Genomic DNA, 45331 nt, shown 5'->3' on the forward strand with positions numbered 1-45331 from the left:
CCGTGTTGCTGTCGCTTCGCTTTCGCACAGATAAATTGCCACAGGACGTGGCGTTCTTAGACTGAGTTCCTCTATTTGAGTAGGTGTTTGGACACCCACTGAAAAGGAACCAAAACACTGCATTTATCTCACCACCTATAGGGGTAGAAGTCTTCTGCTGAATGAAGATAAATCCTACAAGTACTTTTCTATAAGTAAGCAGCTACTAGTAATCCATTATACCCCTGCGAGTAGACGGAAAAGTAAAAAAAATGTGACGATTTGAGAAATACTCCTATTTAACAGTACGTATATAGGTAAGATGAACAAAGTCTATTATTGGTCGTGTATTTTCTTTGTCTTTGTCGAACGCTAGCATAGCCATCTGCATATCATAACTATAATCAGGTATGTCATCAATGATAAACAAGTATTGAAAGGAGATCATTATGGTATTTCGACCACCCTATCAGTTCCCAATGTATCCCGGCGGCATGAGAATGCCCATGCAAATGCCGATGCCAATGCCAACACAGCAGATGTCACCGCAGTCCTTTTTACCTCCTGGAGGCTTCCCAGTTCAACCACGAATTCCGGGTGGCTTTCCAATGTCTAGCGGAATAGGGACTTTCGGAGGGCAAATGCCGATGCCGCCAGTTCAAGGAGCCTCTAAAATCGGCTCATTTTTACAGCAAGCCAATAGCTTGTTCAATTCAGCCAAAACTTATACACCCTATATACAACAAGCCATGCCTATGGTAAAAAATATTCCCTCCCTATTAAAATTGTATAAAGGGTTTCAAGGTCTTCCATCTACTGGAGAGAAGACTGGGGCAGCTAAAGCTACAGCGAGTGATGGAGCAGGTTCTACAAAAAGCGGAAGGTCTTCTCGACAAAATGCATCATTCACTCCGCCAGATCCAATTCCATCCAAACCACGTATTTTCCAGCCTCCTATGTAGATGAACGTTTCTTTGTATTCGTCGCCCCTGTCCGTTATAATGTAGGTAGGTAAGCTTGAAAGGAGTCACAACCATGCAAGTATTAAAAATTAATCCACGTGGCTATTGCTACGGTGTTGTTGATGCGATGGTAATCGCTCGTAACGCCGCACTCGATAAAACATTACCAAGACCTATCTACATTTTAGGGATGATTGTGCATAATAAACATGTCACAGATGCCTTTGCAGAGGATGGCATCATCACATTAGATGGTGATAATCGTTTAGAAATCATAAAACAGGTTGAAACTGGCACTGTTATTTTCACAGCTCATGGCGTTTCACCTGAAATTCGTGAAATTGCGAAGCAAAAAGGTTTAGTATCCATTGATGCTACATGTCCTGACGTAACAGTTACGCACGATTTAATTCGTGAAAAATCAGCACAAGGCTATGATATTATTTATATTGGTAAAAAAGGGCATCCTGAACCTGAAGGAGCAATCGGCGTTGCACCAGAGCATGTACATTTAGTGCAATCTTCCAATGATATTGATGCATTACATTTAACAAATGATAAATTACTGGTAACCAATCAAACAACTATGAGTCAATGGGATGTTGCTCATTTAATGGATAGTTTAAAAGAAAAATTCCCACATATTGAAGTCCATAAAGAAATTTGTTTAGCAACGCAGGTACGCCAAGAAGCAGTTGCTAAACAAGCAGGGGAGGCCGATTTACTTATTGTAGTTGGTGACCCAAAATCCAATAACTCAAATCGTTTAACACAGGTGTCTGTTGAAATCGCAGGGACACCATCCTATCGAATTGCAGATGTTTCTGAACTAAGAGTTGAATGGTTAACAGGCATTAATACCGTTGCTGTCACAGCAGGTGCTTCAACGCCTACACCGATTGTCAAAGAGGTCATTTCATTCCTTGAACAGTTCGACGAACATGATGAAACTACACATGTCATTAAACGTACAGTTACACTAGATAAAATTTTACCTAAAATTAAGACACCAAAGCCTGTAGAAAAAATTATGCCGTACTAAAATACTTAAAACCTGATTGCCTAAACACAATCAGGTTTTTTCTGTTATTTACTAAAATAATAATTGATAGGACGACCAATGCCACCATAATGCACATCCATCGTAATCTCTTCTTGCTTCTCTAAATAATCTAAATATCTTCGGGCTGTAACACGTGCAATACCTACACCACTTGCAACTTCTTCAGCCGATGCTCCCTCTACGGAATGCAAATAGTGCATAACTTTTTCGAGTGTGGCTCGATTAAAACCCTTTGGTAAGTTTTTTTCTAAGTGCATCATAGTTGGCTGCTCAATCTCATTTTGCCCACCCTGATAATGAAATAACTGATCAAGTTCTCCCTGTGTTAGCTCACGCTCTTTTTGCATTTGTCTTTTAAAACGCAAATAATTTTCAAGTGTTCCTTGCACGCGTTCAAATGAAAAGGGCTTCATAATATAATCGAAGACACCTAGATGCAAGATCTGTTTCACCGTTTTCATATCATTTGCAGCAGTTACAGTAATAACATCCACTGATAAATTCAGCTCACGTATTTTTCGCAAACTTGTAATTCCATCCTGCTCCGGCATAAAAATATCCATGAATACTAAATCAGGTGCAAGCTTACGTATTTGAGCTATTCCCTCAACACCATTTGATGCTTGACCTATCACTTCAAACCCCGCTACCTTTTCAATAAATTGACGATTCACCTCTCGCACCATCGGATCATCTTCTATTAAGAGCACCTTTATCTGTGTCACTGTCAACCCTCCGTTACCGTAATTCAAAATTTTAATCACTTGCTCTCCTATATTGAGAGGTCACCCATTGAAGCGAAGAGCTTTCAGTTTTAATCACTTATACCTCTGGGCTTTAGGAATAATAAAATGTTATTAAAAAGCTGGTTCCTTTATGAGGCTCACTAATAACCTCAATATCCCCCTGACCCTTCTGTACAATTTCTTGAATTAAATACAGGCCAATTCCTCGCCCTTTTTTCTCTTTTGTCGAAAAACCATTATCAAAAATATGAGTCCTTACCTCTTCTGTCATGCCTATACCATTATCTGTTACTAAGATTGCCAATACATCTTCATCCTCATCAACAGACACATGCACAATTTTTTCATCCAGCGGCGTATCCTTTAATGCATCAAAGGCATTTTCGATTAAATTGCCAAATAAAATGACGAAATCATGGTGATCTAAATTTTTTGGAAATACAGTCAGATGACTTTCTCGATCTATCTCTAACCGGATTCCCTGCTCCTTTGCATAGGAAATTTTACTAAGCAATAAGCCTGAAATATTTTCATTTTTAATTCGTTCATTTAAAAAATTTGTAATTTCATCATGTTCTTCCTTCACTTGTGTTAAATAAGAAAGTGCCTGTTCGTGATGTCCCAGCTGTAAAAGTCCTGCAATGGTGTGTAATTTATTTTTATGCTCATGTGTTTGTACACGTAATGCCTGTACAAATGCCTTTACACCAGTTAATTCTTCTGCAAGCTTTTTCACTTCTGTACGATCCTTAAACATGGCCACCGCTCCAACTGTTTTTCCATTGACTTGTATTGGAATACGATTGCTCATAATACTATGTCCATTAATATACAGCTCACGATTGAAAAGAGGCTGATCAAGCTCCAAAATTTCTGGTAAGCGCGTGTCAGGTAACACCTCATAAATTTTCTTTCCAATTAATGATGAAGGCTGTTCATAAACACCTAATATATCACATGCTTTTTCATTAAATATAGTTATCGTTAAATCGTTATCTATTGCAATAATTCCTTCATGCATGGCATTAAAGGTTTCTGTTCGCTCCACATACATTTTAGCAATCTCATGCGGCTCTAACCCAAACATTTGCTTTTTCATATGAAGTCCTAAATTATGGGCACCCCATGCACTAAATAGAAGAGACAAGAAAATTGTAATGATTAACTCCTTTTGGATAGATTGTAGTAATTCAGTAATCGTTAAAACACTATAACCAACTATTACAACACCTAATTGTTTACCCTCATTATTCATAATAGGTACAAATGCGCGCACCATATCGCCATGCTCTCCTTGTGCAATTGATGTATAATAATGTTCAGAAAAGGCGGCATTCAAATCTCCTGATTGCGAAATCCGACCTATCTCCTCTGAATTCGGATGTGAATACTTGCGTCTTTGCATATCTAGGACAACAATATATTGTGCACCATTTATATCGCGTATTTCTTCCACAACAGGATTAATATGCGCTGTTGCCTCATTAAAATCAAGACCAGGAATATATGTTTTCAATTCAGGAAGCTGTGATACGGTTTTTGCCACAAGCAACGCCTGATTTCCTAGCTTATCCTTCTGCTCATTCATTACGAATCCTAGCAAAAATGTACCACCAATACTAAAGGAAAGCATGAGAATAAAAAAAGTCAGAGACATGATCTTTCTTCTCATTGATAACTTTTGAAATTTCAAGATGTAAACGCCTCCCTCTAACTATATTTTAGCTTACTTCATATGTTAGAATAACAAAAACATCAGAAAATACGAATTAATTGGGTGTAATAGATGAAAAAATTTATTATTGGAACAATAGCAACCGTTTTACTATTAACAATCGTGATTGGCGTACAACAAGGCCTACTATTCGCTACCCCCCTTCCCTACGACGATGAACAAAAAGGCTTGGATACACAAATTACCATTCATTTAAGTCACGTAGTAGCAGAAAATACACCGAAGGGACAGGCTGCAAGTAAATTCGCAGAACTTGTTGAGGAAAAAACAAATGGTGAGGTAAAGGTACATGTCTACCCAAACTCCTCCTTATTTAATGATGAAAATGAATTTCAAGCATTACAAAACGGAGAAGTAGAAATGATTATCCCTACTTTCTCTAAAATGACAGCCTATGTACCAAACTGGCAGGTTCTAGATTTACCCTATCTTTTTAATACAGATGATGAAGTCCATGACGTTCTTACTGGCTCAATTGGCGAACAGCTATTAAATGAGCTTGAACCCTTTCAAATAAAGGGACTTAGCTTCTGGCACAATGGCTTTAAACATTTAACCTCTGTTGATTATCCTATTCATACATTCGAGGATCTAAAAGGCTTACGTGTCCGAACAATGCCAAGTAAAACACTTGAGAAGCAATTTGAGTCTGTTGGAGCAACGCCTATTCCGATTTCCTTTAGTGAGGTTTTTACGGACCTTGAATCACATGCCATTGATGCACAGGAAAATACAGCATCTAATATTTACTCTAAAGGCTTTTATAAGGTACAAAAACATATGACATTAACACAGCATGGGATTTTAGGGTATGCTGTTCTCATGAATGAAACCTTCTGGAAGTCTCTACCTGTAAAGACTCAAAAGCAGATTATGGAGGCTATGAAGGAAACAACAGATTGGCAATTTGAACAAGCCGTTATGATGAATGAAAAGGATTTACGAAAGCTAGAGCAGCAAGAAGGCTTTGAAATTTCCACGATGAGTAGTGAGGAACGACAACGATTTAAAGAAAAGCTTGCACCTGTCTATGACTTTTATAAAACCAATATACAAAATGATGATGTCTTATCGAGAATTGAAAAAATCGTTGCTCCTTAAATACTTTTGTTCATTAATGATAAATCCTCACTAATCGTGAGGAATTTTTCTTTTGTATTATAATAGATTCTTCAATTTCAAATCTACTATAAAACAGCTTTTAATCCTTGCAAATACTGATTTCTTACCCTTTTCAACTAAGAATGAACAAAATGAACAATAGAAACATTACGGTCATAAAAACTATTGTCGGAAAATTTCAGCTATGATAACCACATGAAAGCGTTCACACAATAGTCACTAATGTTGTAGGGGGAGAACTTTATGCGTATAAATTTAAAAAACTTAACCGTACAAGTACTGATAGCTATTGTACTTGGTATAATTGTCGGTGCCATGTTCCCAGAGTTTGGAGCGAAGTTAAAAATATTAGCCGATATTTTTATTAAATTAATTAAAATGTTAATAGCTCCTATCATTTTCTTAACAGTTGTTATTGGAATTGGAAGTATGGGCGATGTAAAAAAGGTTGGGAAAATCGGAGGGAAGGCCTTAATTTATTTTGAGATCGTCTCTACTTTTGCACTAGCAATTGGCTTACTCGTTGTCAATATTGTACAACCAGGTAAGGGCTTTAATACAGATGCTGCAAACGCTGCAGATGTGTCTCAATATACACAACAAGCTGCTGCCGCGGAGCATGGCTTCGGTGCATTTATCATGCAAATTATTCCTGATAACGTTGTTGGCGCACTTGCTAACGGTGAATTACTACCAGTGCTGTTCTCAGCAGTTTTATTTGGGCTAGCTGCTGCTGCGATTGGTGAGCCAGCAAAACCTGTTATTAAATTTTTCGAACAAGTAGCAGATATTTTCTTTAAAATTGTTAATATGGTTATGAAGATTTCCCCTATTGGTGCATTTGGTGCCATGAGCTATACAATTGGAAATTTCGGTATAAAATCACTTGGAAACTTAGGATTTTTAATGCTGTCTGTTTATATCACGATGTTTATCTTTATCGTAGTCATTATCGGTCTGATTACACACTATTTTGGCTTTAGTATTTTTAAGTTTATTAAATATATTAAGGATGAAATCTTTATTGTTATTGGGACATCCTCATCAGAATCAGCATTACCTTCGATGATGCGTAAGCTAGAAAACTATGGCTGCTCCAAACAAGTTGTTGGTCTTGTTGTGCCAACAGGGTATTCCTTTAATTTAGATGGTACATCTATTTACTTATCCATGGCAGCAATATTTATAGCTCAAGCTTATGGCGTGGAATTAGACATTTGGCATCAAATTACATTATTAGCCATTTTAATGCTGACATCTAAAGGAGCGGCTGGTGTAACGGGCTCAGGCTTCATTACGCTCGCAGCAACACTAGCAGCATTCCCTATGATTCCAGTGGAAGGGATTGCACTTTTAATCGGGGTCGATCGTTTTATGTCAGAGGCTCGTGCCGTAACAAACTTAATTGGTAATGGTGTTGCAACAGTTGTTGTTTCAAAAATGGAAAAAGAATTCGATCCAGAGCAAGAAAAGCGCGCTCTTGCAGGTGAAGTAACAATACAATAATATTAAAAGCTGACCATCGATGTAATTTTCACATCAATGGTCAGCTATTTTTAGTTCATTCTTTTTCATCTCTTATATCAAAATAATATTTATAAAAAGATGAAACCTAGGATTAGGTTTCATCGTATAGTCTAGTAGATTGGAGGCTTTTTATGGCTACATTTACACTTACCTTTCCGAAAGCATTCGAAAGCTTTTCACATATCCCTATTATTAATGAACGAAATGAAGCAGTATGTGTATTGCAAAAGATTGAACGTTCATCCTTTGGAAAAGTTATCAATGCAGTTATGCTAGTAGCTGCACAGCAATCCTTACCACATCATTATGAAACTCGCACTACCTTAGGAGCACCGCTTTTTCAAGTGCAATCCACTCTCTTAACGAAGGGGGTTAGCCATCAACTTGTGATGCCAGATGGAACTACCCTACCAATTCAACGCAAGACCGTGCAGCTACTTGAATCCTCCTATTCGTTTACAATGGACGGACTCATTTTTCGCTTTGAAAAGGATTTTACTTCAACCGCCTATTTATATTGCAATGATGAAAAAATAGCAAGTGCTTGTAATATAGAAACTGAACTAGTGCGTACAGGAATAGCATTTAAGCTTTTCGACTCCGATGATACACTTTTTGTCGCTTTACTAGCAACGCTTTATCAAACTTTATTCTTATTAAATAATTAAAGAAGGACCTCTCATTCAAAATAAGGTAGTTGAAATCTCCAAAAGCTTTTACATGCTAGAATTATTCCAGATATTCCGGAACACAAAATATATTCGCTTTGTTTTGCCCATTTTATACAGTCTCTTCAAAATAGGAGTACACTAAAAGAGTAGATTTACTATACTTTTGGAGGGGTTTATATGGATTCAAAGGCAGCAGAGATTAAAAATTTAATGACTTTAAATCTTCTTGTTCAAATCTTAGAGGAACGTGGCATTATGACTGATCGAGAGTTAAAAGAACGTCTTACAAATAATGTGAAGCTTTCCTCTATGGATGCCGATTTAAAAGAAAAAGTCATTGAAGAAATTAAACATTAATTAAAAAAATGTCAACGAGAGTAGCTTCTAAGTACTGAATACTTGAGCTACCCCTTTTTTTTTATGAGTTAGATGTTGTTTTAAAATAAAATTTAATCAAAAATAACTCGGATACCCACTTTTTATGTAAAATTAAGAGAGCCTGTTCTGAAAAAAGAATGATTAAAACAAATTCTTTCTATGGAGACTATTTTAAAAAATTTAATCATTTAGAAATGTGAAGCTCCACAATCATGCTCAATCTTAGAAGCAACCTTATTGCTAGACACTCTTTTATTTATTATAAACAAGTATGTAATTAGAATTAAATTAACAGCTAAGACGATAATACTGCCTTCAATTTTATAAATGCCACCTGATAGTAATGGATTTCCTTGAAATGTACTGTTGAAGATATTTGGATAATCACTTGCCAAAGAAACACCGCCAAATATAATTGCTCCAATTGTATTCCAAGTGAAATGAGCAATTATTGGTGCTATTATTGTGCCTGTGTATTCTAATAGTAATGTTACAAGTATACTCATTGTAACAACATTAAGCACCGGTATAATACCTGCTTCAAATGCTCCACCATGCATCGCAGAAAATAAAATAGTAGTTAAAACCGTTGCCACAACTACATTATATTTTTGCTTCCATAATTGATATAGATAACCTCTCATCAGCAATTCTTGCATTACAGAATTCAATAGTGATGCCAAAATCCAAATCCATATGTAATCAATATTGTTTTGGTCATGTATATTCATTGTCCTTGTAAGTAAAAGAACAGCTACCACACTACCCAACCATAAGAAACCTATTACAACACCTATCAGAGAATTTTTAAAGAATCTTGAAGCTAAGGGGATCTTAATTTTATCCTTTTCTATTACTAAAACAAAAATAAAAGAAAATAAAACTACTAAAGAAAGTGGTACGAATTCCCACCATAATCGTAATAATGCCTTATTATTTGTTTGTATATCGGGTGCAAAAGAAATTAAAATTGCCCATCCAACAAAAAAGATAACCGTTTTTAAAATGGTAGTTATTAACTTTTTCAATATTGATTTCTCTCCGATTACTGTGTATATTATTGAGTTTATCTATTTTACAAAATACTATTTTCAACTTAATTACTTTAGACAAAGTACATCCAACGGAGTTAAGCGGTACAACTTTATTTCAAGGAGATATCTAATTCCTTCACATAGACAGCAGTACCTGTAATCGAAATAGTTAATTTCCCGTTATCATTTTTTACATGCACATGCACACGTCCATCCTTCTCAAGTTCCTGACCCTGTTCGACGATAAGTGTCTTTTCACTTTGTGTTTGCTGTTCAATATAGGTTGCGTGATAGGCACCCATCACACCGGATGCAGTACCTGTTGTAATATCTTCAATTGTTCCTGAATAAGGAGAAGAAAAATGTCTTGCATGCATATCGGCATGTTTATCAAATGCCTCTAAGCAAAATGGATGTAAGGATGCTTTTGGCATTTCCTTTAATATAGTCGGAAATGTAGCTGTTTGTGGTGCCATCGCTTTAAAAAATTCTAAGTTTTTAATCGGTATAAGCAATGTCCAAAGACCTGTACTGCCATAAACAATTGGTAACTCTGGATGTATAGCTTCCTCTTGTAGTCCAATAGATTGTGCAAGCTCGGCTTTTGAACCGTTAAAGGCTACAAACTGAGGTGCTGCATGTTGCATGGTCATGTAAATGTCTCCTGATTTTTGCTCCGTTATTTCAATTGGAAGGATGCCAGCCTTTGTTTCAATGGTAAAAACTCGCTTATTCTCTAATAGACCTTTTGTTTATAGCGCATAAATCGTTGCCATTGTAGCATGCCCACACAGATTTACTTCATGACCTGGCGTAAAATAACGTATTCGTAAATCTGCTCGCTCAGATTTTAGGGCAAATGCTGTTTCATTAAAGCCTACTTGCTTTGCAATCGCCTGCATCTCATCATCGCTATATGAATCTCCCTCTACCACAACACCTGCTGGATTTCCCTTATTAGGGATTGTACTAAATGCATCATAATGATAGACTGTCACCATTTTTATCATTTCCTCTTTTCTACTAGCTAGTGTGTACTACCAATTCGATCAAATGGCCATAATACCAAACCTGCTGTCCCCAAAATTTCATCCTGTGCAACAAATCCGACTGTTTGATCTCGACTATCTATACTTCTTCGACGATTATCACCAAGAACAAAAAAATGACCCTCTGGTACAATCTTTTCACCTAATTGCTCCTCTAAAGTAAAATCATAGGTAAAATCGCCTTTATCCAGCAATGCTTCTTTATACTTTGTTAAATAAGGTTCTTCATTGGCCTTGCCATTTATGTACAAAACATCATCTTTATAGGCTATATGATCTCCTGGTAACCCGATAATTCTCTTAATATAATGTTCTTTTTCACTCGCCTTAAAGACAATCACATCAAAGCGTTGATAATCTGAAATTTTCGGACCTACTTTATTTACGATAACTTTATCACCATCTTCAAAAGTTGGCATCATGGAGGCTCCTTCTACAACTACAGGAGAAAAAAGAAAATAACGAATCCCCATCGTAAAAATAATGGCTAATACAATTGTTTTAATCCATGCCCAAAGTTCATTTTGATTTTGTGCCACGTCTCATACCCCAATTCTTCTTATTTCAATTAATTATCTTATATTAATGGATACGAATCTACCACAAGAAAAGTTCCATGTATTTCTAAATAAACTAAAATTCAGTACTAAATTCTGGTTTCTTTATATATGGCCAGAACATTCATACTAGTCATTCCTTCCATACAGCCCTATTTTTCGAAAAATGGTATATAACAAGCTAGGAACAATCATTTCCCAAGATATTCATTGCATATAAAAAGCAGTATGTACACTTACAGAACATACTGCTTCACGCTCTTATCGAATTGTTTTTAATGCAGTTGCCCAAGGGATAAGCTGATCTAACATTTGCTTTACAGAGTCTGCCTGTACCTCTTTTGGTTTGAATGTTGTGCCGTTTTCAAAGTCAGTAAATAAAGATAGTGCGGGATGTACACGGACATCTGCTACTAATAATTCGCCAAGAATGCCACGTAAATGTTCAGCGGCCCTTGCTCCGCCTACAGAGCCATAAGAAACAATACCAGCAGCCTTGTTATTCCATTCCTCACGTAAATAATCTAATGCATTTTTTAATGCCCCCGTAATGGAGTGGTTATATTCTGCAACAATAAATACAAAGCCATCACAAGCTGCAACTCTTTGGGACCATGCAGCAGCACCAGAAGCATCTCCTCCTGGCTCACCTAGAAGTGGCAGCTTAAAATCAGCAATATCAATGACTTCATAGTCTGCATCACTACGTTTTTCAGCCACTTTCTTTACCCATTCTCCTACCTGTGGACTTAAACGACCCTCACGCGTACTTCCTAAAATAATTCCTATTTTCAACACCATGCTCCTCCTCTTTCATCCCAAAATAGATGGCTCCAATTATTCATTGGCATTCCAACAGAATAAATTAGCACTCTTAGACATCCTGTACAGGAATACATTGCTTTATTCAATACATTTATTTTATCTTAATGGGTCTTTCTAATGCTGCAAGCTCATCCTCCATCGATGCATATTGTCTTTCTATCGCATATTTTGCATCAGAGATAGCAGCATTATAAATATGCGGAGCAATGTATTCCTTTATAAAATCAAAAAATCTCTCCGCTTCAAATTCTGTAATATCCTCATCTCGATTGTTATAGAAGAATCGTTGTATATCTGCTATAACTAATTCTTGCTGCTCTTTAGTCAGTCGAATAAACATGCAAAAACTCTCCTCTACTATTTTCTCAATCATCATAACACTATAAACTTTATCTATATATATACACAAAAAGACTGAATTAAACAGTATAATTCAGCCTTTTTATTTTGAAAAAGATTGTGTCGATGACATATAATTTCTGTTTCACTCGCCTTACTCTACGGAAACCATTTCTTTTTCTACAATATATATTTCATTTATCTTACTGTTCACATTTAAAAGAATAGCTTGTTGATAGAAAATTTTTTTCCTTGGAGACAATAGCTTCTCCACCATCTTTATCACACTGCTCTGTCATGGCATCAATTTTTTTGGCATTCATCGTATTTGTCATAAATGTCATTCCTAAACCAAATACAGCAATCATTAAACCAATCATTACCCATAACTTTCCGGACTTATTAGCTGTAGGCCCATCACTTGCCACATCTATTCCCCTCTCTTATACGAACAGAAACGGTTCTGTATGAATAGTAGATTGTACAAATTCTACCGTATATTTTTTATCTTCACACATTTTCGTCATCTTTTTCGCTACGCCCGCAATCATCACTTTTTCAACATGATGACCAGGATCTACAATCTGCAAGTCAATCGCCTGTGCATCTTGTGCCATATGGAAATACATATCTCCCGTTAAAAATACATCTGCGCCTGCACGCTTAGCAGCATAAATATATTTATTGCCATCCCCACCAACTAGCGCTACTTTTTTTACTTTTGACTGTAAATCACCTACAACACGAACAGCGGGTACATCTAGCTGCTGCTTCACAAATTGCGCAAAATCATGAAGTGTTAGTTCCTGTTGCAAGTAACCTACTCGCCCTAATCCCATGACATTTGTCTGCTGGTCTAAGCGAATAATATCATAGGCAGGTTCCTCATATGGATGTACTTGTAACATGGCTTTCAATACACGGTTTTTAATAGATTCGGGCAATACAACCTCTACCTTCAACTCTTCTTCAACATGGACTTCCCCTATTGAACCTACATACGGATTGGCATCTGCTAGTGCACGAAAACGCCCTTCCCCCATAGTTGTATAACTGCACGCTTCATAATCACCTATACGACCTGCTCCTGCCTTCGCTAATGCTTTACGCAAATCTTCGACATTGGCCGTTGGAATAAAAACAGCTAGCTTTAACAAATTTTCCGCATACGTTTCCTCTAAGATGGAACGATTTTCAAGCTGAAGTGCATCTGCTAATAAGTCGTTAACACCGCCTTCAGCTACATCGAGATTGGTATGTGCTGCATATACGGCTATATCATTTTTTAGGAGCTTCTCATATAAACGTCCAGTTGGATGATCCGTACAAATATTCGCCAAACGTCTGAAAATAGGAGGATGATGGGCTATTATAAGCTCACAGCCTTGCGCAATGGCTTCATCAGCTACGGCTTCATTCACATCTAATGTAACTAATACTTTATTTACAGGTTTGTTTAAGGTGCCAATCGCAAGCCCAATTGGATCATTTTCCATACAAGCAAGCTTTTTAGGTGACCATGATTCGAATAATTGTATAATTTCTTGTCCATTTACCATTTTCATCTCACAGAACTCCCTCCACTAATTGAATTAAAGTTTCTAGTTCTGCACGTTTTTCGTCAATTTCAGGCGTTTGATCCGCCCCTTCAATAGACTGTAATACACGTTGCCAATTTTCCTTTTCACGTGACCATTTTTTGATAAAAGTTGCTGATTTTCGCTGCATTAATTTCGGTCCAACTAAAACTTCTAGTTCCGTTAACTCCATCTGACTTCTTTGCAAAACAAGTATCTCATAAATTTTATCATCTTCCTCTAAAATCTCTTCATCAAGAATAGCCCAATTATGTGCTAAAGCCCACTCTCGAATCACCTTGGCATGAATATTTGGTTGCAAAATAAGGCGCGTAACTCCAAGTAGCTTTTCTGGATGCTTTTCTAATATAGATACAATGAGAGGACCGCCCATTCCAGCAATTGTAATAGTATCTACATGATCATCTTCTTCTACTGCTGCTAGACCATTGGCAAGTCGTACCTTAATTTTTTCTGATAAACCTTCTTTTTGTACCTGTCCAACTGCTGATTCATAAGGTCCTTTTACAACTTCGCCTGCGACCGCATAAGAGGCAATTCCCTTGTGAATCAAGTAGCATGGTAAATATGCATGGTCACTGCCAATATCAGCTACAACCGCACCTGTTGGAACAAATTTTGCTACTGTTTCTAATCGTTTTGATAGTTTTTGTGCATTCATGTTTTCCCGCCTGCCTTAAATAGAGTCCTTTAATAGTATGTATGAAATCATGCAAAAAAACAAATGGAGTTGTCTCTAATTTGAGCAACTCCATTGTTTATTACCAGAAATAAATATAGCTGTACTAAGTACGTTAAACGCTTTCAGTACAGCTACTTTTCAAATTATTTTAGAGTTGAAATGTACTCAGCGATTGCTTTTGCTTCCGCTTCGTTTTTCATTCCAGGTGTCATCGGTGTACCTTCAATACCGTTTGTTAAAACGTCTACGATACGAGCTTCATCTAAGCCATGTAGGTTTGGACCCACACTACCAGTTAAGTCACCGCCATGACAGCCGATACAAGATTGTACTAATGCAGAACCATCATCAGTAGCCTCTGTAGTTTCGCCACCGCCTTCTTTTTCAGCAGCAATTTCTTTTTTGTTCTCTTCGCCTGTTAAAGACATGAAGAAAATAAGACCAATACCAAATGCTAAAATTAAGATGTAAGGAACGACTGGATTGTTTTTCATATGTTTCCCCTCCTCATTGTAAATCTACTTCTATTATAATATAGAATCAGTCAACATCTAATATTGTACTGCATTAACCAAGAAACGAAAAGCCCTATTCGCTAAGTTTTCCTTTGTTTGTAACAAATTCGACATTTCTGTATCTATTGGATAAAATATGTCTTGCCATCACCAATTTTTGGTCCATCTAATACCATTTAACAATTAATCTTTGCTCTTCATTCTTGTAGTTAGCTTTCCACTATATACTCTTACATATACTTAAAAATGTATTTTTCTTCAATGAACATTTATTCTTGAAATCATCAAGTTGAATAAGCCATACTATTATCTTAATATATTTTAAATTCTGCTTTTTACCCTGAATTTTTTCTTAAAATCTTTTTTAATAAAGTCATACTACTTTTTTAGAAAAACACTAAATAGCAAATACGCTCAGCGCAAATGATTCTAGATTTTTTCTAAAATCAAGATAAAAAAGAATCTATCGCTATAAGCGTATAGATTCTTAAATGTTTCATAATAAATTTATGATATAATAACCAATCAATGCTAATAGTCCTAAAACTCCAGAGACTGTATAATACAGTAACTTCATTTTAATACCTGACCAAAGCCAAACTCCGCAATTTGCTGCAATTAAGCAAAATAAGGCTATATTATTTCCATTGAAATATGTAGTGTAAATTCGAATAGACATACTAAACAATAAAATAGCTGCTAACAAGTGGAAAATGGGTGTTAATAAATTATTTTTTTTCACCATTCGAAATGCCATAATGAATAAGATAAGTGCAGCAATTCCTACAATAACTGTTAAAATTAACGTTAATGAGGAGATTGTAAAATAGATAAATAGAAGAGCAATTATGGCAATACATATACCCACTATTAAAAGAAACATTTTTCTCTTTTCTGAGGGTAGCACTGCTTGCTTATGATGCACAGGATCTAACTCCTCTACATCTGCTCCCTCTGCATATAGAGCTGCTAAAAAGTCGCAGTAATGCTCTGGTAATAGCTTATTCTGCTTCCAAAACAAAATCTCATTTAAGATTATTTTTTTCCGAGGATTTGTCATAGTATTTGCTCCAAACATTGCTTAATAATGGTTGTTATTACAATTTTATCTCACAATTCTAAAAAGCACATCTGTAGAAAGTAACAAAAATATTCGATTTAACTCATGCTTATTATGTATTTTTAAGCTCTCTCGGTTTGTCAATTTATTATTATTTCCATACAATCAATTACGCCCAGAGCAATTGCGTCCAAGCTTTTCAAAGATCATTCATCCGCTGTATTGCTTTATCTTGATTCAGCACGCTGAATAAAAAAACACATTCATCTCGCCACCTGTAGAGATGAAGGTATTCTATACCTGACGATTCGTTTTCGGTACAAAAACGTTTGTTGCTGTCGCTTCGCTTTCGCACAGTAATGATTTGTTGCTGTCGCTTCGCTTTCGCACAGTAATGATTTGCTGAAATAAGATAAAAAAGAGCCAGCCAATTAGTTATCACTAATCAGTCAGCTCCATTTTTTCATGTTTATTCTAAGAAATCTTTTAAACGTTTACTGCGAGAAGGGTGGCGTAATTTTCTAAGTGCCTTTGCTTCTATTTGGCGAATACGTTCACGAGTTACACCAAATACTTTCCCTACTTCTTCTAAAGTACGTGTGCGACCATCATCTAAACCGAAGCGTAAACGTAGAACATTTTCTTCACGGTCAGTTAATGTATCTAACACATCCTCTAATTGCTCTTTTAATAATTCATATGCTGCATGGTCAGATGGAGATTGAGCTTCAGAATCCTCAATAAAGTCGCCTAAATGTGAATCATCTTCTTCTCCAATTGGTGTTTCAAGAGATACTGGTTCTTGTGCAATTTTTAAAATTTCACGTACCTTTTCAGGTGTTAAATCCATTTCTTCCCCAATTTCTTCTGGAGATGGTTCGCGACCTAAGTCCTGTAATAATTGGCGTTGTACACGAATTAATTTATTTATTGTTTCTACCATATGCACTGGTATACGAATCGTACGTGCTTGGTCGGCAATTGCGCGTGTGATTGCTTGGCGAATCCACCATGTCGCATACGTGGAAAATTTAAAGCCTTTGCGGTAGTCAAATTTCTCAACTGCCTTAATAAGACCCATATTCCCCTCCTGAATTAAGTCAAGGAATAGCATACCTCGTCCTACATAACGCTTCGCAATCGAAACCACAAGTCGTAAGTTTGCTTCTGCTAGACGTTTACGAGCTTCCTCGTCGCCTTGTTCAATACGTTCCGCTAATGCAATTTCTTGCTCTGCAGACAGTAAATCAACTCGACCAATTTCTTTTAAGTACATACGAACAGGGTCATTTATTTTTACGCCTGGTGGTACGCTCAAATCATTTAAGTCAAAAGTCTCTTCATTTGCTTCTTCTTTCATCAAGCTTTCTTCTTCAAATTCTTCTTTTCCAATAATTTGAATGTCTTTATGCTTTTCAAGATCCTCAGCAAAATGGAAAACCTCTTCATTTTCTAGTTCATACTGAGCTAGCTTCTCTGAAATCTCTTTCATTGAAATTTCACCATCTGTTTTCGCTTTTTCCTGCAGTAACTTTTTGGCTTCATCTAATGTAATTTCTACTTCTATCTCTTTTGAACGTTCTGACTTGTCCGCCATAAACCTTCCTCCTTCTAAACAACCGAATCGGGTTAAATCGCCGATAACGATTTTCTTAAATGAATAATCTGTTGGGCGATTTCAAGTGCACGCGCATACTCATGCATCTTCTCCGCTTCCTTTGACTCATGCATCTTTTGTTGAATTTCCTGCTCAATTCTATATTTTTGCAACTGACGTATAGAGTCTGTAACCTCTGCTTCAGCTTGGTCTGGATCTCTCTCTACTAAAGCTGCTTCCATGACAATTTTGCGTAATTCAGCGTCATCTAATATCTCAACAAATCGTTGATAATCAGGATGACCATATTCCTCATAAAAACCTACTAAGCGAACAAAAACTGCCATATAGGCATCTCGGACAAATGGCTCTTTTTGCTCACTACGTAATACCCTGTCCACTACATCTATATTATGAAGCATATGTGCGAGTAATAAACGTTCGGCACGTTCAGCTGCGTCCATAGGCTTTTGCTGCTGCGTGACTGGCATTGAAGGCGGAACGGGCATTTCTACTTTTGCAGAACGTACCTGATTAGCCTCTAACTTTCGGAATTGTGCATATATCGCTTCTTCCGAGATATTTGTTTGAGTGGATAGCTGCCGTATATACAAATCTCGTTCAACTGGAGAGGATCTGCCAATCAGTTGTTCAAGGACTTCTTGGATATATTGAAGCGTATCATTTTCAAATTGAAAGTTCTTATTTCGTCTAGCATGCATCATCATAAAAGCAATATACGCATGTGGGTTTTCCAAAATTTGTTCCTTAAATGCTTGTCCACCTAAACTACGAATGTACTCATCAGGATCTAGCTTATCTGGTAACACCGCGATATTCACTTTCATTCGTTCTGCTTGCAGTAGTTGTGCCGCTCTTTTTGCCGCGTCAAAACCAGCATTATCACCGTCATAGCAAATCGTAATCTGCTCTACTAAGCGCTTTAGCTTTGTAATATGCTGATTCGTCAGCGAGGTGCCCATTGTAGCTACGGCATTCGCTACACCAACAGAAGTTGCTGCTAAAACATCCATAAATCCTTCCATCAATACTACTTGACGATTTTTTCTGATTGAGGTTCGTGCTTTATCTAGGTTATATAGCACCTCACTCTTTTGAAAAATTGGTGATTCTGGACTATTTAAATATTTTGCCTCCTCACCAGTCGATGAAAGTATTCGTCCTGAGAAGGCAATAATTTTACCGTTCTCATCTCGAATGGGGAACATTATTCGCCCTCTAAATCGATCAAAATAGCGTTCCTCCCCTTCTCGCTTGATGACTAAACCACTTTCTGCGATTTCTTGTAAGTTATAACCTTTCCTTTCAAGCAATATCGTTAATGCATCAAAGCTTGGGAGAGACCATCCAATGCTATTAGATTCGATAAGTTCCCTTGTAAATCCTCTTTCTAGCAAATAATTTAAAGGTTCTTCACCATCTTCTGTGTTCAATAGTAAATGGTGGAAAAAATCCGCTGCAAAAGCGTGTGCTTCTTTCATCCTTTCTTCTGCCTTAGATATCTTTTTCGTTACGTCCGGTAAAGTTGGTCCAACATCTAAATGTATGCCAGCACGTTCACCAAGTTTCACGACTGCGTCCGGGAAAGAAATCCCTTCAATATCCATGATAAAAGTAATAGCATTACCGCCTGCACCACAACCAAAGCAATGAAAAATTTGTTTGTCTGATGACACAGAAAAAGATGGTGTTTGTTCTCCATGAAATGGACAGAGACCAAACCAATTGCGCCCACGTTTTGTAAGCTGCATGTATTCACTTATGACATCAACAATATCCGATTGTGTACGAATCTGTTCAATCACTTCTTCTGGAATCTTCCCTGCCAAATTCATCACCATCTTTAATTTACGTTCTAAAACACAATTCGCTATTCGTTTTAAAAATCCTTTAATTCTCGACAAAAAAATAGGATTTTTCTCTTTTTAAATATTTTTACCACAATTTTATTATTATAAAACAAAAATTAGTTTTTATCTATACTATTTTCTAAAAGCGACTCAAAAAAACCGCCCCATACTACCGAGGTGGTTTAGCAAAATTCCATGCTTATTTACAAGTCGAGATATGTTCAATAATGACATTCGCTGTTTCTTCTACAGCCTTGTTCGTCACATCAATAACCTTACAGTCAATTCTCCCGACAATTTTTTCAAAATGCTGGATTTCTTCTAATATACGATTATGCTGTGCATAGATTGCATCATCATTCAATCCTAGAGTCATTAATCTTTCTTTTCTAATCGAGTTTAATTTATCAGGAGAAATAATTAAACCGAAACATCTTTTTGGATCAATCTGGAATAGTTCTTCAGGTGGCTCCACTTCTGGCACTAATGGCACATTCGCCACCTTATAGCGTTTATGTGCTAAATATTGTGATAAAGGTGTTTTGGAGGTACGTGAAACACCTACAAGGACAATATCAGCCTGTAATAATCCACGCGGATCTCTGCCATCATCATATTTTACTGCAAATTCAATGGCCTCAATTTTTTTAAAATAATCATCATCCAACTGGTGAACAATCCCTGGTGCCTCTAACGGGAATTCTTCCATAAAGGCTGCCATTGTTTTTAATGCAGGACCTAAAATATCAACAGCATGTATTTTTTCCTGCTCACACAGTTTCTGCATCAATGAACGCATTTCCTGTCGAACCAGTGTGTATATAATAAATGCCTGTTGCTTGGCCGCAAGACAAACAATTTTTTGGATGAGCTCCTCTGATTGAATATATGGAAAACGTCTAATAACCGTGTTCTCCAAACCAGGCCGAAACTGGCTCATAACTGCTTTCGCTACTTGATCACCAGTTTCACCGACCGAATCAGATACAACAAAAACGCGTAGTCTTTTCATGCTGCACTCCTTCAAAATTTAGACATTCTGCGCGAGTGATAAGAAAGCACGTGTAATCGTCGTTTTTGTAAGACGACCTACAATTGTCAAGCCACCTTCCTGTGGTTCTACTACAGGTAGCGAATCGACTTCTCGTTCAATTAATTTATTCGCCGCGACAACTAAAGAATCTGATCGCTCACAGTAAGAAATATTGGGCATGCGCGTCATAATAATATGTACAGGTATTTTGTTTAAATCCTGTGTGCCAATACTTGTACGTAGTAAATCCTTACGAGATAGTACACCTGTCAGAAACTCATTCTTATCCACGACAAAGAGTGTACCAACATCCTCCGAAAACATAAAGCAAATCGCATCATAAACAGTCATTGTTTCCGGTACAACTACAGGTCCTGAATGAAAATCTTTCACTTTTAAATTGTGAATACTATCCATTAATGTAACAGATGCTTTTTTTCCTGAATAGAAATAGCCAACCCTTGGTCGTGCATCTAAAAAGCCCGCCATCGTGAGAATAGCCAAATCTGGTCTTAAAGTCGCTCTTGTCAGATTGAGACGCTCTGCAATATGTTCGCCTGTAATTGGCCCATTTTCTTTCACAATTTGTAAAATGTCTTCCTGACGTTTATTGAGTTCGATTGGACTCACCGCCTCAAATCTAATAGTGTTATACTTATGCTCAATTATTATATACTATTTTAATAATTATTGCGAATTAAAGAACTACATGCTACAATATTGACACATACGCTTGCTCTATATGTATTTTCGAGCAATATTGCGTTATACAGGCGATGAAGGGAAAAAAGTATCTGTTCTATTTAATAGCGAGTAGAAGATGGTGAAAGTCTACACAGTGACAGAGAAAAGGCACTCCTTGAGCTAACTTTTTAAAAAGAGGTTTTAAACAGTTTGTTTAAAACAATCAGGGTGGAACCGCGGGTATTAGCACTCGTCCCTGGGCATCTATTGTGCCCGGAGACGGGTGCTATTTTCATTTAGCCTAGACTAAGTGAAAAACTTTGGCGTTTTACCGCAAAAACACAAAATGAAAATTTTCAAGGAGGCTATATTATGGCTAACAAATCAATGGAAACAATCGTATCATTAGCAAAGCACCGTGGTTTTGTCTTTCCAGGCTCGGAAATCTATGGAGGCTTAGCAAACACTTGGGATTACGGTCCATTAGGTGTAGAACTAAAAAATAATATTAAAAAAGCTTGGTGGCAAAAATTTGTTCAAGAATCCGAGCACAATGTAGGACTAGATGCTGCCATCTTGATGAATCCTAAAGCATGGGTGGCTTCTGGTCACGTTGGTAACTTTAATGATCCAATGGTTGATTGTAAAGCGTGTAAAGCACGTCATAGAGCGGATAAAATCATCGAAGACGCTGCGTTAGCGAAAGGCGATGAAATCATTGTCGATGGTATGACATTCGATCAAATGAAAGAAACAATGATTAAGTATGATGTGGTATGTCCTGATTGCGGCAAGGCTGATTTCACAGATATTCGCCAATTCAATTTAATGTTTAAAACATTCCAAGGCGTAACCGAGTCTTCTACAAACGAAATTTATTTACGTCCTGAAACTGCACAGGGTATTTTCGTGAACTTTAAAAACGTTCAACGCTCTATGCGTAAACGCACTCCGTTTGGTATTGCACAAATCGGTAAATCATTCCGTAACGAAATTACTCCTGGTAACTTTACTTTCCGTACTCGCGAATTTGAACAAATGGAGCTTGAATTTTTCTGTAAGCCTGGCGAAGACCTTGAATGGCATGCATACTGGAAGGAATTTTGTAAAAACTGGTTATTAAATTTAGGAATGAAAGAAGAGTCTATGCGTCTTCGTGATCATGAGGAAGATGAATTATCTCACTATTCGAATGCTACTACGGATATCGAATTTAAATTCCCATTTGGTTGGGGAGAGCTTTGGGGTGTAGCTGATCGTACAGATTACGATTTAAAACAGCATATGGATCACTCTGGTGAGGACTTCACTTACATTGACCCAGCTACAAACGAACGCTATGTACCATACTGTATTGAACCTTCTTTAGGTGCTGACCGTGTAACATTAGCATTCCTGTGTGATGCATATGACGAGGAGGAGCTTGAAGGTGACGATAAGCGTACCGTTTTACGCTTCCACCCTGCTCTTGCACCATTTAAAGCAGCTGTCCTTCCACTTTCTAAAAAGTTATCTGATGAGGCTACAAATGTTTGGGCGGAACTTCGTAAAGCATTCCCAGTTGACTTTGATGAATCACAATCAATAGGCAAACGATACCGTCGTCAGGATGAAATTGGAACACCATTCTGTATCACATACGACTTTGACTCACAAGAGGATGGTCAAGTAACGGTACGTCATCGCGATTCCATGTCTCAAGTTCGTATGCCAATTGCCGATGTGAAAGCATATATCGAGAAACATCTTCAATTCTAAATATAAAAGCATCGTAAAAAGGGAGCCTGCAAATTGCAGCTCCCTTTTGGCTATGCCTTTAATGTAAAAAATAAACGCTCCTGCATCTTCTCCTCAAAGGAGAATCTTTTCATGCTCATTCCCACCAAGCTTACTAATAATTCCTCTATATCTACAAGAGAATAATATAGGAATGTACCCTCTCGCATAGGGCGAACTCGTTTTTCTACTGTGAGCTCATCCTCAATAAAATAAGCCACATTTACATCACAATGTTCCATCAATTGTGTGATTCGCTGATCGTCACCTGGATTTATGAAGAATGGTACAATTTTGTCAATATACAAAATACTCTGTACTAGTTTTATGAAAAAGTTTTCACGAAGCGAGGTTTCTACAACTAAAATAGTTGTTTGTTCGTGATGATAATCCATGTACAAAACATTTAATTGCTCTTCCAATAATTTTTTAAGTATATTAATAGAGTTTCTATATTTCGTCATATCTGTCTGAATTTCTCTAGTCAATAAACGCAAAATGCGAAAGGCTGGCAAGAAGATTCTTAAGACAATCTCTTTTGGATGTAAGTGATCAATTAATTTATTAAAATGGATTCTTAAGTTAGTTTCGTCACAGCGAATTAATTGCTCAACAAATAAATTAAAAATTTCTTCAAAGCTATCCGCACGATAATCAATCATTTTCACAATTTTCACACTATAATTCAAAGGTAAATTCATAGATGTTTGTTCATCCAACAATTTAACTTTCGGCAACGTTGGGAATAAATCATAGACAAGTTCAACTTGAGCACTTCGATTATCAGATAATAAGACTACTGAGTTAACAGGATAAATCCCTAAGCACTCCACAAATTTATGCATGAACTTTTCGTTATACAATTGTCGGTCGCGATATAAAACAGCTAATGCATCCGTTGCAGCATATCCTGTATGATAAACACGTTTTGATGTCATTGCTGAATATACATCAATGATTTGCAGTAATTGCACTCCTTCGCTCATTTCATCCGCACATAGTTTATTTGGATAGCCTTTACCAGCAAAGCGCTCATGGTGATCACGTGCCAGATAAGCAATATCCTCTTCCCCATTTTCAATAAGTAACTCATAGCCTTTCGTTGTGTGCGTTTTGACTACCTCAAATTCATCTTCCGATAACTTTCTTTTCAGATTTAGAATTTCCTGTGGAATAAATACTTTGCCTATGTCATGGAACAAATATCCTCGTGCTAACGTTTCGATATCAGTTAACCCTAAGTAACGTGCAAAGATTGTGCCTAAAACAAACACATCAAATGAATGGACAAAGGAATATTCATCCCATTCTCTTAATCGCATAAGTAAATCGTAGCGATGTTTCTTTTCTAAAATTTTTTCAAAAACACCTCGTACATAAGCAGTGTCCTGCATGCTTTTTAAAATTTGACCATAGCGTAATTCATGGACAACATTCTCCAATGTCGTCATAAATAGCGTACTTACTTTTTCTTTATACTCATCTACCTTATTTTCTTTATCCATCAGCGGGGCAAAGACATCCTCGTACTCCTTTGTTCGCTGAACACTTAAATCATGGACAATTCGGACTGAATCTGATGGTAAATAAACAGCTAATTCATCTACTTTTCTAAGTTTAAGTAATGCAATAATCCGATCAGTTAAAACTAACTCTTTTTTAGCTAATAATTGATACTCAGAAAAAATATCCTCAGCCAAAATATCATTTGCTTCAACTTCATCAATACTTAATGTCACTTTTCTTAGCATATTTTTTGCCACATACGCAATGTTCTAGCATTATGTGACTCCCTCCTTCTTCCATAGGACTGCGTTGTTCTAAAAAACATCTTTGCTGATAGAGGCATGTTTTACATTTTATATGCATGTCAGATCTATATGAATTGGACTAGTTTTATATGGATATTAAATGTATAAATTATACCAGAATAATTTTAATGTCATAACCTATATTTATTACAATATCATAGGTTAAAATGCCTTTTCAACTAGTATATGGGTCTTGAATGATTAGTTAATACTATGATTATATTAAAAACTATTCAAAAAATAAATCTTTAAACCTAATACCTCCATATAATATCTGATATTAATCATATAAAAATAATGATTAAAGAACTATAAAAAGTGAATTACAAATACATTTATATAAATTTCAAATAAAAATATCTTAAAAATTTTATTTCTGAAAAAAACTAAATTTTTGTTTTTTTACGCTATTTAAGTTAGCCTCTTGCTCAATTTGTCCTACGATTTAATGTGAAGCATTTAAAAGAATACTTATACATTAGCATTATGACAAAATAATTACGGGATATTTTCATTTAAAAGTGACCAAATATTAGAAGTACTCTCTAAGAGGATAACATTTCCTCTATTCTCACTACATACATTTTGATATAAATAAAGTATTATAGTTAATCTTAAATGTTAATTAACAATAATTTAACATTGTACGGTAATTCCAACCTAAATTATTCACTCGTCCGGAAGTTTGAATATATAATCGGAAGGATTTTTCACAAGCAAAAGATAAGGTAATACTATAAAAATTTATTTTCATTACTTTGGAGGAAATCACTTGAAGACCCATCGTTTCTATCAAATTGCAATTGCCTCAGCATTAGCCACAAGTGCAATTGTAATTACACCCTCAGTAAATGCTGCGACTATTTTCCCTGACATCAATGCTTCAACAGAAGAAGGCAAAGCTATTATCAATTTAGCACAACGCGGCATTATTTCAGGCTACCCTGATGGCACTTTTAAACCAGCAAACCCAATCACACGTACGCAAGCCGCAAAAATTTTAGCAGGAATGTTAAAGCTTGACACTGTACATGTAAAAAATCCCCATTTTATGGATGTCCAACCTGGCGATGAGAATTATGGTGCAATTGCAGCTTTAGCAAACGCAGGCATCATTAGTGGCTCAAATGGTTATTTTCACCCAGCAAATAATATTACACGCGGACAAATGTCAAAAATGATTGTAAAAGGCTTCGAATTAAACATTACTGATGACATTGACATTCCATTTTCCGATGTAAAGGTAGGAAGTGAATACGAACCGTTTATCAAAACTCTTTTTGCCAATAGCATCACAAAAGGTACAACACCTACTACCTTTAGTCCACAGAGCCATGTGAAGCGCTCCCAATTAGCGTCGTTTGTAGTTCGTGCGGAACATGCACAAGGGAACGCAACTGTTTATGCTAGTCAATTCAGTCAGGATTATATCTTCGCTTCTTACGGTGGCATTGAGCCTGCAGAGGATATTTTTACATGGGATGAAGAAGATGATATGACGGAGTCCATCACGATAAAACCGTTAAAAGAGGGAACAGGAAAATTAGTCGTAACAGGCTTTAAGGAAGACACAGAGGAATTTACAGATATCTTTTATATTGTTCATGTTAACAATGTAAATGGAAAACTACAAACAACTTTACAAGAAGTAAAGGAAGAAGATTATGTAGAGAACTTACCGCTTAACTTAATGGAAAACGACTTAAATTTTATCCCTACTGAAGTAAGTATTCAAACTACAGATGGTCAAGTTTTATCACCAGCATCGTATGATTTCAAAGCAAACAACCAATCTGCATTCATTTCCATCTTTAAAAATGGGCAATATTTATTAACATTCTCCAACGGCACTCAACAACAAGTGATGGCAGCTGATGTTACTACGTATGATTTTGTGAGAAGTATTGATTTGTATCAAATTACAGATGAATTAGTTTTTTCAAGCGACCAACTAAAGTTTGAGCCGAAAAGTGTTGCTTTAGAAAAGTTAGATTTAGAGTCCACAGCAGTTAAAGCAATCATAGAGGATAATCAAGTAAAGGTTACACCCTTAGCAGAAGGAACCGCAATTTTACATATTACAGGTAAAAACGGTGAAACTGTCTACCTCTATATAGAATTTGCTAAAATCACTGATAAGTGGGCTAGCTACCATGAATTCTTTCAAGATGAAGAAGCATTTTAATATATCAATTTCGCCTTGGCGTAATTGAGTCCGGATTTTGGATTGTGCCAGCACAATTCATTCCTTTGAAAATCTGTGACATCCACCAGAGGCTTTGTATCAACAAGATGTTGGTCACTCAGTCATTGCCACAGGACGTGGCGTTTTTAGACTGAGTTTCTCTATTTCAGTAGGTGTTTGGACACCCACTGAAAAGGAACCAATACCCCATTCATCTCACCACTTGTAGAGGTGGAAGGCTTCTACTGAATGAAGATAAAAATGCCAAAAGATCCAGTTAAGGGTCTTCTGGCATTTTTTCTGTTTCAACATTTGTTCTCAATTGTAATTCTGGCGTTCTCTCAAGTTGCTCGATAAATTTTTTAGTCTTAAAACGAATACCTGTTTGTTCCTCATAAATGGTCGTAATAATTTTTTTGATAAAATACTTTGTTTCCTTTTTTAATTCCAGCTTACCAATCTGATCAATTGGTACAGTGTAAAACATTCGAATCAGCTTCAGTTGCGTCGGCGTTAGTCGAATAATGTAAGGATCATGCTGATAACATCGATGACATAAAAAGCCTCCCTGTGCAAAGGAAAATGCAAATTCCCCATCCACTGCCCCACAAGTAGCGCAGGCATGTAAAATAGGTTGAACCCCTGTATAGGGCAACATCTTCCATTCAACGAACAATGTAATAGCTTCAGGATCATAGCCTTCCTCAATTGCTTGCAATGCATGTAAAAGGACATCAAATGCAAATGGTTCAGCTTTTCCCTCTTCCACTACTCGTTCAACAAGTTCCATGATATAACTTGCATATGCTGTTGCCATGATGTCTTCACGTATATGTCGCATCGAATTGAGATGCTCGCCTTGTTGCAATGTTCCCATACCTGTATGATGCTGGACCATAAACATACCGTATGTAAACGGCTGTGTCACAGATGCTAGTCTACTCGAAGGCTTTTTAGCACCTCTTGCCATTGTTGCCACTTTACCAGCTTCTCTTGTTAGTAAAGTCACAATTTTATTGGATTCTCCGTAGGCCCGTACCTTTAAAACAATGCCTTCCCATTTATGTAGCATCAGACTTCCTCCTTTCAACAAATTTGCCATGAAAATAGAGCTCTCCAAATTTTTTTGGACAGCTCCATTCAAACGATTAATGGGCTATATTGTTATTTCTTTAACAGCATGACCTCTTAATATTCATCATCACGGAAACCAAGGTCACGTAAATGTGTTGATTTGTTTCGCCAATCTTTTTGCACCTTTACCCAAAGCTCTAAATAGACTTTTGAACCAAGAAGCATCTCAATATCTTTTCGTGCACGTATACCTACTTCTTTTAATAGTGCTCCACGTTTACCAATCACAATACCTTTTTGAGAATCTCTTTCCACGATAATCGTAGCTGCTACATGAATTTTATCTTCATTTTCCTCATCGCGGCGAATTTTATCAATAACGACTGCAATCGAATGTGGCACTTCTTCGCGTGTTAAGTGTAATACTTTTTCACGAATTAACTCTGAAATAATAAATCGTTCAGGATGGTCTGTTACTTGGTCTGCCGGATAGTACTGCGGACCTTCTGGCAAGTATTTCGTTAATGTTGCCAGCAGATTCTCAACATTATTTCCTTGTAATGCTGAAATTGGAACAATCTCCGCAAAGTTATAGCGATCTTTGTAGCTCTCGATGATTCCTATTAATTCATCGGGATGGATTTGATCTATTTTATTGATGACTAGGAAGACAGGCGTTGGGTTCCCTGCCAGCATTTCAAGGATGAATTCATCACCCTTTCCAAGTTTCTGCTCTGCATTGACCATGAACATAATAACATCCACTTCTCGCAATGTATTTTTAGAAACTTTAAGCATGAAATCGCCAAGCTTATGCTTAGGTTTGTGGATTCCAGGTGTATCAATAAAAATCATTTGGCTATCATTTGTTGTTAGTACACCTTGTACTTTATTTCGTGTTGTTTGTGGCTTATCACTCATAATCGCAATTTTTTGACCAATAACACGGTTTAAGAATGTTGACTTCCCAACATTTGGTCGACCGATAATGGAGATAAAGCCTGACTTATAGCCTGTATTATTTTCCAGCATTTTCTAGATCCTCCGTTGTAAATGCAAATGGTAGTAATTCGCCAACTGACGTTACTGTTACATCACCTTTTAAGTTTGTTAAATAAACAGGCATGGAAGGAGCACAAAACTCCATCATCACTTGACGACAAGCTCCACACGGCGCACATGGTCCGTCTGTATCAGCAACTATAGCAATTGCCTGAAAGTCATAAATTCCTTCTGATACAGCCTTGAAAAATGCAGTTCTTTCAGCACAATTGGTCATACTATAGCCAGCATTTTCAATATTACAGCCATGGATAACCTCACCGTTTATTGTTAAAAGGGCCGCGCCTACTTTAAATTTAGAATAAGGAACATAGGCCTTTTCACGCGCTTTTTTTGATTCTTCTAGTAATGCATGCATATCAATTGTCATTAAAGTTCTCCTTTTGCAAAATAAATCCTAATTCTTCAGCTTGTTGATCCTTTATGACCGAAAAATTATTAAAGCTAAAACCATTTCGGTATAAAGATGAGTAATCCGATTATAGCACTGAATATCGCAAATACAAGTACAGCGCCTGCCGCAAGATCCTTCGCTTGCTTGGCAAGTGGATGAATATTCGGTGATGCTAAATCCACAACACGTTCAATTGCAGTGTTCACCATTTCAAGCGCAAACATGAGTGCTATTAGCAAAAGCACAATATACCATTCCATACGTGATAATCCTGTAAAATAGCCAGCAATCAATACAACTCCTGCACTTAGCAAATGTGACTTAAAGTTTTGCTCTGCACAAGCTGTCTTAATCCCTATAAAGGCATAGCCAAAAGAGTGTACATATTTGCGAACATCCATTTAATCCCGTCCTAAGCCAAAAGATTGTAAAATCTCATCTTGCTTACCAAACATAATTTTTTCATCTTCAGGTACCATGTGATCGTAGCCAAGTAAGTGCAAGAATCCATGGACCGCTAAAAATCCTAATTCTCTTTCAAATGAATGACCATATTCCTGTGCTTGTTCTTTTGTACGATCCGTTGAAATAATGATATCTCCCAAAATGCGAGGCATTCCTTCAAAGGTAACTTCTATTTCACCTTCTCCTAATTCCTCTAGAGCAAATGAAATTACATCTGTAGGCTGATCCTTATCACGATATTCTCGGTTTATTTCTTGAATCGCTTCATTTGTAACAAAGGTCACCGATACTTCTGTTTCGGGTTCAATATTTTCTATTTTCGCAGCATGCTGTAATAGCTGCTCAACAAGCTCCATATGTTCTTTTGTCACTTCATTTGTTTCATCTGTAAAATCAATTGTTAAAATCATAGATCCTCCTACTTATCTGCCTTTGGATATTCAATACGTGAGTGGAAAATTCCATTCAGCGTTTCACAAAGTACTCGCTCTATACATTTTAACTCTTTTATTGAAATATCGCATTCATCAAACTGATGATCCTGTACTCTATCATCAATAATAGCTCGTACAAGCTTATGAATTTTTTCTGCATTAGGTTCCTTCATCGAGCGTACTGCCGCTTCAACGCTATCCGCTACACTAATAACAGCCGCTTCCTTTGTTTGAGGTTTTGGACCAGGATAGCGGAACTTAGCTTCATCAAAATCTTTTCCTTCTTCCTTTGCTTTGTATAAGAAGAATTTCAATAAACTTGTTCCGTGATGTTGCAAGGCAATATCAATGATTTCCTGAGGCATTTTATAGCGTTTTAACATCTCAGCACCATCAGTGGTATGTGCAATAATAATTTCTGCACTCGTCTCTGGCGGTAATGAATCATGTGGATTATTCCCTGACATCTGATTTTCAATGAAAAATGCTGGACGTTTCGTTTTCCCAATATCATGATAATAACACCCAACTCGTGCTAATAATCCGTCCGCCCCAATTTCCTCACATGCTGCCTCCGCCAAATTTGCAACCATTACACTATGATGATATGTTCCTGGTGCTTCCATTAGTAACTTTTTCAACAATGGATGGTTCGGATTAGAAAGCTCAATTAAACGCAACGACGATAAAAGACCAAATGCTGATTCAAAAAATGGTAAAAGCCCCATTGTCAGAGCTCCTGAAAGTAAGGCCGATAACATGGCTGCGATAAAATAAAACAATAACTCCGACAAACCATAAGATGATTGTGTCATCAGTAAATAAAAAGCAATAAAAGCTATATTGACTAATCCAATGACACCTACAGCATGTAAAATATGCGAACGTTTTTCCACACTACGCATAAAGAAGATGCTCGCAAAGCCTCCAAAAATAATATACAGTGTAATTTCCATCTGCATAACAGATGAATATCCCTCTTGAAAAATTACTCCTGCAGACGCTGCTGTCATCACTGTAATCAAAACTGCTGCACGTTCATTCGCTAATAATCTGACCAGCATTGTCGCCAAAGCTGTTGGAAATAGAAATGCAACAGTAACGTCAAAGCCACCTGAGACTAAGCTAATAAATTTCATCAGCACAACAGAGAGGGTATACACAATACCTGTTACCAATAAGCTATTTCGTTTTTTATGCTCATCTGCCTCCAAGCGTTCAAACAGAATAAACATAAACATCATTTGCAGGAAGATTAAAATAATAAGACCCGCGATTGGTTTTAAGGATGCCTTATTACTCACCATACCTAAAAGCTCTAATTGACGAAACGCCTCATTATCTATAATCTGACCTTCCTGTACAATGATTTGGCCTTGAAGAATTCGAGTTGGCTCAATCGATTCTTTCGCCTGCTCCTTACGAATTTTCGTTTGTTCCTCATTAATTGTTTCGTTTTCGATAATACTTGTACGCCCAATTAAGACAACAGTATTATAAATTCTATCTGGATAGCCTCGCTGTCCGCGAATTTTCGTTTCAAAATCATTTTGTGCCACGTATACATTTTCTGCACGAATGGATTTCTGTAAATATTCTTGGACGAGCTTAGAAAGTTGAGTGCTTGTTCTTGTTAAATCTGCCTCACTTTGTATGAGCAACCCCTCTAGCTGTGAATCCGTAAAGATGATAGGCATTTGATCTGAATCAATGGATTCAAATTTTTTGCGAAGCTGTGCCACTTGGTCCACATTCGGAACAGGCTCTTTGCTTTTCTCAACATCTTTCTTCACTTCAAGTACATAGTCAAATAATGATGTGACAATTGCAGCACGTTGCTTTGCGACATCCTCTGAAAATTGATAGACTGGTGCAACTGCATTAGCTGCTTTCTCTCGTTCTTGCTGTGTTTTATAAGTGTCTTCAATCGTTTTTGTTGATCGAACTGTTTCTGGCGCTAATTGTAATGGTTTGAAATCATATGTAACACCTTTAACATTGCCATACATAAAGGCAAATTGCAGGGACCCTGTTAAGATGAGAACGACAATTAAAAAATAGCGAAAACCGATTAGTTCAGTAAGTTTTCGAAGTTGTTTCTCCATTCGGCACCTCCTCTATCTACTTACTATCATACCAATTCAAAAAACATTTTTCTCGAAAAATGTATAAGAAAGAAAAAAACAGCTATACAATTTAGTATAGCTGTCACATTATTTTCCCATTTTACAACCAAATTCGCGCAAAAACGATAAATCCGTGTGTATCTTTTTAGCATGAGCATTTCTACTACTACATGCCACAAGAAAGATACCATTGTACCTGACGCTTCGCTTTCTTAGCAACCAATCTAAAGCTGCTGATCTTCGTAAGCTTGGATGATTTTTGCAACGACTGGATGTCGTACTACATCACCTTGTTCTAATATTTGGAAATGAATTGGTTTAACATATTTTAATGTACGTTCTGCAACAATCAATCCAGATTCTGTATTTTTAGGTAGGTCGATTTGCGTTTTATCGCCAGTAATAACCATTTTCGAACCAAAGCCTAATCGCGTTAAAAACATTTTCATTTGCGGATGTGTCGTATTTTGAGCTTCATCTAAAATAACAAAGGCATCATCTAATGTTCGCCCACGCATGTATGCTAATGGTGCAATTTCAATCGTGCCTCGTTCAATAAGACGCTGTGTTTGCTCAGCTCCATAGATATCATTTAAAGCATCGTAGAGTGGTCGTAAATATGGATCAACCTTTTCCTTCAAATCTCCAGGAAGAAAGCCTAAGGACTCTCCTGCTTCTACTGCAGGACGTGTTAAAATAATACGTTTGACGTGCCCATTTTTTAGTGCTTGTGTTGCCATGACTACCGCTAAATACGTTTTCCCAGTACCAGCAGGACCAATACCGAAAACAACGTCTTTATGGCGGATTGCTTGTATGTATTCTCGTTGACCAATTGTTTTTGCACGAATTGGTTTTCCTTTTGTTGTGCGTGCTATTTCTTCATCATAAAGTTCTGCAAAATATTCGATTGTTCCTTTTTGTGTCATTTCAATAGCTGTTGCAACATCACGTTGATCAATATTAATTCCTTTGCGGATGACCTTTAAAAGTGCCTGTAAAAGAAATGTTGCTTGTTCCTTTGCATCCTCTTCACCAGCTAACTGAATTTGTTCTCCACGTGTAATAATATGAACTTGAAGAGCCTCTTCGATTAATTTCATATTGGCATCGGAAATTCCGAGTAGCATAACCGCTTCGTTAGGATTATCCACTTGTAAAACAGTTAAATGTTCTGACATAATCATTCTCCTTGTTGGCCTTGTATTGGGTTTGCAATGTTTTCATTGACTAAAAATAGAACTTTCCCTTCAACTGTACCATTCTCCCACTTTACCTGTAAAAGGTTTTCTTTTTTAATGACCGTTTTCGCAGGTAATGAACGTATAACCTTTTCATGTAATAATGGTAAAAGTAAAGAATCGACTTTGGATTTATCAAGCTCTACCTGCATTTTTTTAGTGTTCTGCTCTTCCACAATTGAAACATACGGATCAAGCCAGTTCGGTAAATCTTTCTTTTGCACATAGTCAATTTTTTCTTGATGGATGCCCTTCACTAATACACGCCATTGCTTCTGCTGTAGCGTTTCTAATGTTATTTTTGTTGGAATTTTAAATGAACATTCCAGCCAATAATCAGCATAGACCTCACCTTTTGCACCAACAAACACTTGATCTGTACCGCTTTCAATAACACCACTAACAAGGACATCACCTTCGTAGGCAGTATCATTCACTGAAATTTTCCGCTCTCCATTTTGGATATTAAAATGCGTAATAACGCCACTTTTTGTTGCAACTAAATGTGAAGCAAGCTTTTCATTCGTTAGTTTTGTTTGTTTAGGTGATTCCTGAGGTCGTAAAATAACACGTCCTCCATGCTTTTCAATGTGCACCCATGAAAGATCACGATGCGCTTCAAGTAGCTTCTGACGAATAATAGCATCAGATGGTAAATTTTTTTTAGACATAGGCTTTTCTAATTGAAAGGTTTCTTGAAAGGTTTTGTCAATACGCTGCTCTAATTCTGGTGACGCTGCTTTGATATCAACACGCCAAATAACTTGTGCACATAGCAATGGAATGGCAATCATCATTGCCAAACCAAGTACAGTCCAAAGCTGTGCTCGAAAAACCTGAAGCTCATCCGAATAATAGACAGCCATCTTCAGTCGATAATGCCTACGTACACGACGAATTTTTGGTAAATAATGCATTGTCGTTTCAAAGGTAACCTCTTGCTCACGAAAGACAACACGCTTTAATGGCACATGCTGTACATGCAATGCTTGAATAAAAGGATGAACATTTTCATGGCGCTTTATACGTATGATAATTGGTCGGTTATTCCACATTATCCCTCACACCCATATCCTTTGTCATTTTCACATGAAGTTCCTGTAGATCCTCTACAGAAAGGTGAAGCATCTCTTCTTTAAGAGCATGAATGTCCAATGATTTTCCTCGCACCATTATATGATAGTCAGCATAAATAAAGGAGCATGACGAAGCATCTGCATGAAGAAAACGATATGGGCCAATGATTTTTAATGATTCATATTGCGATAATTCAAGCAGCGGCGTCAACTGAAATAATTTTTTCATAAAAAATGCCTCCTTCTTCGGCAATATATGCTTCGAAAAAGGAGGACATGCTAGTTATTTTCTTTTTGCTTTTGGAGGACCTAAAACCTCCGCCATGACAACAGCCTGCATCAAAGATCTTTTTGAATTCGGTAATTGAAAAGCAGAATGTGATTGAGCTGCTTCTTTAATATTTTTCCCAGTTTCTAAGCGACCAACACTTTTTCGATTTGAGGCACGACTCACTGACTCAATTGGAACGATTGGTGGTGCTACATAGCTAGGTTCTTCCTCTCTGCCTTTTTCTTCGACAATATTCTTCGTCTGTTCTACCTTAGGGTCATTGTTCTTCCACTCGCCTAAAAATTCACGTGCAAAATCCTCAAAGTTTTGTGATTTAACAACAGGTCGTTGAGAAGGAGCCACTTCTGCTTTTGTCAAAGTGGTTGGTTCAACATGGGAACCCTTATTGAAAGGTGGCATTTGTTTATGTTCTTTTTTAGTTTTTGATTTACCGAAAATAGAGCTGACTATGGCAATTATCGCAAATATAATTAATTGTTCCATATATTAGTACCGCTCCTTTCCGTTTTTTTAGGCGTTAGGTTCATTTGTTTCTGATTTATCTGAGCTTACTTTAGAAATTGAGTCTCGCATAGCTGTATCTGCTTGAATATTTCGATAGTTCATGTAATCCATTATACCAAGATTACCAGAACGAAGTGCCTCTGCCATCGCTTGTGGTACCTCAGCCTCTGCTTCTACTACTTTGGCTTTCATTTCTTGAACGCGGGCAATCATTTCCTGCTCGTTTGCAACGGCCATAGCACGACGTTCCTCAGCCTTCGCTTGAGCAATATTTTTATCTGCTTGCGCTTGTTCAATTTGTAATTCTGCACCGATATTTTTACCGATATCAACATCCGCAATATCAATCGATAAGATTTCAAATGCTGTACCAGAATCTAAGCCCTTAGATAAAACAGTTTGAGAAATCATATCTGGATTTTCAAGAACCGTTGTATGACTAGAAGCACTACCAATTGTTGAAACAATCCCTTCACCTACACGGGCAATAACTGTTTCTTCACCAGCACCACCGACTAAACGTTCGATGTTTGCACGAACAGTAATACGTGCCTTTGCTTTTACTTCAATCCCATTCATCGCAACACCTGCAATAAATGGTGTTTCAATGACTTTCGGGTTAACAGACATTTGTACCGCTTCTAATACATCACGACCAGCTAGATCGATTGCTGCACAGCGTTCAAATGTTAACTCGATATTTGCACGATGGGCTGCGATTAACGCATTGACAACTCGGTCAACATTACCACCTGCTAAATAGTGACTTTCTAGTTGATTAATCGTCACAGGTAAGCCTGCTTTATGTGCTTTAATTAAAGGATTCACAATTCGTGATGGAATTACTCGACGTAAACGCATCCCGATTAATGTGAAAATACTAACACGGACGCCTGCTGCAAGTGCAGAAATCCACAGTGCTACTGGTACAAAGGTAAAGAATACTGCAACTACAATAAATAATAAGACTAGCCCGACAATTGGACCTATTAAGGCTAAATCAAATCCCATTTATTACTCCTCCATCTCTTTTTCTGATGGTCTCACAACAATACGTGAGCCCTCTACTTTAATAATTTCTACATGTTTCCCAGCATCAACATAGCCGCCTTCTGATACCACATCAATGCGCTCACTTCCAAATAGTATCGTACCTGCAGGACGAAGTGGTGTAATCGTTTTCCCCACTTTTCCAAGCAACTCTGGACGGTTAATATTAGACACATAGCCCTCTTCCGTCGTTGTTGCATCCATCAATACTAATTTGTTTAAGACATGCAATTTTTTACCGAAAAATTTCATCAGGATCACCATTCCTATTATCGCAACAACAAGCGCAATGAAAATTGCTATAATCATTTGCATCATGCTTGCACCTGCCAGTATGAGACTTAGTAATATTAGCACGCCACCTAAAATACCAATAATACCACCGGGGACAAAAAACTCTGCAATGACAAGCGCTAAGCCCAAAATGAATAACAGTAAAGATTCATAACCAGCTAAGCCTGCCACCATATGACCAAAGAAAAATAATCCAAGTGCTGATAATCCCATTATACCTGGAACACCGAAACCTGGCGAATATAGCTCCATCACAAGCCCTAAGCTAGCAATTGACAATAAAATTGGCACGATAATTGGATTCGTAATAAACCGAGCAAGTTTTTCAGAAAAAGTAGGTTCAATCGATACGACTTCACTACCCTTTAACTTTGTTTTTTCAAGTAGCTCCTGGAAATTCGAAACCGTTCCTTTAGAATAATCAACTTTTTCTGCTTCTGAAGCTGATAGCGTTAATAAATTTCCCTTCCCCGCTCGAAATTCTGATAAATCCACAGATACATCTGCCATTGCTCGTGCATATAATGGGTTTCGATTTTTTGCCTCTGCAGCTGCCTCCATTTGAGCAACCCATGCACTATGAGACTTTAAATCTGCTGCTTTACCTGCTGAGTCAATCACTGCAGCCGCACCGATTGTTCCATTTGGGACCATATAGATTTCATCTGCATGTAAGGCTAGAAAAGCACCTGCTGAATGGGCATCTCTATTAATAAACGCAATTTTTCTTATAGGCGTCGCATCCATTAACATTGCGATATCCCCTGCTACATTCACGAAACCGCCAGGCGTATGAATGTCTAAAATAATCGCCTCAGCATTATTTTCTTCCGCCTCTTTAAAAGCTCGTTCTAAAAATGCGTGAAGACCTCGTTCTACTTCATTCTGGATTGGTATGTGGTAGACCTTACTACTTGCAAAAGCAGATGTTAGTGGAAACGCTAACAAAAAGGTCATCCAAATAACCAATAGATAGCTGAGGATTCTCCGTCTTCGCATCTTTTTCCCTCCCTTCTTACATGCTTCTCTCTTGTATATACGACTGACCTTGTAAAAAGTTTCACATATTTTTATTATTTTATTATACAGCGAATATATCCTTTGTATGGCATAACCTTTGGTACTTCACCATATGTAAAAAGCCGAATAAATCTGAAAGATTACATTCGGCCTTTTATATGTACGCAAATTTGAGCATAATGTAAAATACCTGAAATTAATCAAAAAAGATTAACTTCAGGTATATTTTTGTCTGCTCAGTGAATCATACAATTGCGTGTTATGAACGTAGGGATTTTTAATGGGAAATTAAATTACCACTTACGTTTACGTGCAGCTTCTGATTTCTTTTTACGTTTTACGCTAGGTTTTTCGTAGAACTCGCGCTTTCTAACTTCCTGAATTGTACCACTTTTTGATACAGTACGTTTGAAGCGGCGAAGAGCATCTTCAAGCGATTCGTTTTTGCGAACGACAGTTTTTGACATCTCTCTTTCCCTCCCTCCGAACACACGTCAATACACAAATAGGCAAATAACCAACAGTTGTGTACTAAAGAATTATACCGTATTGTCTAATAATGGTCAATAGAAAGTGTACGAAATTATCAAGTGAATTTTTGGTTTTATTTTTGGCCGAATTATTAAAACACTTTTAGGTCACAATAAAAATAATTACATTTTCCTATCAATTTAGGGGTTTACAAAAAATAGAATATGGGCGTAGAATAATCACATTCAAAATCATATCGGCCAAATCTCAAATGTTGAGAACGGAGGACCCAATCTTTTGGGGTTAATTCTGCAATTGCAGAAGGGATGAGAATCTCTTTCGCCATCCTACCCGTCAGCTAACTTCGTCGGCTAAAGCGAAGGAGGTCATAGTAGACCACCATTATTAGCATGTTTTTCTATGCCTTTACATGCTTTTTAAAAGTGGTCTTTTTATTTTGCCGTTAAAAGAATTGACTTTTTTATTTACTGAATAGAGGAGAATAAGATGAACACATTTAAAAACACATTAAATCCTCCCAAAATTCTCGTACTTGGTTTTGTACTTATTATTGTAATTGGGACGATTCTTTTAACACTACCTTTTGCCACTGAGGATGGGAAAGGACTTTCTTTTTTAGATTCATTATTTACTGCTACTTCTGCAACTTGTGTAACGGGGTTAATTGTTGTCGATACAGGTGATACATTTTCTGTCTTTGGAGAAGTAGTCATTTTATTATTAATCCAAATTGGTGGGTTAGGGTTTATGACGTTTGCGACATTATTATTTTTACTGCTTGGAAAAAAAATATCTTTAAAAGAGAGACTGTTGCTAAAGGAAGCATTCAACAATATTAACATTGCTGGTCTTGTTAAATTAGTAAAAAGAATATTGCTCTTCACAGCATTTATTGAAATTATCGGTGGTCTTATTTTATCGATTCGTTTTTCTTTTGACATGTCGATAGGCAAAGCATTTTATTTTGGTTTTTTTCATGCCATTTCCAATTTCAACAACGCAGGCTTTGATTTAATGGGTGGTTTTAACGGAATGACAACCTACGTGGGTGACCCCTTTGTTGTTTTCACAATTTGTGCTCTCATTACAATCGGGGGCTTAGGATTTATTGTGATGAATGAATTGTATGAATATCGGGTGACAAAAAGACTTTCCGTCCATACCAAAATTGTCTTAGCAACTACACTACTTTTAACTGCTAGTGCAACGATTTTGATATTTTTGTTCGAGTATGGAAACCAAAAAACAATCGGTCCATTATCAGAAGGGGGAAAAATATTAGGTTCTCTTTATCAAGCTGTTACACCTAGAACGGCTGGTTCTAATACACTTGCTATTGGTGACTTAACACATTCAACATTATTCTTAATAATTCTCTTAATGTTTATTGGTGCTGGATCAGGATCCACTGCTGGCGGAATTAAAATAACAACCTTCGCTGTTTTAGTAGCTACAATGTGGTCACAAATTAGAGGAAAAGAAGATGTTGTTCTATTTAAACGTAGAATTGTCAACGAAACCATCTTAAAGGCATTGACAGTTACAATGTGTGGGATGGTGATTGTCGTTGTTGTCACCATTATACTTAGCATTACAGAACAAAAACATAGCTTTATGATGTATTTATTTGAGGCCACCTCTGCATTTGGTACAGTCGGTCTTTCGATGGGTCTGACCCCAGAGCTATCTCCTGCTGGTCGTCTTCTTATTATTCTTACAATGTTCGCAGGCAGGCTTGGTCCACTAACTATTGCATTTGCCATTACAAAAAGACGGAAATCAGAGGCTTTTCGTCATCTAAAAGGAAATATAATGATTGGGTAACCCAAATTAGAGGAGCGTGCTATATCTAATGGCTATTAAACAATATGCCGTAATAGGTTTAGGAAGATTCGGAACAAGTGTCGCCCGTAGATTACATGAAGCTGGACAGGAAATATTGGGAATCGACATTAACGAGGAAAGAGTGGAAGATGCAGAACCCTATGTTACTCATGCCGTTGTAGCTGATACAACAGAAGAAAAAGCTTTAATCTCAATTGGAATAGGTAATTTCGATTGTGTCATTGTGGCAATTGGCAACGATATGCAGTCTAGTATTTTAACAGTATCGTTATTAAAAGAATTAGGAATAAAAAAAGTTATTGCCAAGGCATTAGGTAAAAGACATGGGCAAGTGTTAGATAAAGTAGGTGCTGATTGGATTATCTACCCTGAACGAGATATGGGAGAGCGTGTAGCGAATCAGTTACTGTCCCCAAACATGCTAAATTATATTGAATTATCAAAGGAGTACAGTTTAGAAGAAATTATGATTCCTTCCAAAATGGCTGGGCAAAATCTTCGAGATCTAGATTTGCGTGCGAAATATAACGTCAGCGTTATTGCCATTGTTCGTGAAGGTGAAATAATTATTTCGCCTTCTCCTGAGCAGAATATAGAAAAGGAAGATTTATTAGTGATGATTGGTCATCGAAAAGACCTTACTTTATTTTCAAATATTCAATAACAACATAAAGGCTGTCTCAAGTTCTCCTTGATACAGCCAACCACCACTTTTCACCTAGAAAATTTTCTTTTGATCTCTGTCATCTTTTAATATCTCTACAGCTTCTCTAAAGCGTTGAGAATGAACAATTTCCCGTTCACGTAAAAACTTCAGACTATCATTCAAATCTGTGTCATCTGATAAGTCAATAATCCACTGGTATGTGGCACGAGCCTTTTCTTCAGCCGCAATATCCTCATATAAATCAGCAATCGGGTCACCTTTCGCCTGAATATAGGTTGCCGTAAACGGTACCCCAGAGGCATTTTGATAAAATAATGCTCTATCATGATTGACATAATGATCCCCTAATCCAGCTTCCTTTAACATCTCAGGTGTAGCATCTTTAGTTAGCTTATAAATCATCGTTGCAATCATTTCTAGGTGCGAAAATTCCTCTGTTGCAATATCTGTTAATAGTCCCACCACTTTATCTGGAATCGTGTAGCGCTGGTTCATATAGCGAAGTGCAGCTGCTAATTCCCCATCTGCCCCTCCATACTGCTCAATTAAAAATTTTGCTAGCATTGGGTTACATGTACTCACTCTGACAGGATATTGGAGTTTTTTTTCATAATACCACAAAAATAAATTCCTCCTAACTCATGTTAGACTTGCCACGGCCACGGTGTATCAATCCAATTAAATGGATAATTAGAATAGCTTCTTCCGAAATTCATAAGAGGACCGAATTTCTTTTCAAAATCTCTCTTTAGTTTCATACTTATTTCAGTTTTTTCATTAAATTGCTGAATGGCATCATAATCATGAGGATGAGTATCTAAATAAAGGTTTAACTCCACAATGACAAAATCAATAGCTTGAATTTCTTCGAGTAATGTATAAAATTCCGGCGGCATCTCTTTATTCATTTTTTATCCCTCCTTTTTCAGGATTTGGATAGGGACTAAATAGTTGCGGCCATAATGTACCAGCCATAAGAGCTTCTCTTGGCGTTTGAAATTGTGGTAATCCAGGTGGTTGAAATCCCATATACAATTGTGGGGGTGTGGCAAAGCTTTTAACTCTAATAGGCGGGCATGGATCAAATGGGCTAATATAAGGCTTCCAATACTTATATTGCGTAAACATTGCTTCCTCCCTTCTGTATTCAATTACATCAGTGGAGTATATGAGGTAGAAAAATTTTTTATTCTGAATAAAAGCCGAAGGGGAAATAAGTGTGGTGAAATTAGAAGTAAGATTTAAATGCTCGTTCAAATGCAAATGGACAAGAAAACTCCTCATTGGAAAAACGGACGTTATCATCCATCTAGCCAAAGTGGAGTAAAAACTTATTATTTTCTTTTGATTCTAATCATCATAGCAGAAATTAATCCAATGCTAAGTGTTGTAGCAAGGAGAATAAATGCAAAAGTAAAGCTACCAGTTTTCATAAAATAAACAGATATCATAGGCGCAACACTTGTTCCAGTAAATAAAATTACTGTATACATAGATATTGCAATGCCTCCCATGTTCCAACCTAATTGACCCACAAGTGACACTAATGAAGGTACCGCAAGTGCAATACCACTAACAAATAGAATACTAATTAAGGATAAACCAACGATGTTAGACATAAAGCCCATCATTAATAAGGAGATAATAGAAAGAGTCAAGGCTCCTTTTAGTACTGACAGGACATTCAAACGCTTTGATAATTTCCCTGCAATAGGTGACAGGATCATTCCTAATACACCAATAGATCGAATATAAATCAACTTTTGACTACTCATTCCAAAAGAATCACTTGTAAGGTACTCCCCCAAAATAATATACATACTCACAAAGGACAATAATAGAACAAAAGCAATCATATAACTAAATATCAAATTTCCATTGGTAAAAATAATACCTATCCTTTTCATTGGTTCCCATATATTCTTTGCTTTATTAACAGTTCCACCTTTTGGTAATAACCAAAACACTAGCAAGGCAGTAGCAAGATACACTAGTGAAAGAACATAAAAAGTGACATGCCAAGAAGTATGTTCACTTACATAGCCACTAAATACCTGACCTACAATACCAGCTAAGAGAAAACCTGTACTTATAAAACCAACTGCTCCCACTTTTTTATCATTTGGAAATACTTCAAGCGTATAAGCAAGTGCCACTGGTGAAAATGTAGCCGCTGCAAGTCCCTGCAATCCTCTTAGTAATATAATGAAAGAATAATCATTCGTCATACCTAATAGCAATGTTATACAACTTAATGAAAAAAGCCCCATAACAATTACATTTTTTCGTCCATATTTTTCTGATATTGCTCCATAGAAAAAGCATCCTGTAGCAAATCCAAGTGAAAAAATACTTGAACTGAGGCCTGCCTTAGACAAAGAAATATGAAAATATTCACTGAATAGACTCAGAAGAGGTATTGTCAAATACAAACTGGACATTACTACCATCCCTGTCCAAGATAAAATAATGGTCATTAGAGAATAATTTACTTGGTTTTCTATAATTGCTTTATTCATAAAAAAAATCCCCTTTTTATTCGATTAACTTATAGTTAGATAATCTAATTAAATGATTAAAAATTAAACTGCACCAACCTCGCTACAGTTTAACGTTCCACCTTTAGTTTTCTCTGCATAGATTTTAATAGTTTTTTCACCAACTTTTCAAATACCTTCCGTTCTTCAGGCTCCAAATCGACCATGCTAGAAGCGCAAGCAGCCCAAAAAGTTGGCAAAATGTCAGCCACAAAAGCACGCCCTTCATCTGTTAAGCTCACATAAATTTTCCTCCGATCTTCTATGCTATGATTCCGTACAACAAGATTTCTCTTTTCTAACCAATCAATCATTGAAGTTGCTGATGCCCTCGTAATTCCTAAACGTTCAGCTATTGCAGATGGAGTAGCTCTTCTAACATCATGCAGTGTCAACAATAATAGTAGATCTAATTTACTTTCCGTAATTCCGAAAGGAGCCAGCTCAATATCCATTGCATCTAAAACGTAGTCACTTAACCACAACAGCATTAATCCCAATTTTGCTTCTTCTTGATTTGTATTACTTGAAGAAGATGCTTGAATCAGCTCAATATATGGATCTAAACCTAATACTGGCAAATCATCTTCATGCGTAAACATTTTTTTTAATTTTGTCATGTCATCACCTTTTAATTAGATTATCTAACTATTTAACATTCTAACTATAAACAAAGATTAATGCAAGCAGTTTTCTAGATAATTCTAAATTAGGCACGCCAAATTGTATGATTATTTTATAAAAGAAAAGGGCTAGTTCATAAAGAACAGCCCCGTAGCCCTTACTATTTAAGGATTTTCATTATTATTAATAATTAGAGTCTGAAATTAAGCCATTCATAATTGCTACGCCTGAGCTTGCTCCAATACGAGTAGCCCCTGCCTCAATCATCTTTTTCATATCCTCTAAGCTTCGTACACCACCAGAAGCTTTTACTCCAAGCTCTGGGCCTACTGTTTTACGCATTAAAGCAATATCCTCTGCTGTTGCGCCACCAGTAGAAAAACCTGTTGAAGTTTTCACATAATCTGCACCTGCTGCCACTGATAATTCACATGCTTTCACTTTCTCTTCTTCTGTTAGTAAGCATGCTTCAATAATAACCTTCACAAGTGCACTACCTTTTGCCGCTTCAACCACTGCCGCAATATCAGCTTGTACAGCATCATATCTTTTATCCTTTAATGCACCAATATTAATGACCATATCCACTTCTTTTGCACCGTTCGCAATTGCATCTTTTACCTCAAATGCTTTGACCGCAGATGTACTAGCACCAAGCGGGAAACCAATAACTGTACACACTAAAACGTCTGATCCTTGTAATAACTCACTACTGTACTTAACCCATGTCGGATTTACACATACTGAAGCAAAGCTAAATTGTTTTGCCTCTGCACAAAGTTTTTCAATTTGTTCTTGCGTAGCCTCAGCCTTTAATAAAGTATGATCAATCATACGTGCAAAATTTTGTCCCATTTTAAAACTCTCCTTCGCATTCCAAGATGTACGTACCTCTTGGAATCATATCACTTTTTAACGTTATCGTCTAATTTCTTTTATTCAATAGAGGGTTATACCTGCTTACATTCATTCTACATCGAGATTCTTACCTTTAACTCTATCAGAAATGATTTTTTGATTAGCTTGTTTCTACTTTCGCTCTGCATTGTTCCTTTTTTACTCAGCTTACTCTCACTTTCGCTCTGCTTCATTTCTTTTTGCTCAGCTTACTCCTACTTTCGCTCCGCTTCATTCTTTTTTGATCAGCTTACTTTCACTTTCGCTCGCTTTCATTTCTTTTTTGCTCAGCTTACTTTCACTTTCGATCAGCTTTCTATGATTTTTTCGCTGCTTCATTCCTTTTTTGTACTCTACACAAAATCGAGTAGGAGGGAGTGATTAACTCCCGACCTCTCACACCACCGTACGTACGGTTCCGTATACGGCGGTTCAATT

General features: G+C 36.9%; 45 protein-coding genes, 1 pseudogene and 1 riboswitch. Of the genes and pseudogenes, 10 read left to right on the top strand and 36 right to left on the bottom strand.

Annotated elements, in window-relative coordinates; translation table 11 throughout:
• Nucleotides 1–428 precede the first annotated feature (428 nt).
• Both vrrA and AC1RNS_RS23630 read left to right on the top strand, forming a co-directional pair.
• A complete protein-coding gene (vrrA, locus tag AC1RNS_RS23625; RefSeq protein WP_492996221.1) occupies nt 429–941 on the top strand; it encodes a VrrA/YqfQ family protein in 513 nt (170 codons plus the stop codon).
• 73 nt (nt 942–1014) lie between these two features.
• Nucleotides 1015–1983, top strand: a complete 969-nt coding sequence (locus tag AC1RNS_RS23630; protein WP_492996222.1) for a 4-hydroxy-3-methylbut-2-enyl diphosphate reductase — start codon at nt 1015–1017, stop codon at nt 1981–1983.
• 44 nt (nt 1984–2027) lie between these two features.
• On the opposite strand, the gene AC1RNS_RS23635 is transcribed toward AC1RNS_RS23630, so the two are convergent.
• Both AC1RNS_RS23635 and AC1RNS_RS23640 read right to left on the bottom strand, forming a co-directional pair.
• Complete coding sequence (locus AC1RNS_RS23635) at nt 2028–2729, bottom strand: response regulator (protein ID WP_492996224.1); 702 nt, start codon at nt 2727–2729, stop codon at nt 2028–2030.
• Between the two features lie 112 nt (nt 2730–2841).
• Entirely contained in the window at nt 2842–4422 is a 1581-nt protein-coding gene (locus AC1RNS_RS23640; RefSeq protein ID WP_492996282.1) for an ATP-binding protein, read from the bottom strand.
• Nucleotides 4423–4536: 114 nt separating this feature from the next.
• On the opposite strand from AC1RNS_RS23640, the gene AC1RNS_RS23645 reads away from it, so the two are divergent.
• The 4 genes from AC1RNS_RS23645 (at nt 4537) to AC1RNS_RS23660 (ending at nt 8162) form a co-directional block, all read left to right on the top strand.
• On the top strand, nt 4537–5586 hold the full coding sequence (locus tag AC1RNS_RS23645) for a TRAP transporter substrate-binding protein (RefSeq protein ID WP_492996226.1): 1050 nt from the start codon (nt 4537–4539) through the stop codon (nt 5584–5586).
• 264 nt (nt 5587–5850) lie between these two features.
• Nucleotides 5851–7113 (top strand): dicarboxylate/amino acid:cation symporter, encoded by a 1263-nt coding sequence (locus AC1RNS_RS23650; RefSeq protein ID WP_492996227.1) that lies wholly within the window; start codon nt 5851–5853, stop codon nt 7111–7113.
• A gap of 152 nt (nt 7114–7265) precedes the next feature.
• Nucleotides 7266–7802 carry a tubby C-terminal domain-like protein gene (locus AC1RNS_RS23655; RefSeq protein WP_492996228.1) on the top strand — a complete coding sequence of 179 codons (537 nt, stop codon included), beginning with the start codon at nt 7266–7268 and terminating at the stop codon, nt 7800–7802.
• Nucleotides 7803–7982: 180 nt separating this feature from the next.
• A complete protein-coding gene (locus AC1RNS_RS23660; RefSeq protein WP_492996229.1) occupies nt 7983–8162 on the top strand; it encodes a hypothetical protein in 180 nt (59 codons plus the stop codon).
• Between the two features lie 209 nt (nt 8163–8371).
• On the opposite strand, the gene AC1RNS_RS23665 is transcribed toward AC1RNS_RS23660, so the two are convergent.
• The 14 genes and pseudogenes from AC1RNS_RS23665 to ccpN all read right to left on the bottom strand — a co-directional run bounded on the left by AC1RNS_RS23665 (nt 8372) and on the right by ccpN (nt 20973).
• On the bottom strand, nt 8372–9211 hold the full coding sequence (locus AC1RNS_RS23665) for a CPBP family intramembrane glutamic endopeptidase (RefSeq protein WP_492996230.1): 840 nt from the start codon (nt 9209–9211) through the stop codon (nt 8372–8374).
• 116 nt (nt 9212–9327) lie between these two features.
• Nucleotides 9328–10224: pseudogene (locus AC1RNS_RS23670) on the bottom strand (PhzF family phenazine biosynthesis isomerase).
• 20 nt (nt 10225–10244) lie between these two features.
• Nucleotides 10245–10805 carry a signal peptidase I gene (gene lepB, locus AC1RNS_RS23675; RefSeq protein ID WP_492996231.1) on the bottom strand — a complete coding sequence of 187 codons (561 nt, stop codon included), beginning with the start codon at nt 10803–10805 and terminating at the stop codon, nt 10245–10247.
• A 279-nt stretch (nt 10806–11084) separates the two neighbouring features.
• A complete protein-coding gene (locus AC1RNS_RS23680; RefSeq protein ID WP_492996232.1) occupies nt 11085–11624 on the bottom strand; it encodes an NADPH-dependent FMN reductase in 540 nt (179 codons plus the stop codon).
• A gap of 115 nt (nt 11625–11739) precedes the next feature.
• On the bottom strand, nt 11740–11988 hold the full coding sequence (locus AC1RNS_RS23685; protein WP_492996233.1) for a DUF2164 domain-containing protein: 249 nt from the start codon (nt 11986–11988) through the stop codon (nt 11740–11742).
• Between the two features lie 202 nt (nt 11989–12190).
• Nucleotides 12191–12415 carry a hypothetical protein gene (locus AC1RNS_RS23690; RefSeq protein WP_492996234.1) on the bottom strand — a complete coding sequence of 75 codons (225 nt, stop codon included), beginning with the start codon at nt 12413–12415 and terminating at the stop codon, nt 12191–12193.
• 15 nt (nt 12416–12430) lie between these two features.
• Entirely contained in the window at nt 12431–13552 is a 1122-nt protein-coding gene (locus AC1RNS_RS23695; RefSeq protein ID WP_492996235.1) for a Nif3-like dinuclear metal center hexameric protein, read from the bottom strand.
• Between the two features lies 1 nt (nt 13553).
• Nucleotides 13554–14246 (bottom strand): tRNA (adenine(22)-N(1))-methyltransferase, encoded by a 693-nt coding sequence (locus tag AC1RNS_RS23700; RefSeq protein ID WP_492996237.1) that lies wholly within the window; start codon nt 14244–14246, stop codon nt 13554–13556.
• Nucleotides 14247–14410: 164 nt separating this feature from the next.
• Nucleotides 14411–14761, bottom strand: a complete 351-nt coding sequence (locus AC1RNS_RS23705; RefSeq protein ID WP_492996239.1) for a c-type cytochrome — start codon at nt 14759–14761, stop codon at nt 14411–14413.
• Between the two features lie 517 nt (nt 14762–15278).
• Nucleotides 15279–15842 (bottom strand): hypothetical protein, encoded by a 564-nt coding sequence (locus AC1RNS_RS23710; RefSeq protein ID WP_492996241.1) that lies wholly within the window; start codon nt 15840–15842, stop codon nt 15279–15281.
• A 469-nt stretch (nt 15843–16311) separates the two neighbouring features.
• Nucleotides 16312–17439 (bottom strand): RNA polymerase sigma factor RpoD, encoded by a 1128-nt coding sequence (rpoD, locus tag AC1RNS_RS23715; protein ID WP_283868738.1) that lies wholly within the window; start codon nt 17437–17439, stop codon nt 16312–16314.
• Nucleotides 17440–17471: 32 nt separating this feature from the next.
• Nucleotides 17472–19301 carry a DNA primase gene (dnaG, locus tag AC1RNS_RS23720; protein ID WP_492996284.1) on the bottom strand — a complete coding sequence of 610 codons (1830 nt, stop codon included), beginning with the start codon at nt 19299–19301 and terminating at the stop codon, nt 17472–17474.
• 208 nt (nt 19302–19509) lie between these two features.
• Nucleotides 19510–20322, bottom strand: a complete 813-nt coding sequence (locus AC1RNS_RS23725; protein ID WP_492996243.1) for a pyruvate, water dikinase regulatory protein — start codon at nt 20320–20322, stop codon at nt 19510–19512.
• Nucleotides 20323–20340: 18 nt separating this feature from the next.
• Complete coding sequence (ccpN, locus tag AC1RNS_RS23730; RefSeq protein WP_492996245.1) at nt 20341–20973, bottom strand: transcriptional regulator CcpN; 633 nt, start codon at nt 20971–20973, stop codon at nt 20341–20343.
• Nucleotides 20974–21399: 426 nt separating this feature from the next.
• Here ccpN and AC1RNS_RS23735 point away from each other — a divergent pair, with 426 nt between their 5' ends.
• Nucleotides 21400–22785, top strand: coding sequence for a glycine--tRNA ligase (locus AC1RNS_RS23735; protein ID WP_492996246.1), 1386 nt, complete (start codon nt 21400–21402; stop codon nt 22783–22785).
• 50 nt (nt 22786–22835) lie between these two features.
• Here AC1RNS_RS23735 and AC1RNS_RS23740 read toward each other — a convergent pair whose 3' ends face one another.
• Nucleotides 22836–24554 (bottom strand): HD-GYP domain-containing protein, encoded by a 1719-nt coding sequence (locus AC1RNS_RS23740; RefSeq protein ID WP_492996248.1) that lies wholly within the window; start codon nt 24552–24554, stop codon nt 22836–22838.
• Between the two features lie 832 nt (nt 24555–25386).
• On the opposite strand from AC1RNS_RS23740, the gene AC1RNS_RS23745 reads away from it, so the two are divergent.
• Entirely contained in the window at nt 25387–26799 is a 1413-nt protein-coding gene (locus AC1RNS_RS23745; RefSeq protein ID WP_492996250.1) for an S-layer homology domain-containing protein, read from the top strand.
• Nucleotides 26800–27076: 277 nt separating this feature from the next.
• Here AC1RNS_RS23745 and recO read toward each other — a convergent pair whose 3' ends face one another.
• The 13 genes from recO to rpsU all read right to left on the bottom strand — a co-directional run bounded on the left by recO (nt 27077) and on the right by rpsU (nt 38298).
• On the bottom strand, nt 27077–27871 hold the full coding sequence (gene recO / locus AC1RNS_RS23750) for a DNA repair protein RecO (RefSeq protein ID WP_492996251.1): 795 nt from the start codon (nt 27869–27871) through the stop codon (nt 27077–27079).
• A 116-nt stretch (nt 27872–27987) separates the two neighbouring features.
• Complete coding sequence (gene era / locus AC1RNS_RS23755; protein WP_492996253.1) at nt 27988–28905, bottom strand: GTPase Era; 918 nt, start codon at nt 28903–28905, stop codon at nt 27988–27990.
• Nucleotides 28892–29305, bottom strand: a complete 414-nt coding sequence (locus AC1RNS_RS23760; protein WP_492996255.1) for a cytidine deaminase — start codon at nt 29303–29305, stop codon at nt 28892–28894. The genes era and AC1RNS_RS23760 overlap by 14 nt, the downstream gene beginning before the upstream one ends.
• Before the next feature lie 74 nt (nt 29306–29379).
• Nucleotides 29380–29730: a diacylglycerol kinase family protein gene (locus AC1RNS_RS23765; RefSeq protein ID WP_492996256.1), complete on the bottom strand. Its 351-nt coding sequence runs from the start codon at nt 29728–29730 to the stop codon at nt 29380–29382.
• Nucleotides 29731–30204, bottom strand: a complete 474-nt coding sequence (gene ybeY, locus AC1RNS_RS23770; RefSeq protein ID WP_492996257.1) for an rRNA maturation RNase YbeY — start codon at nt 30202–30204, stop codon at nt 29731–29733.
• Nucleotides 30205–30212: 8 nt separating this feature from the next.
• Nucleotides 30213–32333, bottom strand: a complete 2121-nt coding sequence (locus tag AC1RNS_RS23775; RefSeq protein ID WP_492996259.1) for an HD family phosphohydrolase — start codon at nt 32331–32333, stop codon at nt 30213–30215.
• 245 nt (nt 32334–32578) lie between these two features.
• A complete protein-coding gene (locus tag AC1RNS_RS23780) occupies nt 32579–33535 on the bottom strand; it encodes a PhoH family protein (RefSeq protein WP_492996261.1) in 957 nt (318 codons plus the stop codon).
• A 2-nt stretch (nt 33536–33537) separates the two neighbouring features.
• The gene (locus AC1RNS_RS23785; protein WP_492996263.1) at nt 33538–34650 is read right to left on the bottom strand and encodes a sporulation protein YqfD; all 1113 of its coding nucleotides are present in this window, start codon (nt 34648–34650) and stop codon (nt 33538–33540) included.
• A complete protein-coding gene (locus AC1RNS_RS23790) occupies nt 34640–34900 on the bottom strand; it encodes a hypothetical protein (RefSeq protein WP_492996264.1) in 261 nt (86 codons plus the stop codon). The genes AC1RNS_RS23785 and AC1RNS_RS23790 overlap by 11 nt, the downstream gene beginning before the upstream one ends.
• Before the next feature lie 54 nt (nt 34901–34954).
• A complete protein-coding gene (locus tag AC1RNS_RS23795; RefSeq protein WP_492996266.1) occupies nt 34955–35446 on the bottom strand; it encodes a YqfB family membrane protein in 492 nt (163 codons plus the stop codon).
• A 27-nt stretch (nt 35447–35473) separates the two neighbouring features.
• On the bottom strand, nt 35474–36478 hold the full coding sequence (gene floA / locus AC1RNS_RS23800; protein ID WP_492996267.1) for a flotillin-like protein FloA: 1005 nt from the start codon (nt 36476–36478) through the stop codon (nt 35474–35476).
• Nucleotides 36479–36481: 3 nt separating this feature from the next.
• On the bottom strand, nt 36482–37810 hold the full coding sequence (locus AC1RNS_RS23805) for an NfeD family protein (protein WP_492996269.1): 1329 nt from the start codon (nt 37808–37810) through the stop codon (nt 36482–36484).
• 314 nt (nt 37811–38124) lie between these two features.
• Nucleotides 38125–38298: a 30S ribosomal protein S21 gene (gene rpsU, locus AC1RNS_RS23810; protein WP_004227078.1), complete on the bottom strand. Its 174-nt coding sequence runs from the start codon at nt 38296–38298 to the stop codon at nt 38125–38127.
• Between the two features lie 252 nt (nt 38299–38550).
• Nucleotides 38551–38690: riboswitch (cyclic di-AMP (ydaO/yuaA leader) on the top strand.
• Between the two features lie 119 nt (nt 38691–38809).
• Between rpsU and AC1RNS_RS23815 the strand changes: the two genes are divergently transcribed.
• Complete coding sequence (locus AC1RNS_RS23815) at nt 38810–40147, top strand: TrkH family potassium uptake protein (protein WP_492996272.1); 1338 nt, start codon at nt 38810–38812, stop codon at nt 40145–40147.
• Between the two features lie 28 nt (nt 40148–40175).
• Nucleotides 40176–40832 carry a potassium channel family protein gene (locus AC1RNS_RS23820; protein ID WP_492996273.1) on the top strand — a complete coding sequence of 219 codons (657 nt, stop codon included), beginning with the start codon at nt 40176–40178 and terminating at the stop codon, nt 40830–40832.
• Between the two features lie 54 nt (nt 40833–40886).
• Here the strand turns inward: AC1RNS_RS23820 and AC1RNS_RS23825 are convergent, their stop codons facing one another.
• The 6 genes from AC1RNS_RS23825 to deoC form a co-directional block, all read right to left on the bottom strand.
• Entirely contained in the window at nt 40887–41456 is a 570-nt protein-coding gene (locus tag AC1RNS_RS23825) for a manganese catalase family protein (protein ID WP_492996275.1), read from the bottom strand.
• A 23-nt stretch (nt 41457–41479) separates the two neighbouring features.
• Nucleotides 41480–41743, bottom strand: coding sequence for a spore coat protein CotJB (locus tag AC1RNS_RS23830; RefSeq protein WP_283868756.1), 264 nt, complete (start codon nt 41741–41743; stop codon nt 41480–41482).
• On the bottom strand, nt 41736–41963 hold the full coding sequence (locus AC1RNS_RS23835; RefSeq protein WP_492996277.1) for a spore coat associated protein CotJA: 228 nt from the start codon (nt 41961–41963) through the stop codon (nt 41736–41738). Before AC1RNS_RS23835 ends, AC1RNS_RS23830 begins: the two co-directional genes overlap by 8 nt.
• Before the next feature lie 206 nt (nt 41964–42169).
• A complete protein-coding gene (locus AC1RNS_RS23840; RefSeq protein ID WP_492996278.1) occupies nt 42170–43354 on the bottom strand; it encodes an MFS transporter in 1185 nt (394 codons plus the stop codon).
• Nucleotides 43355–43443: 89 nt separating this feature from the next.
• Complete coding sequence (locus tag AC1RNS_RS23845) at nt 43444–43992, bottom strand: MarR family winged helix-turn-helix transcriptional regulator (protein WP_492996279.1); 549 nt, start codon at nt 43990–43992, stop codon at nt 43444–43446.
• A 187-nt stretch (nt 43993–44179) separates the two neighbouring features.
• Nucleotides 44180–44851 (bottom strand): deoxyribose-phosphate aldolase, encoded by a 672-nt coding sequence (gene deoC / locus AC1RNS_RS23850; protein WP_492996281.1) that lies wholly within the window; start codon nt 44849–44851, stop codon nt 44180–44182.
• Between the last annotated feature and the right edge of the window lie 480 nt (nt 44852–45331).

The sequence above is a fragment of the Lysinibacillus sp. GW821-FHT14F06 genome (assembly GCF_058803665.1).

Excerpts from the sequence above, each read along its gene's own strand:
- vrrA (WP_492996221.1), top strand. The coding sequence starts at position 429 with ATGGTATTTCGACCACCCTATCAGTTCCCAATGTATCCCGGCGGCATG.
- AC1RNS_RS23630 (WP_492996222.1), top strand. The coding sequence starts at position 1,015 with ATGCAAGTATTAAAAATTAATCCACGTGGCTATTGCTACGGTGTTGTT.
- AC1RNS_RS23640 (WP_492996282.1), bottom strand. The coding sequence starts at position 4,422 with ATGAGAAGAAAGATCATGTCTCTGACTTTTTTTATTCTCATGCTTTCC.
- AC1RNS_RS23645 (WP_492996226.1), top strand. The coding sequence starts at position 4,537 with ATGAAAAAATTTATTATTGGAACAATAGCAACCGTTTTACTATTAACA.
- AC1RNS_RS23650 (WP_492996227.1), top strand. The coding sequence starts at position 5,851 with ATGCGTATAAATTTAAAAAACTTAACCGTACAAGTACTGATAGCTATT.
- AC1RNS_RS23655 (WP_492996228.1), top strand. The coding sequence starts at position 7,266 with ATGGCTACATTTACACTTACCTTTCCGAAAGCATTCGAAAGCTTTTCA.
- AC1RNS_RS23660 (WP_492996229.1), top strand. The coding sequence starts at position 7,983 with ATGGATTCAAAGGCAGCAGAGATTAAAAATTTAATGACTTTAAATCTT.
- AC1RNS_RS23680 (WP_492996232.1), bottom strand. The coding sequence starts at position 11,624 with ATGGTGTTGAAAATAGGAATTATTTTAGGAAGTACGCGTGAGGGTCGT.
- AC1RNS_RS23685 (WP_492996233.1), bottom strand. The coding sequence starts at position 11,988 with ATGTTTATTCGACTGACTAAAGAGCAGCAAGAATTAGTTATAGCAGAT.
- AC1RNS_RS23695 (WP_492996235.1), bottom strand. The coding sequence starts at position 13,552 with ATGAAAATGGTAAATGGACAAGAAATTATACAATTATTCGAATCATGG.
- AC1RNS_RS23700 (WP_492996237.1), bottom strand. The coding sequence starts at position 14,246 with ATGAATGCACAAAAACTATCAAAACGATTAGAAACAGTAGCAAAATTT.
- AC1RNS_RS23705 (WP_492996239.1), bottom strand. The coding sequence starts at position 14,761 with ATGAAAAACAATCCAGTCGTTCCTTACATCTTAATTTTAGCATTTGGT.
- AC1RNS_RS23710 (WP_492996241.1), bottom strand. The coding sequence starts at position 15,842 with ATGACAAATCCTCGGAAAAAAATAATCTTAAATGAGATTTTGTTTTGG.
- rpoD (WP_283868738.1), bottom strand. The coding sequence starts at position 17,439 with ATGGCGGACAAGTCAGAACGTTCAAAAGAGATAGAAGTAGAAATTACA.
- dnaG (WP_492996284.1), bottom strand. The coding sequence starts at position 19,301 with ATGGTGATGAATTTGGCAGGGAAGATTCCAGAAGAAGTGATTGAACAG.
- AC1RNS_RS23725 (WP_492996243.1), bottom strand. The coding sequence starts at position 20,322 with ATGAAAAGACTACGCGTTTTTGTTGTATCTGATTCGGTCGGTGAAACT.
- AC1RNS_RS23735 (WP_492996246.1), top strand. The coding sequence starts at position 21,400 with ATGGCTAACAAATCAATGGAAACAATCGTATCATTAGCAAAGCACCGT.
- AC1RNS_RS23740 (WP_492996248.1), bottom strand. The coding sequence starts at position 24,554 with ATGCTAAGAAAAGTGACATTAAGTATTGATGAAGTTGAAGCAAATGAT.
- recO (WP_492996251.1), bottom strand. The coding sequence starts at position 27,871 with ATGCTACATAAATGGGAAGGCATTGTTTTAAAGGTACGGGCCTACGGA.
- era (WP_492996253.1), bottom strand. The coding sequence starts at position 28,905 with ATGCTGGAAAATAATACAGGCTATAAGTCAGGCTTTATCTCCATTATC.
- AC1RNS_RS23760 (WP_492996255.1), bottom strand. The coding sequence starts at position 29,305 with ATGACAATTGATATGCATGCATTACTAGAAGAATCAAAAAAAGCGCGT.
- AC1RNS_RS23765 (WP_492996256.1), bottom strand. The coding sequence starts at position 29,730 with ATGGATGTTCGCAAATATGTACACTCTTTTGGCTATGCCTTTATAGGG.
- ybeY (WP_492996257.1), bottom strand. The coding sequence starts at position 30,204 with ATGATTTTAACAATTGATTTTACAGATGAAACAAATGAAGTGACAAAA.
- AC1RNS_RS23775 (WP_492996259.1), bottom strand. The coding sequence starts at position 32,333 with ATGGAGAAACAACTTCGAAAACTTACTGAACTAATCGGTTTTCGCTAT.
- AC1RNS_RS23780 (WP_492996261.1), bottom strand. The coding sequence starts at position 33,535 with ATGTCAGAACATTTAACTGTTTTACAAGTGGATAATCCTAACGAAGCG.
- AC1RNS_RS23785 (WP_492996263.1), bottom strand. The coding sequence starts at position 34,650 with ATGTGGAATAACCGACCAATTATCATACGTATAAAGCGCCATGAAAAT.
- AC1RNS_RS23790 (WP_492996264.1), bottom strand. The coding sequence starts at position 34,900 with ATGAAAAAATTATTTCAGTTGACGCCGCTGCTTGAATTATCGCAATAT.
- AC1RNS_RS23795 (WP_492996266.1), bottom strand. The coding sequence starts at position 35,446 with ATGGAACAATTAATTATATTTGCGATAATTGCCATAGTCAGCTCTATT.
- floA (WP_492996267.1), bottom strand. The coding sequence starts at position 36,478 with ATGGGATTTGATTTAGCCTTAATAGGTCCAATTGTCGGGCTAGTCTTA.
- AC1RNS_RS23805 (WP_492996269.1), bottom strand. The coding sequence starts at position 37,810 with ATGCGAAGACGGAGAATCCTCAGCTATCTATTGGTTATTTGGATGACC.
- rpsU (WP_004227078.1), bottom strand. The coding sequence starts at position 38,298 with ATGTCAAAAACTGTCGTTCGCAAAAACGAATCGCTTGAAGATGCTCTT.
- AC1RNS_RS23815 (WP_492996272.1), top strand. The coding sequence starts at position 38,810 with ATGAACACATTTAAAAACACATTAAATCCTCCCAAAATTCTCGTACTT.
- AC1RNS_RS23820 (WP_492996273.1), top strand. The coding sequence starts at position 40,176 with ATGGCTATTAAACAATATGCCGTAATAGGTTTAGGAAGATTCGGAACA.
- AC1RNS_RS23830 (WP_283868756.1), bottom strand. The coding sequence starts at position 41,743 with ATGAATAAAGAGATGCCGCCGGAATTTTATACATTACTCGAAGAAATT.
- AC1RNS_RS23835 (WP_492996277.1), bottom strand. The coding sequence starts at position 41,963 with ATGTTTACGCAATATAAGTATTGGAAGCCTTATATTAGCCCATTTGAT.
- AC1RNS_RS23840 (WP_492996278.1), bottom strand. The coding sequence starts at position 43,354 with ATGAATAAAGCAATTATAGAAAACCAAGTAAATTATTCTCTAATGACC.
- AC1RNS_RS23845 (WP_492996279.1), bottom strand. The coding sequence starts at position 43,992 with ATGACAAAATTAAAAAAAATGTTTACGCATGAAGATGATTTGCCAGTA.
- deoC (WP_492996281.1), bottom strand. The coding sequence starts at position 44,851 with ATGGGACAAAATTTTGCACGTATGATTGATCATACTTTATTAAAGGCT.